42 protein-coding genes and 1 riboswitch (2 of these 43 cut by a window edge) are annotated in these 57,671 nt (G+C 55.6%); of the genes, 20 read left to right on the top strand and 22 right to left on the bottom strand.

What is annotated here, in order from left to right; all coding sequences use genetic code 11:
* From P1X16_RS29980 to P1X16_RS29940, 9 genes are all read left to right on the top strand, one after another.
* Positions 1 to 2,911, top strand: the 3' portion of a protein-coding gene (locus P1X16_RS29980; RefSeq protein WP_277236454.1) for a TonB-dependent receptor. It extends 116 nt beyond the left edge of the window; only the last 2,911 of its 3,027 coding nucleotides appear in the window; its start codon lies off the left edge, out of view; it ends in the stop codon at positions 2,909 to 2,911.
* A gap of 12 nt (positions 2,912 to 2,923) precedes the next feature.
* The gene (locus P1X16_RS29975; RefSeq protein ID WP_277236453.1) at positions 2,924 to 4,279 is read left to right on the top strand and encodes a RagB/SusD family nutrient uptake outer membrane protein; all 1,356 of its coding nucleotides are present in this window, start codon (positions 2,924 to 2,926) and stop codon (positions 4,277 to 4,279) included.
* Positions 4,280 to 4,418: 139 nt separating this feature from the next.
* Positions 4,419 to 7,079, top strand: coding sequence for a M14 family zinc carboxypeptidase (locus P1X16_RS29970; protein WP_277236452.1), 2,661 nt, complete (start codon positions 4,419 to 4,421; stop codon positions 7,077 to 7,079).
* Between the two features lie 221 nt (positions 7,080 to 7,300).
* Entirely contained in the window at positions 7,301 to 7,504 is a 204-nt protein-coding gene (locus tag P1X16_RS29965) for a hypothetical protein (protein ID WP_277236451.1), read from the top strand.
* A gap of 211 nt (positions 7,505 to 7,715) precedes the next feature.
* Positions 7,716 to 8,312 (top strand): RNA polymerase sigma-70 factor, encoded by a 597-nt coding sequence (locus tag P1X16_RS29960; protein ID WP_277236450.1) that lies wholly within the window; start codon positions 7,716 to 7,718, stop codon positions 8,310 to 8,312.
* 177 nt (positions 8,313 to 8,489) lie between these two features.
* Positions 8,490 to 9,518 carry a FecR family protein gene (locus P1X16_RS29955; RefSeq protein WP_277236449.1) on the top strand — a complete coding sequence of 343 codons (1,029 nt, stop codon included), beginning with the start codon at positions 8,490 to 8,492 and terminating at the stop codon, positions 9,516 to 9,518.
* A 137-nt stretch (positions 9,519 to 9,655) separates the two neighbouring features.
* Positions 9,656 to 13,063 (top strand): TonB-dependent receptor, encoded by a 3,408-nt coding sequence (locus tag P1X16_RS29950; protein ID WP_277236448.1) that lies wholly within the window; start codon positions 9,656 to 9,658, stop codon positions 13,061 to 13,063.
* 24 nt (positions 13,064 to 13,087) lie between these two features.
* A complete protein-coding gene (locus P1X16_RS29945) occupies positions 13,088 to 14,698 on the top strand; it encodes a RagB/SusD family nutrient uptake outer membrane protein (protein WP_277236447.1) in 1,611 nt (536 codons plus the stop codon).
* Positions 14,699 to 14,951: 253 nt separating this feature from the next.
* A complete protein-coding gene (locus P1X16_RS29940) occupies positions 14,952 to 15,581 on the top strand; it encodes a thiamine phosphate synthase (protein ID WP_277236446.1) in 630 nt (209 codons plus the stop codon).
* Here the strand turns inward: P1X16_RS29940 and moeB are convergent.
* The 7 genes from moeB to thiS are packed head-to-tail and all read right to left on the bottom strand — an operon-like array spanning position 15,567 to position 22,011.
* Positions 15,567 to 16,622, bottom strand: coding sequence for a molybdopterin-synthase adenylyltransferase MoeB (gene moeB / locus P1X16_RS29935; protein ID WP_277236445.1), 1,056 nt, complete (start codon positions 16,620 to 16,622; stop codon positions 15,567 to 15,569). The genes P1X16_RS29940 and moeB overlap by 15 nt on opposite strands.
* Positions 16,619 to 17,740 (bottom strand): 2-iminoacetate synthase ThiH, encoded by a 1,122-nt coding sequence (gene thiH / locus P1X16_RS29930; RefSeq protein ID WP_277236444.1) that lies wholly within the window; start codon positions 17,738 to 17,740, stop codon positions 16,619 to 16,621. Before thiH ends, moeB begins: the two co-directional genes overlap by 4 nt.
* 1 nt (position 17,741) lies before the next feature.
* Positions 17,742 to 18,515, bottom strand: a complete 774-nt coding sequence (locus P1X16_RS29925) for a thiazole synthase (protein WP_277236443.1) — start codon at positions 18,513 to 18,515, stop codon at positions 17,742 to 17,744.
* Positions 18,512 to 19,138 carry a thiamine phosphate synthase gene (locus P1X16_RS29920; protein WP_277236442.1) on the bottom strand — a complete coding sequence of 209 codons (627 nt, stop codon included), beginning with the start codon at positions 19,136 to 19,138 and terminating at the stop codon, positions 18,512 to 18,514. Before P1X16_RS29920 ends, P1X16_RS29925 begins: the two co-directional genes overlap by 4 nt.
* Positions 19,125 to 19,901, bottom strand: coding sequence for a hydroxymethylpyrimidine/phosphomethylpyrimidine kinase (locus P1X16_RS29915; RefSeq protein ID WP_277236441.1), 777 nt, complete (start codon positions 19,899 to 19,901; stop codon positions 19,125 to 19,127). The genes P1X16_RS29920 and P1X16_RS29915 overlap by 14 nt, the downstream gene beginning before the upstream one ends.
* A gap of 4 nt (positions 19,902 to 19,905) precedes the next feature.
* Positions 19,906 to 21,777 carry a phosphomethylpyrimidine synthase ThiC gene (gene thiC / locus P1X16_RS29910; RefSeq protein WP_277236440.1) on the bottom strand — a complete coding sequence of 624 codons (1,872 nt, stop codon included), beginning with the start codon at positions 21,775 to 21,777 and terminating at the stop codon, positions 19,906 to 19,908.
* Between the two features lie 30 nt (positions 21,778 to 21,807).
* Positions 21,808 to 22,011, bottom strand: a complete 204-nt coding sequence (gene thiS, locus P1X16_RS29905; protein ID WP_277236439.1) for a sulfur carrier protein ThiS — start codon at positions 22,009 to 22,011, stop codon at positions 21,808 to 21,810.
* A gap of 77 nt (positions 22,012 to 22,088) precedes the next feature.
* A riboswitch (TPP riboswitch) is annotated at positions 22,089 to 22,185 on the bottom strand.
* 363 nt (positions 22,186 to 22,548) lie between these two features.
* Here thiS and P1X16_RS29900 point away from each other — a divergent pair.
* Complete coding sequence (locus tag P1X16_RS29900; RefSeq protein WP_277236438.1) at positions 22,549 to 23,295, top strand: DUF4184 family protein; 747 nt, start codon at positions 22,549 to 22,551, stop codon at positions 23,293 to 23,295.
* 12 nt (positions 23,296 to 23,307) lie between these two features.
* Here the strand turns inward: P1X16_RS29900 and P1X16_RS29895 are convergent, their stop codons facing one another.
* Positions 23,308 to 23,745 carry a hypothetical protein gene (locus tag P1X16_RS29895; RefSeq protein ID WP_277236437.1) on the bottom strand — a complete coding sequence of 146 codons (438 nt, stop codon included), beginning with the start codon at positions 23,743 to 23,745 and terminating at the stop codon, positions 23,308 to 23,310.
* Positions 23,746 to 23,916: 171 nt separating this feature from the next.
* A complete protein-coding gene (locus P1X16_RS29890; protein WP_277236436.1) occupies positions 23,917 to 24,219 on the bottom strand; it encodes a hypothetical protein in 303 nt (100 codons plus the stop codon).
* Positions 24,220 to 24,537: 318 nt separating this feature from the next.
* Between P1X16_RS29890 and P1X16_RS29885 the strand changes: the two genes are divergently transcribed.
* Positions 24,538 to 24,972: a hypothetical protein gene (locus P1X16_RS29885; RefSeq protein WP_277236435.1), complete on the top strand. Its 435-nt coding sequence runs from the start codon at positions 24,538 to 24,540 to the stop codon at positions 24,970 to 24,972.
* A gap of 50 nt (positions 24,973 to 25,022) precedes the next feature.
* Here the strand turns inward: P1X16_RS29885 and P1X16_RS29880 are convergent, their stop codons facing one another.
* The 3 genes from P1X16_RS29880 to P1X16_RS29870 all read right to left on the bottom strand — a co-directional run bounded on the left by P1X16_RS29880 (position 25,023) and on the right by P1X16_RS29870 (position 28,681).
* Complete coding sequence (locus tag P1X16_RS29880; protein WP_277236434.1) at positions 25,023 to 25,949, bottom strand: formylglycine-generating enzyme family protein; 927 nt, start codon at positions 25,947 to 25,949, stop codon at positions 25,023 to 25,025.
* 132 nt (positions 25,950 to 26,081) lie between these two features.
* Entirely contained in the window at positions 26,082 to 27,806 is a 1,725-nt protein-coding gene (locus P1X16_RS29875; protein WP_277236433.1) for an arylsulfatase, read from the bottom strand.
* 155 nt (positions 27,807 to 27,961) lie between these two features.
* Positions 27,962 to 28,681 (bottom strand): mutarotase, encoded by a 720-nt coding sequence (locus tag P1X16_RS29870; RefSeq protein WP_277236432.1) that lies wholly within the window; start codon positions 28,679 to 28,681, stop codon positions 27,962 to 27,964.
* 378 nt (positions 28,682 to 29,059) lie between these two features.
* Between P1X16_RS29870 and P1X16_RS29865 the strand changes: the two genes are divergently transcribed.
* From P1X16_RS29865 to P1X16_RS29855, 3 genes are all read left to right on the top strand, one after another.
* A complete protein-coding gene (locus P1X16_RS29865; protein ID WP_277236431.1) occupies positions 29,060 to 29,503 on the top strand; it encodes a nuclear transport factor 2 family protein in 444 nt (147 codons plus the stop codon).
* A 127-nt stretch (positions 29,504 to 29,630) separates the two neighbouring features.
* Positions 29,631 to 30,560, top strand: coding sequence for an AraC family transcriptional regulator (locus P1X16_RS29860; protein ID WP_277236430.1), 930 nt, complete (start codon positions 29,631 to 29,633; stop codon positions 30,558 to 30,560).
* Positions 30,561 to 30,666: 106 nt separating this feature from the next.
* Positions 30,667 to 31,419, top strand: a complete 753-nt coding sequence (locus P1X16_RS29855; RefSeq protein WP_277236429.1) for an SDR family oxidoreductase — start codon at positions 30,667 to 30,669, stop codon at positions 31,417 to 31,419.
* Between the two features lie 22 nt (positions 31,420 to 31,441).
* On the opposite strand, the gene P1X16_RS29850 is transcribed toward P1X16_RS29855, so the two are convergent.
* The 7 genes from P1X16_RS29850 to nagB all read right to left on the bottom strand — a co-directional run bounded on the left by P1X16_RS29850 (position 31,442) and on the right by nagB (position 45,307).
* Complete coding sequence (locus tag P1X16_RS29850; protein ID WP_277236428.1) at positions 31,442 to 33,001, bottom strand: carboxylesterase family protein; 1,560 nt, start codon at positions 32,999 to 33,001, stop codon at positions 31,442 to 31,444.
* 473 nt (positions 33,002 to 33,474) lie between these two features.
* Complete coding sequence (locus P1X16_RS29845) at positions 33,475 to 35,346, bottom strand: family 20 glycosylhydrolase (protein ID WP_277236427.1); 1,872 nt, start codon at positions 35,344 to 35,346, stop codon at positions 33,475 to 33,477.
* Positions 35,347 to 35,520: 174 nt separating this feature from the next.
* Positions 35,521 to 37,098 (bottom strand): SusD/RagB family nutrient-binding outer membrane lipoprotein, encoded by a 1,578-nt coding sequence (locus P1X16_RS29840; RefSeq protein ID WP_277236426.1) that lies wholly within the window; start codon positions 37,096 to 37,098, stop codon positions 35,521 to 35,523.
* Between the two features lie 44 nt (positions 37,099 to 37,142).
* Entirely contained in the window at positions 37,143 to 40,199 is a 3,057-nt protein-coding gene (locus tag P1X16_RS29835; protein ID WP_277236425.1) for a SusC/RagA family TonB-linked outer membrane protein, read from the bottom strand.
* 794 nt (positions 40,200 to 40,993) lie between these two features.
* Complete coding sequence (locus tag P1X16_RS29830; RefSeq protein ID WP_277236424.1) at positions 40,994 to 41,941, bottom strand: glycosyl hydrolase family 18 protein; 948 nt, start codon at positions 41,939 to 41,941, stop codon at positions 40,994 to 40,996.
* Positions 41,942 to 41,953: 12 nt separating this feature from the next.
* Positions 41,954 to 43,240, bottom strand: coding sequence for a sugar MFS transporter (locus tag P1X16_RS29825; RefSeq protein WP_277236423.1), 1,287 nt, complete (start codon positions 43,238 to 43,240; stop codon positions 41,954 to 41,956).
* Positions 43,241 to 43,390: 150 nt separating this feature from the next.
* Complete coding sequence (gene nagB / locus P1X16_RS29820) at positions 43,391 to 45,307, bottom strand: glucosamine-6-phosphate deaminase (protein ID WP_277236422.1); 1,917 nt, start codon at positions 45,305 to 45,307, stop codon at positions 43,391 to 43,393.
* Positions 45,308 to 45,799: 492 nt separating this feature from the next.
* On the opposite strand from nagB, the gene P1X16_RS29815 reads away from it, so the two are divergent.
* Entirely contained in the window at positions 45,800 to 46,873 is a 1,074-nt protein-coding gene (locus tag P1X16_RS29815) for a LacI family DNA-binding transcriptional regulator (protein ID WP_277236421.1), read from the top strand.
* Positions 46,874 to 46,975: 102 nt separating this feature from the next.
* Here P1X16_RS29815 and P1X16_RS29810 read toward each other — a convergent pair whose 3' ends face one another.
* Positions 46,976 to 47,854 carry an NmrA family NAD(P)-binding protein gene (locus tag P1X16_RS29810; RefSeq protein ID WP_277236420.1) on the bottom strand — a complete coding sequence of 293 codons (879 nt, stop codon included), beginning with the start codon at positions 47,852 to 47,854 and terminating at the stop codon, positions 46,976 to 46,978.
* 599 nt (positions 47,855 to 48,453) lie between these two features.
* On the opposite strand from P1X16_RS29810, the gene P1X16_RS29805 reads away from it, so the two are divergent.
* Positions 48,454 to 48,867, top strand: coding sequence for a hypothetical protein (locus P1X16_RS29805; RefSeq protein WP_277236419.1), 414 nt, complete (start codon positions 48,454 to 48,456; stop codon positions 48,865 to 48,867).
* Positions 48,868 to 49,097: 230 nt separating this feature from the next.
* On the opposite strand, the gene P1X16_RS29800 is transcribed toward P1X16_RS29805, so the two are convergent.
* Together P1X16_RS29800 and P1X16_RS29795 are read right to left on the bottom strand one after the other, a co-directional pair.
* Positions 49,098 to 50,483 (bottom strand): ATP-binding protein, encoded by a 1,386-nt coding sequence (locus P1X16_RS29800; RefSeq protein ID WP_277236418.1) that lies wholly within the window; start codon positions 50,481 to 50,483, stop codon positions 49,098 to 49,100.
* Positions 50,473 to 51,855 (bottom strand): sigma-54 dependent transcriptional regulator, encoded by a 1,383-nt coding sequence (locus tag P1X16_RS29795; protein WP_277236417.1) that lies wholly within the window; start codon positions 51,853 to 51,855, stop codon positions 50,473 to 50,475. The genes P1X16_RS29800 and P1X16_RS29795 overlap by 11 nt, the downstream gene beginning before the upstream one ends.
* 402 nt (positions 51,856 to 52,257) lie before the next feature.
* On the opposite strand from P1X16_RS29795, the gene P1X16_RS29790 reads away from it, so the two are divergent.
* The 4 genes from P1X16_RS29790 to P1X16_RS29775 all read left to right on the top strand — a co-directional run.
* Complete coding sequence (locus P1X16_RS29790) at positions 52,258 to 53,517, top strand: efflux RND transporter periplasmic adaptor subunit (RefSeq protein ID WP_277236416.1); 1,260 nt, start codon at positions 52,258 to 52,260, stop codon at positions 53,515 to 53,517.
* A 112-nt stretch (positions 53,518 to 53,629) separates the two neighbouring features.
* Positions 53,630 to 54,319, top strand: coding sequence for an ABC transporter ATP-binding protein (locus P1X16_RS29785; RefSeq protein WP_277236415.1), 690 nt, complete (start codon positions 53,630 to 53,632; stop codon positions 54,317 to 54,319).
* Positions 54,320 to 54,363: 44 nt separating this feature from the next.
* Complete coding sequence (locus P1X16_RS29780) at positions 54,364 to 56,727, top strand: ABC transporter permease (RefSeq protein ID WP_277236414.1); 2,364 nt, start codon at positions 54,364 to 54,366, stop codon at positions 56,725 to 56,727.
* A 73-nt stretch (positions 56,728 to 56,800) separates the two neighbouring features.
* A protein-coding gene (locus tag P1X16_RS29775; RefSeq protein WP_277236413.1) for an ABC transporter permease crosses the window boundary here: on the top strand, positions 56,801 to 57,671 show its 5' portion. It continues 1,544 nt past the right edge of the window; the window shows 871 of its 2,415 coding nt (coding positions 1–871); the start codon lies at positions 56,801 to 56,803; the stop codon falls past the right edge of the window.

Raw genomic sequence — 57,671 nt, 5'->3', positions numbered from 1 at the left:
CCGCAGCCCATTACCGGGCGTAACGGTGGTCGTGAAAGGCACGACAGTGGGCGCTTCTACAGACCCGAATGGCCAGTTTTCGCTGAGTTTGCCAGCCGGCAGCAACACGCTGGTAGTAAGTGCAGTCGGCTATGTAGGTCAGAGCGTAACGGTGACTTCGGGCACAGTGCGGATTGCGCTAAAATCTGATGTCAAGCAATTGTCGGAGGTGGTGGTGACGGGCTACAGCGAGCAGAACCGCAAAACCTTGACCAGTGCTATTAGCTCGGTGAAGGGCGACGAACTACGTGATATTCCGGCGGCCAGCCCCGATCAGCTCTTGCAGGGCAAAGCACCCGGTGTGCAAGTGTCGGCTAACTCGGGCGTGCCGGGTGGGGGCGTGTTTATCCGGATTCGGGGCAGCAACTCCGTTAACGCCAGCAACGACCCGCTTTACGTGGTGGACGGCGTGTTTATCAACAACACCAACTTGATTGCCACCGGCCTCGGCAACCAGGTAGCTTCCAATCCACTTGCCGATCTGAACCCGCAGGACATCGAGAGCATCGAGGTACTGAAAGACGCCAACGCCACCGCTATTTACGGCTCGCGCGGGGCCAACGGCGTGGTACTTATTCGCACCAAGCGCGGCAAAGCCGGCGACAAAACCCGTATCACGTTCAACACCTATCAGGCCCTTTCGAAAGCACCGAAAGAATACAAGTTGGTGACCGGGCCAGAGCTGGCGACGCTGGAAAACGAGCGATTTCTCAACGATGGCGGCAACCCCGCTCTATTGCCCTACCGTTCGGTAGCCTCTGGTGGGCGGGGGCTGCCGGAAGAGCAGCAAACCTACGACCGATTGAGCGACGTGTTTCGTACGGCCCAGACCCAGAGCTACGAGCTATCGGCAGCTGGCGGCTCCGAGAAAACCCAATTCTACATCGGGGCGGGCTATTTCAAGCAGGAAGCCATTGCCCGGCCTACCGACTTCGACCGGTTTAGCTTGCGCGTGAACCTCGACAACTCGGTGAATGACAAGTTGCGCATCGGTACCAGTACGGCCCTGACCCGCACCCACCGCAACGTGAGCAGCAACGACAACAATCCGGTGGGGGTCATCAATTCGGCTCTGTTTCCGCGCACCAACCTACCGGTATACAACCCCGACGGCTCGTATGCTAAGTATGGCTCGTTCGACAACCATCAGGCCCTAATTGATAACCTCAATAACGACGCAGTAGGCACCCGCGGCATTTCAAACGTGTACGGGGAGTACCGCTTCCTGAAAAACCTGACGTTGCGCAGCAGTTGGAGCATCGACTTCAACGAGATGTACGAAAACAACTTCAACAACACGTTGATCTTGGCCGGTCAGCCGCGTGGCACGGCTACTTCCTACCTCTCGCGCGACATCACGCTGCTCAACGAGCAAACGCTGAACTACAACGTCGACTTCGGTGCTGACCACTCTTTGCAGGCGTTGGTGGGGAATACCATACAGAAAAACACGTTCCAACGCACCTCGTTGTTTGGGCAGCAATTCCCAAGCAACGACCTCACCAGCATTGCTTCGGCTGCCACCCAAACGGGTACGTCGTCTCGCTCCGAGGCTGGGCTGCTGTCGTTTTTCGGTAAGGCCACTTACAGCTTCAAGCAGCGCTACACCGCCGACGTCAGCTTGCGGGCTGACGCTTCTTCGCGCTTCGGAAGTGACAAACGCTGGGGCTACTTCCCGGCGGTAGGAGTGGGCTGGCGCCTGGGCGAAGAGAATTTCATTAAAGACCTGAACGTGTTCCAAGAGCTGAAGCTGCGTGCCAGCGTTGGTAAGACCGGTAACCAAGCTGGTATCAGCGACTTCGCGGCGCTGGGGCTGGTGCAAGGTGGGGCCAACTACCTAGATCTGCCGGGTACGGCGCCTTTGCAGCTGGCCAACCCTAACTTAAGCTGGGAATCGACGCGGCAATGGAACGTGGGTGTGGACGTAGCCGTGCTGCAAAACCGGCTGCAACTCGAGCTTAACTACTACGACAAGTACACCTCGGGGCTGCTACTGAACGTACCGGTGCCGCGCAAAACCGGCTTTTTCTTTATATCAGAAAACTACGGGGCTGTGAGCAATAAGGGTGTGGAAGCACAGCTAACGGCTAACTGGCTGCCCAAGGGCGCGGTACAGTGGAGCACCACTTTCAATTTGGCCCGCAACGTGAACAAGATTCAGAAGCTGGCTGCCCCGATTACGGCGGGCTCGCGCGACATTTTCCGGCTGGAAGAAGGCGCGCCGCTGTACTCGTTCTGGCTTTACCACCAAACTGGCGTCAATCCTGAAAGCGGCGACGCTGAGTATGAGGACGTGAATGGCGACGGGCAACTCTCGGTGGCCGACCGCAAGCTGGTAGGCAACGCCTGGCCCGATTACTTCGGAGGCGTCAGCAATACCGTCAGCTATAAGGGCTTTGACTTTGGGTTCCTGCTGAATTTCGAGCAGGGGGCGAAAATCATGAACATGAACCGCTTCTTCCTGGTGCACGGTGGCACCCAAAGCAACATTGGCTACTTGCGCGAGCAACTCGACCGCTGGCAGCAGCCTGGCGACCAGACTGATATTCCGCGTCTAACTACCAATTCAGCCAGCAACAACTACGGTGGGGTGGTACAGAACCTAAGCGACCGGTACTTAGAAGATGGCTCGTTCCTGCGTTTGCGCACCCTCACGCTCGGCTATACGGTGCCCAAAGAAGTTGTTGAGCGCGCGCACCTGAACTCACTGCGCGTGTATGTGCAGGCTGCTAACCTGTTCACCATCACGCCTTACTCTGGTTTAGACCCCGAAATCAACTCGCAGAGCGGCGTGCAGAACAGCAAAAACATTGACTGGGCCACGGTGCCTCAACCCCGCACTTTCCAGGTGGGCCTAACCGTCGGACTCTAAGTATTACTCTAGATGAAAAAGAACCTATATCGCCTACTTTTTGCGTTCAACTTAGCTGCCGCTACGGTGAGTTTATCAGGGTGCAGCGACCTGCTGGAACCCACACCGGTGCAGCAGCTGCCCGATAACCGCGCCATTACGGACGCTGGTAGCGCTCGTTCGGCCACAATTGGCGTTTACGACCGAGTGCAGGCGTACTACCAACTCAACTGGCCGGTGCTAGGCTTTTTGCCGGGCGAAGACGTACGTTTCAACGGCACCCTCAACCAATTTCTGCAAATCGACCAAAACCAGCTCAGCGCCGATAACGTGCTAATTACGGAAGCCTGGACGCAGATGTACCAGGCCATCAACGGAGCCAACAACGTTATTGCGGCCTTGCCCACTGTTGAAGATCCGCTGCTGCCCGCTGCCGAGAAAAACCAGTTGCTCGGTGAAGCCTATTTCCTGCGAGCCTTGGTGTACTTCGATTTGGGCCGGGGTTGGGGGGGCGTGCCGCTGGTGTTGACGCCCACTCGCACCAAGGAAAACGGCCAAGGCTTGCGGCGTAGCACTCTTGCCCAGACCTACGACCAGGTGTTGGCCGATCTAACTCAAGCTGAAACGCTGTTGCCCGAAGCCACCACCCGCAACCGGGCCGTGAAAGCTACTACCCGCGCCTTACGTGCCCGCCTGCACCTCTACCGCCAGCAATGGGCAGAAGCGGAAGCGGCCGCCACGCAAGTAATTGGCAGCACCAATTACAGCTTAGTCACGCCTTACCGCACTATATCCACGGCGCCTTTCCTGAGCCGCGAATCCATCTTGGAACTGACCTTCAGCAATGCCGACGCCAACACGATGTGGAATAACTGGTTTCCGAGTGCGCTAGGGGGGCAGTTCAACTTTCAGCCGGTGCCTGCTACAATTGCGCTTCTCAACGACCCTGCAGTGGGCGGCAACCGTTCGGCGTTGCTGGCTACCACCACTATTGCTGGCGCTAGCGTCACGTACGGCAACCTGTATAGCCGCTCGGCCCAGCGCGACGACCCGAGCTACGTGCTGCGCCTGGCCGAACAATACTTGATCCGGGCTGAGGCCCGCGTGCGGCAAGGCAAACTCACGGAAGCACTAGCTGATCTGAATGCAGTGCGCAGCCGCGCCGGCGTGCCGGCCAGCACAGCATCCACCCCCGAAACACTACTTCTAGCCATCGAAAACGAGCGTCGGGTGGAGTTTGCCTTCGAAGCCGACCGCTGGTTTAACCTGGTGCGCACCGGCCGGGCCGGCGTGGTACTTGGGGTTACTGACCAGCGCCGGTGGCTGTTCCCTATTCCATTCAACGACTTGGTTGCCGATCCGGATTTAGAGCAAAATCCGGGCTACTAAGCGTCGAGTAAAGCCTGCCCGGCGGCTGTTCGCTTTGTTGGGCAGGCTTATTCGATTCTAGTTTTTGTCACTTGATTGTCTTCTGACTGCTATGTTAAAAGCATACTTTTCTGTTGCCCTTCTTACCCTTGGCGTAGGCATGGCTGCACCCGTTGCGGCTCAAACGGCTACCTCCAGCAGCTTTTACTTTCCGAAAGCAGCGCCAGGCTCGTTTGACCCGGCCATACCAACTCCCGAGCAGTTTCTAGGATACCCCATTGGCTCACACTACACCCGCTCCGACCAAATTGTGGCTTATTTGCGCGAGTTGGATCGGGTGTCGGACAAGGTAAGTTTTCGAGTGCTAGGCAAAACGTTCGAGGAGCGGCCCCAAGTGGTGGCTACCATTACGTCGGTGGAGCACCAGCAAAACCTAGCCAAGCTGCAAGCCGAGCGCAAGGCCCTAGTGGACCCATCCCAACCGGCTCCCGACTACGGTAAGCTGCCGATAATAGTGAGCCTCAACTACGGCGTGCACGGCAATGAAAGCTCTAGCTCCGAAGCAGCCTTGCTAACGGCTTACTACCTAACGGCCTCTACTGCTCCCGAAACCAAGCAGTGGCTAGACCAAGCAGTTATCACCATCGACCCGCTGGAAAACCCCGACGGGCGCGACCGAGCTTCGCACTGGTTCGACCAAAACAAGTCGTGGCCCCCAGTAACGGATCCGCTCGACCGGGAGCACACCGAGGCCTGGCCCAATGGTCGTACCAACCACTTCTACACCGACCTCAACCGCGACTGGTTGGCGCTAACCCAGCCCGAAAGCCGCGCGCGAATGGCCTTTTTTCATGAGTGGTACCCCAACGTGATGATCGACTTTCACGAAATGGGCACCAGCAGTACGTACTACTTCGAGCCCACTAAGCCCCTGAGCACGGAAAACGACTTGATTCCGCGGGCCACCTATGAGGTGCTGAACGTGCACTTGGCCAAGTACCACGCTCAGGCCTTGGATCAGCTCGGTGCCTTGTATTGGACCAAAGAACAATTCGACAACCTTTCGCCTATCTATGGCTCCACATACCCCGATTTTCAAGGTGGGGTAGGGGCCACGTTCGAGGTAGGTAGCTCGCGGGGACTGGCCCAAGAAGGCAGCAACGGCGTCGTGAAATTCCCGGTTACCATCCGCAACCACGTCGCGACGGGACTAGCCACCGTGCGCGGGGCGGTGGAAGAACGAGAGCTGTATCTACGCCACCAGCGCGAGTTTTTTAGCTCGGCTCTGACGGCCGCCAATAAGTTTCCAACCAAGGCTTACGTGTTCGGTAGCGCTCAGGACCCAACGCTCACAAACCGTTTTCTAGAACTGCTGCTCCAGCATAAGATCCGGGTGCACGAGCTAGGTAAAACCGTCACGCTCGACAAGCAAACCTTCGAGCAAGGCAAAGCCTATGTGGTGCCTACTGCTCAGCCCCAATACCGTATCGTACATTCCTTGTTCGAGGAAGTAACCGCCTTTCACGACAGCGTGTTCTACGACGTAACCGGTTGGAGCCAAGCCCATGCCTACGGGCTACCGCTAGCCAAGCAGAAAAACACCAGCCTCGTGCAGGGTGCGCCTGTAGTTGCTAGCAAGCCCCTGACCGGTACTGTCAATGGCGGCACTAGTAGCTACGCCTACTTGCTGCCTTGGTCGGACTACAACGCCCCCAAAGCATTGGTGGCTCTGCAGCAAGCTGGGCTGACCGTGAAAACGGCATTCAAGCCATTCAAGGCCGGCACCAGCACCAAGCCCGTCGACTTCGGGTACGGGTCGCTGGTAATACCGGTGGCCACGCAGAAGCTCCCCGCCGATTCAGTATTTCAGATTGTGAGCCGGGTGAGCCGGCGCGCTCAAGTAACCTTCACTGGGGTAAGCACTGGCTTTAGCGTAGGTGGTATTGACTTAGGCTCCAACAATGTGCGTACCGTGCCGGAAACCAAAGCGGCCTTGCTAGTGGGCACGGGCACCAACGTGGCCGAAGTAGGAGAGGCCTGGTTTGTAGCCAGCCAACACCTTGGGGTACCGTTAAGCCGTTTGGAGCTTAGCAACGTGGGTCGCGCCCCATTGGGTCGCTACACTGCCCTGGTGCTGGTAGGCGGCAGCTACGCCACTTTGGACAAGGCAGCCGTCGACAAGATTCGGCGCTGGGTAGCGGATGGCGGTACGCTTATCACCCTGAAAAATGCTTCGGAGTGGGCTATCAAGCAAGGCATCGTGAAGGAGAAGCTGCTGATTCCGGCCAACGCCGGCTGGGCCGATACTACGGCCTTTGCGGTAGCTGTGGCCGAAGCCACGCCGCCTACGCCGAAAGCCACCCAGCGGCCCAAGAAAAGTGAGCTTCCTTTCGCCAAGCGCGTTGATTTTGTGGAGCAAGAGCAGGAAGGCACGCGGGCTATTGCCGGCTCCATTTACCGGGCCAGCGTAGACCCAACTAATCCCATTGGCTTTGGGCTGACCAGCCGGCAACTGTTTGTATTCCGCAACGGCACCACTTTCCTACGGCCCAGCCGCAACCCCTACGCCACGGTAGCGCAGTATGCAGCCGAGCCTCTAGTAAGCGGCTACGTGTCGCGTAATAATCTGCGGCAGATCAGCAACTCGGCCGCTGTAGTAGTAAGCAAGTCCGGGGCCGGCCGCGTGATTCTCTTCGCCGACGACCCGAATTTCCGGCACTATTGGCATGGCACGGACCGCCTCTTCACTAACGCGCTGCTATTTGGCCCCCTACTCAACTTGCCTACCGGCCCCGACGTGCCCACTGGCGAAGAAGAATAGGTAACTAGGTATTCAGGCTAGTAAAACGAAGTGCATTACTAACCTACCGACGCTCTCATTTATTCCTTGCTGTTCTTTGGAATGCTTTGTTCCGAAGCTCAGCAAGGAATACTTTTTTCTAGCCGATAAGCAGTAGTGTACTTCGTTTCGCCTGCTCCGCCGGAACCGGTTCCGTTGCGTGGCAGTTAACCTCTCTGATAATTTATAGCGTATAAGAGTTCATGACAGACTTCGCTAGCTTACAAGCCTTATTGAGCTCCACCTTGCAGCTCAACTATCAAATCCAGGGCAACGAACAAGGGGCAGCAACGCTCACAGTAGAGCCCGATGGGCAGCGGGTGTTAGGGCCTGCTGGATCGCAAGTGGTTTACACCTTCGAAAAAGGCCAGTTAACGAGCATGGAAATTCTGGTGGCTGCTGGTTAAAGCCCAGCATGCATCGGCATGTGATTATCATGCTTGAGAAGCAGATACCAATTAAACAATTTGGGAGATTATGTTTTTTAACTCATCTAGACTGAGTTACTCTTCAAAATGAGGGGCAGCTTTTAAGCGTCTTAGTGGGTTCGAGTAGCACGAATCTTACGTAAAATTGTATATTGGTTGCAGATCCTGTCTTCTCAGCTTTTTTCGTTCTGTGAACTCTTCCTTTTGCCTCTATGCCGCCTGGACGGACACTGCCCTGCTTGACGCATTGCGAGCAGATCAGGAACAGGCTTTTACGGAGATCTATAAGCGCTATTGCTACCGCCTATTCACGGTAGCGTACCGGAAGCTAAAGAGTAGCGAGGTAGCCGAGGAGCTAGTGCAAGACTTGTTTGCCGACCTCTGGATTCGCCGTAGCAGCATTCAGATTCAGCATTTAGAAAGCTATTTGTTTACGGCAATCCGCTACCGGATCATAAACTATATTAAAGCGCAGCAGATAAAGACGGGCTACGAATCATACTGTCGGTTAAGCGCAAACGAGACGGACACAGACACCGAAAAATCTCTCGCTCTCAATGATCTAAGCGAGGCCCTACTCGCGAGCATGCGCAAGTTGCCAGAGAAATCAAGGGAGATTTTCCAACTCAGCCGCCTCGAACATTATACCGTACCCGAAATTTCAGTGCGAGTCAAGCTCTCCGAGAAGAGCGTAGAATACCACCTAACGAAGTCTTTGAAGCTGCTCCGCACCTATTTGCGTGATTATTTACTGTTGGCTTTGCCTTTATTTCTGTGGCTGCATTAGGCATGCAATAGTTTTATAGTCAGCGCTCTGTGTTAGAATTATTAGCTGAAAATTTACTAGCGTTAAATTTATTTTAAAAAAACTTCCATTCGGTTTAGGGGTATCGGCAGGTTCGTTGACTTGTTAAATAGAACCCCCTAATTCTCGCTACCCGTGACGGAGGCCGAATTCCAAACTTTGCTGCAACGATACCTCGACAACCAATGTACTGCTGAAGAGCGGGCCTCGGTGGAGCGTTGGTATGCGCGCTTAGATGAGGTGGAAGCCCACACGCTTTCGAGTCAAAATCAGGAAGCAGTGGAGGATGCTATTTGGCAGCGCCTCGTGCACAGCGAAGTACTACCGTCTACCGGGGGGCGCGTCATTCGGCATCCAGCGTCTTTTTGGCAAAGTGCGCCTCTTAAGTGGATAGCAGCCTTGCTTGTTGTAGGAGCAACACTCGGGGTGTTCTTCTCACTGAATCTGTGGCCAAACCAGCAGGAAGCAAGCCAGGTTGCGGCTAATCAAGGCTGGATACTGCGCTACAATCAAACCCAGCAGGTCCAAACCTTCACTTTGCCTGATAGTAGCGTTATTACGCTGCATCCCGGTAGCCGCTTGCGGTATCAAGCGGCTTTCACGGGGCCTAGGCGTGAGGTACATCTGCAAGGGGAGGCCTTTTTCAAGGTCCACAAGAATCCAGCTCAGCCGTTCCTAGTATTTACCAAACAGGTTGTAACCACTGTATTGGGTACGAGCTTCCGGGTAAAGGCCTATACTGGTAGCAGTGAAGCATCGGTTGCAGTGCGGGAAGGCAAGGTAGCTGTACAGGCCCGCAAAGACGCCAAATTGGATATCACGCCAGCCCAGCCTGCTACTACCGGTGTGCTCTTGCTGCCAAACGAGCAAGTAGTGTACTCGGCAAACAGTCGTCATCTGAAAAAGCAGCTCGTTACCAAACCTTTGATTTTGCGTCCACAAACTTTTGAATTTGAGGAACGGCCCGTAACGGAGGTACTGACGACCCTGGAGAAGGCATATGGGGTGGACATAGTATATGACAAAACCAAGCTAACGGGCTGCACAGTTAGTATTTCTTTCGACAACGAAACGCTGTTCGAGAAGCTTGGTTTGCTATGCAAATCCTTGGGGGCCCGCTATACCCTCACCAACGAGAAAATTGTATTCCACAGCACGGGCTGTGAAATGAGTGCTTTGCGTAAGTAGTTGGTTTCCAATTACTATCTAATGATACTTTCGCTGGCTTCAAGAATATTCACTGTTACTCAAATTCCCAACCCCTTTACTTTTTTATGAAACATCCCGTACATTTTTCCCCATCAGCCTGGCCAAGGCTAAAGGTTATGTTGCTGCAGAGCGCGTTAGTGGGTTTGCCAGCTAGCTTGGTTGGTGTACACCCTATTCTGGCCGCGCAACCCATCGTTCCTGGGTCAACTACAGCACGGGCTCAGACCATACTGGAGCGTAAAATCACGCTTCAAGTGCAAGGACAAACTATTAAAGAAACGTTGGCGCAAATTGCTCGGCAGGCTAACGTACGCTTCGTGTACAGCCAGCAATTGATAGGAGCAGAGCGCAAAGTAAGCGTGCAAGCCACCGAAGAAAGCTTATCAACGGTTCTTGATGAAGTGCTGGCACCCCTTAAAATAGACTATGAGGTTACTAACGGCCGCATCGTTCTTAAGGTGCCCTCACATGCAAACGTTTCCAATGCAAACGTTTCCCAGGATGTAAGTGTTAGCGGTCGAGTAGTAGACAGCAAAGGTGCTGGGCTGCCGGGCGTAACGGTAGTGGTAAAAGGCACCACTACCGGCACCAGCACCGGACCAGATGGCAGCTTCACACTACAGGTGCCAGAAAACAGTGTGTTGGTGGTGAGTTTTGTTGGGTTTACTCGTAAGGAAGTGCCCGTAACGGGAGCCGCAACCAACCTGACCGTTACACTCGCCGAGGACACGCAGGCACTGAATGAGGTGGTGGTAATTGGTTATGGTACTGCCCGCAAAAGCGACTTGACCGGCTCGGTTGCTTCCGTGAGTGGAGCCCAGCTTACGCAAGTAGCTACTGCCGACCCCGTACAGTCTCTGCAAGGCCGGGTAGCCGGCGTGGAAGTGACGTCCAACAGTGGTCAACCAGGTTCAGGCACTCGCATTCGGGTGCGGGGCGTAGGCACCATCAACAACAGCGACCCGCTCTACGTGGTAGACGGTGTTCAGACCAGCGACATCGGCTTTTTGCTGCCTGCCGACATCGAGTCGACCGAGATTCTCAAGGACGCGTCGGCTACGGCCATTTATGGCTCACGTGGGGCCAACGGCGTGGTGCTCATCACCACCAAACACGGTAAGGCTGGCCAGACGCAGTTCAACGTAACGGGTTATACCGGCTTCCAGCAAATTCGGCGGACGCTGCCCCTAACCACCGCCGCCGAATACTCGACGCTTGTAACAGAGGCCTTCGCCAACGCTGGGAAACAAGTACCTGATAGTTACAACTCGCTGCTGCAAGATGCTATTGCCACCAACGCAAAAGGCATTGATTATCAGGATCTGGTAACGCAGAAAGGCTTGATTACCAACTACAGCCTGTCGGCTTCGGGCGGTACCGAGCAGAACCGCTACTTGGTGAGCGGCAGCTACTTTCAGCAAAACGGCATTATCAAGAATTCGGGCTTCAAGAAGTACGTAATTCGGGTCAACGACGACGTGGTGCTCACCAAGCGCATCAAGGCGGGCGTGGCGGCCACATTTACGAACAGCAACCAAACAGGCTCCGGCGACGGTCAGGGCGGCTCGCCGCCCTACTTGGTGCTGCAATACGCCGTGCAATCGAACCCTGTTTTCAACCCGTTCGGCCCCAACGGAACCTACAACGAAGACATCATCACGCGCAACGTGCTGAACGTGCCGCGCTACCTCGACGAGCAGAAGTACAACAAGACGCAGAACAACAACTTGTTTAGCAGCAGCTACCTTGACATTTCGTTGTTCGAAGGATTGTCGTTCCGCTCTACATTTGGCGTGAATTACAACAACAACCACCCCAAAACATACCAGCCGCAGTACTACATCGGTCCGGTAGACAACCGGGCCCAAAGCGCACTCATCGAAACACGCAGCGAAAACGTTTCGTGGGTGTGGTCGAACTACGCCAACTACAACAAAACCTTCTCCGACAATAGCTCCTTCTCGGCTACTTTAGGTCAGGAGGCGCAGCGCGGCTTCGGCAACGGCATTTCCATTACAGCCTACAACGTGCCTGCCGACGCTACCTTGCAATATGCTTCGGCCTCGCGCAGCACCGGCAACGTGGTGCGCAGTTCGCAGTACGACGGAGGATTGCTATCGTACTTCGGCCGGGCCAACTACAACTTCCGCGACAAATACTTGCTCACGGGTACGTTACGCTTCGACCAGACCTCGAAGTTTCTCGGGCCCGTGCGCACGGGCACGTTCCCATCGGTAGGCGCTGCCTGGAATATCTCCAATGAGAATTTCCTTAAGGACGTCAATTACTTGTCGGTGTTGAAACTACGCGCCAGCTACGGCCAAGTGGGCAACCAAAACGCCGCCCCTAACTATGGCTACGCATCCGTAGCGAGCAACAACCAGATCTACATATTCAACGGAGCGCCCGCTCCCGGTTTGGCCATCACTCGGGTCAACAATCCGGACCTGAAGTGGGAAACAGCCGTTACCACCGACGTGGGCATCGATGCCGAGTTGTTTAACAGCAAGCTGAGCCTCACGGCCGACTATTACGAGCGGCGCACCCAAGACATGATTGCGCTGTCTCCGGTACCCGACTACTTGGGTCAGGCTCCTGCTAGCGCCAACGTGGGCTCCCTGCGCAACCGGGGTCTGGAACTGGCTTTGAACTACCGCAATGAGGTGGGCAAGCTGCAATACAACGTTGGCCTTAACTTCACCAAAATCAACAACAAGGTAACCAGCCTAGGCGGTGGCAACCCCATTGTTGCCGGCACTGTGCTCACGCAAATAGGCAATACTACCCTCACAAGTGTAGGCCGCGAAATAGCCTATTACTACGGCTTGCAGGCCCAGGGCGTGTTTCACACGCAGGCTGAAATTGACGCCTATACCTTCACAGGCCCCGATGGGGTAACGAAGCGGGTACAACCGGGTGCTGTACCCGGCGACATGCGCTACCAGGATACCAATAACGACGGCGTAATTACGGCCGCGGATAACATTTACTTGGGCAGCGGCACCCCCGACTTCAGCTACGGCGCTTCGCTGAACCTGAACTACTCGGGCTTCGATTTCAAGATCTTGCTTTATGGTGTGGAAGGCGCCGAAGTGGTGAACGGTGCGGGTTTCCACCTGAACAAATCCGCTGACTTTGTGGGTGTGTGGAGCAACTTCTATGCGAGCCGCATGGACCGGTGGACACCTAGCAACCCCAATAGCAATCAGCCCCGCATCACGTCGAACGATACCAACGGCAACGACCGCCTAAGCAGCCGCCATATAGAAGACGCCAGCTACTTGCGCGCCCGCAACATGGAGCTAGGCTACACGCTTCCCCAAGCCTTTTTAAGCAAGGTGAAGGTGAAAGGTGCCCGGGTGTTTGCCTCGGTTGACAACGTGTTTACCATCACGGACTACACCGGCTACGACCCTGAAATTTCCACCTCGGCCTCTTACAACAACCCCCTTGCGTACGGCGTCGACTACGGTAACTATCCGCAGGCTCGCACTTACCGCTTGGGCTTCAATGTGCAGTTTTAATTAGTAAATTCCCACCTAACCTATATGAAACCCACTCGCGCCGCTTTGCTCGGCCTACTACTGATTACGGCCCTGTCTCCTGGCTGCCAAAGCTTTCTGGACAAAGAGCCCCTTGGTACCACCACCCAGGACAATCTTTTCAAAGACGCCACCAATGCCGTGCAGGCCATCAACGCCGTGTACGACGTAGCCGCCTGGGACCAAGGTCCCAAATGGGGTGACCCCAACGGCCAGTACGTGGCCCAGAACTTCGAATGGATGTTTGGCGACTTGATGAGCGATGATTCTGATAAAGGAGGCAGTTCGCCTAGCGACTTTCCTTCCCTTATCGAACTCAAAACCTGGAACACGCCGTCTAGCAGTCCAATCGTTAACTCGCTTTGGACCCACAGCTTCACGGGTATTGCGCGAGCCAACACGGTGATTAATAGCGTTGATGCGGGTACCATCGATGATGCTCTCAAATCGCGCCTGAAGGGCGAAGCCCTGTTCCTGCGGGCGTATTTCTACTTCAATCTAGTGAAGCTTTACGGGGGCGTTCCGCTGTTCGAGAAAACGCTGACGCCGGCGGAAGCACCCAACGCAACCCGTGCCACCATCGCCCAGACTTACGCCTTTATTGAGAAGGACCTGAAGGATGCCGCGGCGCTGCTACCTGAGAAAAGTGCTTATGCTGCCGCTGACCTAGGCCGTGCTACTAAAGGCGCTGCCAACGGCTACTTGGCCCGCGTTATTATGTACCAGCTGGGCACCGTGAATGGCAACAACCATACGTGGCAGGAGGTGTATGACATAACCAACACCGTTATCAACTCCAACCAGTACAGCTTGCTGGCCAACTACGCCGCCATTCACCAAGATATCGGTGAGAATAGCAGCGAATCGTTGTTCGAGATTCAGTTTGGATCGGACAACAACGGTTACGGCCCTATTTCGGTAGGCACCACCAGCAATATTTTTCAGAATAACCGCAACACGTTTGGCTACGGGTTCAATAACCCCACGCAGAGCTTAGTTGATGAGTTTGAGCCCAACGACCCGCGCCGCGAAGTCACAGTTATCAAGGACAACGACATCGCGCTAGGTATCCTCAACCGTATCGACCTCACACAGAATGCCACTGGCTATTTCAACCGAAAGGCGGCTATTCTCAGACCCAACGCTCCGGAATCGGGACCTCAAAACATCCGTAAGCTGCGCTACGCCGACATCCTGCTGATGAAGGCTGAAGCCGCTGCCCAGACCGGCAAACCTGCCGAAGCTGTAACCTTAGTCAATCAGGTACGGCGGCGGGCGCGCGTTTCAACCCGCCCCCCGGGCACCACGCTGGGCTCCCTCACCTACGAACCCACCAACGCGCCAGCCGGCACGCTGCCAGACCTGAATATGAGCCTATCGGGCCAGGCCTTGCTGACGGCCATCTGGCATGAGCGTCGGGTGGAGTTCGGGGAAGAGTCGCTGCGCCTTTGGGATTTGATTCGTACGGGGCGCTACATGGGCATCCTGTCACCCGAGGTGCGGGCCCGTGCGCTTTCGCACGTAGCCAGCGAACCCTCAGTGAATCCGACGCCCTTGCTGCCCATTCCTTTGAACGATGCGCAAAGCTGGAAGGTGCCGCAAAACCCTGGCTACTAAGCTGCGTGCTTTCGTGGTCAGCAATTGATCTGACTTACGGATAACGCCTTTATAACAACGCCCCGTTCTACTAACTGTAGAGCGGGGCGTTTTGCTGTTAGTAAGGAGAGTGAGACAACTTGTCTTCTACTTGCAGGCATTAGGCTTGCAACGTAAGTCAGTATGGGGTTATTCTTTGGTTTAAGTTGGTTGGCACCTTGGGCCAATAGATGGCCAGTACCTTTATTGCGCCTAACCATCTTTGCATTCAGTTGTGTCTACAAAACCCTTTTCTCTCGTCGTCGTCTCGCCCCCGGAACAGGTAGCAAATGAGGTGGAGCTTCTGGTTGAGCTTTTCCGCCAGGGCTTGCTGACGGCGCACATTCGCAAGCCAGACTGGACACTGGCAGAGCTGGAAGAGTACTTGCAGCTTGTTCCGGCCCCTTACCATGCGCGGCTTGTGCTGCATTCGCACTATGAATTGGTGTTGCGCTATAATCTCAAAGGCATACACTTAACAGAGAAAAGCCGCAACGAACCAACCACTACCGCCTTGCTACGGCAGCTGCGCGGCCAGAGCATTTCTGCTTCCTTTCATTCTTTGGAGGCCGTAGCGCAGCACCGGCGACCCTACAACTACGTTTTTCTGAGTCCTATCTTCGACAGTACCAGTAAGGTGGGTTACCGCAGCAACTTCCGCCTGGAACAAGTGCAGGAGGCACTTCGTCGCTGGCAAGGGCGGCGGGGCTACATACCGCAGGTTGTGGCCCTGGGTGGCATTACGCCCCACAACATCAGCCAGGTACAGCAAGCAGGCTTTGCAGGCGCCGCCGTACTCGGCGGCATCTGGCAGCAGCCCAACCCACTAATTGCCTTTCAGCAGCTGCAATCAGAAATCAGCTAAGCCATTTTGCAACGAGTACACCACCGGAAAACCCCGGTCCTGCAACAGCCGGGCAGCCTTGCGGCTGCGCCCGCCCGATTGGCAGTACACAACCACAGGAATGGTGGGCTGTAACTTGTCTAGGTGTTCGGTTAAGTGGCCAAGCGGCAGCAGTTGGCCCCCAAGGTTGCGCTGAGCATGTTCGTGAGGCTCGCGCACGTCCACGAGTTGTAGTGCCTCCCCGGTTTTTAACTTCAGCTTCAAGCCCGCAGCCGTAATTTCTTGGATTGCAAATCCGCACAATTCCTCGTAATCCACCAACTTGGTTAGGTGCTGGTTGGCTTCTACCGCCTGGAAACTAAAGCTTTGGAAGCTCATGGTCAAGCTATTGAATACAAGCAGCTTGCCTTGCAGCACTTCGCCTAATTGCAGTAGGATTTTCAGCGTTTCGTTGGCCTGAAGCATACCCACAATACCGGGCAACACGCCGAGTACGCCAATGTCGGAGCAGCTGGGCATTTCATCGGGCTCAGGTGGCTCGGGATAGAGGCAGCGGTAGGTGGGGCCGCCCTGGTAATTGAAAACGCTGAGCTGGCCTTCAAACTTGAATATGGCACCGAACACCAGTGGCTTGCCGAGCAGCACACAAGCGTCGTTGACGAGGTAACGGGTGGCAAAATTGTCGGAGCAGTCTACCACCACGTCGTAGTCGGGCAAGATGGTTAGCGCGTTGGCCGCTGTTAGGTGTTGGGCTAGTGGCCGGAACGTAACATAGGGGTTTAACGCGGCTAGCTTGGCCTGGGCCGCTTCCACCTTCAGTTGCCCAACATCGGCAGTGGAGTACAGCACTTGGCGCTGCAGGTTGGTTTCGTCCACGGTATCGGCATCGAGCAGGCCGATGGTGCCCACTCCGGCAGCCGTTAGATATTGCAACACTGGGCAGCCGAGGCCGCCGCAGCCAACTACCAGCACTGCGGCGCCGGCTAGCCGCTGTTGGCCGGCCAAGCCGATTTCGGGCAGCATGATATGCCGGGCATAGCGGTTTTGCTCGGCGCTGGTCATGGAGCAACAGATGTTAAGGCGTGGTCCCAATCCTTCCATACGGGCTCGTAGCCCTGACGCTGAATCATGGCCGCAATTTCGGCGGGGCTACGCTCGTCGGAAATCTCGAACTGCTCCAGCGAACTGGGCTCCACGACGTAGCCACCGGGGTTGGTTTTAGAGCCGGCACTGATCGAGGTGATGCCCAGCCGGATAATATGGTCGCGAAAGGTTGGCGTTTCGCGAGTGGAAATTGAGAGTTCCACTTCTTCGTTCAGCAACCGATAGGCGCAAATCAACTGCACCAGCTCCCGATCCGACATTTCCACCTTGGGCTGCAATATTCCTTCGGCCGGGCGCAGGCGCGGAAACGACAAGCTGTACTTGGTTTGCCAGTACGTTTTTTCCAAGTAATCGAGGTGCAAGGCTGTGTAAAAGCTATCGGTACGCCAATCCTCGAGCCCGAACAGTACACCCAACCCCATCTTGTGCATGCCGGCCCGGCCTAGCCGGTCGGGGGTGTCGAGGCGGTAATAGAAATTCGACTTTTTGCCCTTGGGGTGGTGCTTTTTGTAGTCTTCCTGATGATAAGTTTCCTGGTACACCAACACCGTGGTCAGTCCCTCCGCCGCCAGCAGTTCGTAATCCGCTTGCTCGAGGGGCTGGACCTCCATGGATAAGTGGGCGAAGTGAGGCCGCAATGTGCGCAGCGCGTTGCGCAGATACTCCACACCCACCGTCTGGTTGGCCTCACCCGTTACCAGCAGTACATGCTCGTAGCCCCAGGCTTTGAGCACCGCAGCCTCCTGCAGAATTTCCACGTTGCTTAGCGTGCGACGCCGAATGTTGTTGTCGAGACTAAAGCCGCAGTACGTGCAAATATTCTGGCATTCGTTGGACAGATACAGCGGCACGTACAGCTGCACGGTGTTGCCAAAGCGCTTACGGGTGAGCTGCGAGCTAAGCTGGGCCATCTGCTCGAGGTAGGGCGCCGCGGCCGGTGAAATCAGGGCCTTGAAATCCTCCAGGGTCCGCTTGGGCGCGCGCAGAGCTTGCTCTACGTCGGCGGCCGTTTTGGCGTAGATGCTGTGCTTGGTACTGTCCCAGGAGTGGGCATCGAAAACAGCGCGAAAACTCATTCTAGTCGAGAAAAGCGGTGAGCGGACTGCTAGCGGCGGACTGGGCTAGTGGCAAAGCCAAGCGGGCCTCGTAGGCCATGCGGCCCGCTTCTACGGCCAGCCGGAAGGCGTGCGCCATAGCCACTGGCTGGCCGGCCACGGCAATAGCCGTGTTAACCAGCACGGCGGCGGCGCCAAGCTCCATAGCCGCCGCCGCGTGCGACGGTGCCCCAATGCCCGCATCAACCACTACCGGCACCCGGCTTTGATCGATGATAATCTCCAGAAAGTCTCGGGTCTGCAACCCCTTGTTGCTGCCAATAGGCGCGCCCAGCGGCATAACGGCCGCCACACCCACCTCTTCCAGCCGCTTACACAGCACCGGATCGGCGTGGACGTAGGGCAGCACCACAAACCCTAGCTTCACAAGCTGTTCGGCTGCTTGCAGCGTTTCCACGGGGTCGGGCAGCAGATACTTAGGGTCGGGGTGAATTTCCAGCTTTAGCCAGTTGGTTTCCAAAGCTTCGCGGGCGAGTTGAGCGGCGAATACCGCTTCCTTGGCCGTGCGCACCCCGGAGGTGTTGGGTAGCAGTTGGAACTGCGGGTGACTTAGGTGGCGCAGCAAATCGTCGTCGGTCGCGGTGACGTCCACGCGCTTCAGGGCCACGGTCACCAACTCCGAGCCGGAAGCCAACAGAGCATCTTCCATCAGAGCAGTTGAGCTGAACTTACCGGTACCAGTGAAAAGACGCGACGAAAATTGCCGGTCGGCAATAACGAGTGGTTGAGTGCTCATGAGCGAATAGCTTGCGGGTGCAACTGTTCCAAGAAAAGGGCGGCCTCAGCCGCCGGATCGGGGGCGTGCGCAATGGCGCCCGATACAGCCACTCCGTGTAAGCCCGCTGCCAGAAGCGCGGGCACATCGGCTAGCAGAATGCCGCCAATGGCAATGATGGGAGTGCGTATACCAGCGGCCCGCGCTTGACCGAGGATAGCCTGGTAGCCCTCCAGGCCCAGAATTGGGCTTAAGTTCTGCTTGGTGGTAGTGAAGCGAAACGGTCCCATTCCGATGTAGTCCACGCCCGCAGCGGCGAGGCGCTGCACGTCCTCGAACGTGTTGGCCGTTCCCCCAATAATAGGTCCAGCACCAAGCAGGGCGCGGGCCTCAGCGGGCGGCATATCTTCTTTACCAAGATGTACGCCGTCGGCGCCAATGGTGCGCGCTAGCGCGGGGTTGTCGTTGATGATGAGCGTGGCCCCGTAGCGCCGGCAGACCTGCTGGGTGGCGCGGGCTACTTCTTCCCACGCAGCGGCTGGCGTGTTTTTCACGCGCAGCTGCACCCAGCGGACGCCGCCAACACAGGCCTGTTTGGCTTGCTCGGTAGTGGCAGCAATGAAATGTAGTTTACTGATATGCATGTTGGGTTGAAAACGCAGAATGATAGCCTAACAGAGTAGGATTGCTAGCTAGCACGGTAGCCGTGTAGGCTTTGCCGGCCCGGCAAGCATCCTCCAGCGACTCCTCTTTTGCTAAGTGCGCCAGCACGGCCGCCGACAACACGCAGCCACTCCCGTGCTTCTCACCGTGCGGTAGCCGCGGGGCGGTAAACAAATGTTCTTCGCCGTTCAGGAATAGTATGTCCGTAGCCAATGCCCCGTCGGCGTGGCCGCCTTTGAGTAGCACCGGGCAAAAAGAGCTGACTTCGCGGGCTGCTGCCTCGGGTGTAGCCGCCGGCCATAACCGCAGCATTTCGGGCCGGTTGGGCGTGAGTAGGGCTAAGGGTTTGCACAAAGCTTCCACCAAGCCACGAGGCAGGCTGCTATGAAACTCGTAGCCTGCACTGGCCTTCAGCACAGGGTCCCAGATGATGCGCACCCGCGGGTTTTGCGCTTGCAGCCACGCCAGCAGGTCAGGTAATTGGGCTAAGCTCTCGATCAGGCCAATTTTCACATACTCGATAGTGAAACGGGCGAATAGCAGCCGCGCCTGGTCCAGGATATCAGCAGCCGAAACCCACTGCACCCGCTCGAATGTCACGTCGTTTTGCACCGTTAAAGCAGTGCACACCCCTAAGCCGTAAACCGCGTTGCTTTCCAGCGTTTTACAATCGGCCAGCAAGCCGGCCCCGCCACTCGGGTCGAAGCCGGCTATACTCAAGGCGTAGGGGCGAGGCAGGGGCACGGCGCTAGAGGTAGATTTCACTGCCTTTGGCCACAAACTCCTGCGCTTTTTCTGCTAGGCCTCTCGTGAGGGCTTCGTCGGCAGCCACTTCCTGCTGGGCGGCGTAGTCGCGGACTTCCTGCGTGATTTTCATGGAGCAGAAATGCGGGCCGCACATCGAGCAGAAGTGCGCCACTTTGGCGTTGTCGGCGGGCAAGGTTTCATCGTGGTACTCGCGGGCTGTATCGGGATCCAGGGAAAGATTGAACTGGTCTTCCCAGCGGAACTCGAAGCGGGCCTTGCTTAGGGCATTGTCGCGGTATTGGGCTCCCGGGTGGCCTTTGGCCAAATCGGCGGCGTGGGCCGCAATTTTATAGGCAATGACGCCGTCCTTCACGTCCTGCTTGTTGGGTAAGCCCAAGTGTTCCTTCGGAGTAACGTAGCAAAGCATGGCCGTGCCAAACCAGCCAATCATGGCCGCCCCGATAGCCGACGTAATGTGGTCGTAGCCGGGAGCAATGTCGGTAGTTAGTGGCCCGAGCGTGTAGAAGGGTGCCTCGTGGCATTCCTTGAGCTGCTTGTCCATGTTGGCCTTAATCAGGTGCATGGGCACGTGGCCAGGGCCTTCAATCATCACTTGTACGTCGTGCTGCCACGCAATCTTGGTAAGCTCACCGAGGGTTTCCAGCTCCGCGAACTGGGCTGCGTCGTTGGCGTCGGCAATGGAACCGGGCCGCAAGCCGTCGCCTAGCGAAAAGGCCACATCGTAGGCCTTCATGATTTCGCAAATCTCCTCGAAATGAGTGTAGAGGAAGTTCTCTTGGTGGTGAGCCAAACACCACTTGGCCATAATCGACCCGCCTCTGGACACAATGCCCGTCACGCGCTTGGCCGTCAGGGGGATGTAGGGTAGGCGCACGCCGGCATGGATGGTGAAGTAGTCGACGCCCTGCTCGGCCTGCTCGATGAGCGTGTCGCGGAACAACTCCCAGGTCAGGTCTTCGGCCTTGCCGTTTACTTTCTCCAGCGCCTGGTAGATGGGCACGGTACCCACCGGTACGGGGCAGTTGCGAATAATCCACTCGCGGGTTTCGTGGATGTTCTTGCCGGTCGATAAATCCATGAGCGTATCGCCGCCCCAGCGGCAACTCCACACGGCCTTGTCCACCTCTTCCTCAATGCTGGACGTCACGGCCGAGTTGCCGATGTTGGTGTTGATTTTCACCAGGAAGTTGCGGCCAATAATCATTGGCTCGCTCTCAGGGTGGTTGATATTGGAGGGAATAACTGCGCGGCCAGCGGCTACCTCGTCGCGCACAAATTCCGGCGTGATATAGCCCTGCGGCGTGTTGGCTCCGAAGCTGTGCCCCGCATGCTGAACACGCAGCGCATCATCAGCAGTTAGTTGCTCGATGCGCTGGTTTTCGCGGATGGCGATGTACTCCATTTCCGGCGTGATAATGCCTTGGCGTGCATAGTGCAACTGCGTAACGGTGCGGCCCGGCTTGGCCCGCAACGGTGGACGGATGTGCTCGAAACGCAAATGGTCTAGGCGTGCGTCGGCGGCCCGTAGCTGCCCGTATTCCGAAGACACGCCCGGCAGTTCTTCCACGTCGCCGCGGATGGCAATCCACTCTTCGCGCAGGCGGGGCAAGCCTTTTTTCAGGTCGATGGCAACGGCGGGGTCGGTGTAGGGGCCGCTGGTATCGTAGACCGTTACGGGGGCGTTGGCTTCGGTAGGGTTGGCGAAGTCGAACTTGCGCTGCGTGTCAGCCAGCACAATTTCGCGCATGGCCACCCGGATGTTATGAATCTGGCCGGGCACGTAGATCTTGCGCGAGCCGGTTAGCGGCGCGCGTTCCACCAGCGTTTGCTGGGGGGCTTGGTCTTTTTTCATGAAATGAAGGAAAGAAGGGAACGCGCGGGCTTAGCCGCCCTGAGTAGCGCGGATAATGGTCAGGCGGTCGTTGGTTTGCAGGGCGAAATGAGCCCAATCCGGGCGGGGCACTACCGTGTCGTTGACGGCGACGGCCATACCACGCTGGCCAACCAGATTCAGCTCGGTTAGCGCTTCGGCGATGGTACGCGCAGCGGGAAACTCCTGGGGGGTATTGTTTACATAGTAGACCATGCAACTAAGATGTAGTTGATTGATAATCTGCCGATAAACAATAGAGGGTGCGCCCAGCGAGCCCACGCGGACGCACTGCTGCTACAGCTACTTTTCCCTTCGCAGGTATCAGCCTGATCAGGTTCAAAGGGTATCATCTCAGTCCTGGCTAGCAGGACACCCCTAAAGTTTACGCCGCTAACCTAGCGTATCGCTCGTGAAGCGCCAAACATATAATTCGGGCTTTGCTGCTCTTTGGTCTACGTAAAGTCAGCACGAAGGCGCGCAGTTTGCTCACAGAGAACTTGCTAGGTGGGCTCCGCTTTTCACTTTCGGCATTTCATCACAACTGTGTCGGTGAGGGTGTAGTACGAATCAGTGTAAGTGCCCCGCACCGTTATGCTGGCTTGCGGGTACTGTCCCCTGATTTTGATTTGGAGGCCCGGTACCTAGCTCCCGGCCGATGCGCGGTCATGAAAGCAGGATGCGCAAACAAAGCAAGCAGCGCCTTTCTTTGCGAGGTGGCCTCTGGTGTTTCGGGCCCCTTGTTTGCTTGCTATGCCTTTCACGTTCTCGCACCCCGCGCTTGTGCTGCCCTTGCTTTATGTGCGTCCGCGCTTGCGTTGGCTATCTGTCACTGGCTTGGTCGCAGGCAGCATTGCCCCCGACTTCGAGAAGTTTGGACGGCTTGCCGTTATCAACCAACACAGCCATTCGGTGGCCAGCATCTTCTATTTCAGCTGCCCGGTAGCCTTGCTTATAGCCTTTGTATTTCATGGTTTGGTGCGCCAGCCTTTACTAGCTCATCTGCCGGCGGCACTGCAACAGCGCCTGGCCCCGTTTGGGCACCTGGCGTGGGCGCCCTACCTGCGGACGCATGTTGGCGGGGTGCTGCTGAGTATAGTGGTGGGGGCGGCGCTGCACTTGTTATGGGACAGTTTCACGCACAACAATACCGTCGTCACCGACGTGATGCCCGGCCTAATGCATTGGATTAGAGTGGGACCGTGGGAGGGCCCATGGGTATTGGTGCTGGCGTTGATTAGCTCAGTGGTCGGTTTGCTGGTGCAGGGTTGGGCGCTCTGGCGCCTGCCTCGGATTGTAACCGGACCGGGACCCACTCTGCGCAGCATAGCCCGCTATTGGGGCATGGTAGCCGGCGTGGCTACCGTACTGGTAGCAGCGTGGGGGCTAGCCGCCCGCCCCGGCTTGGTGAGCCTAGGCCTCGCAGCCATTACCGCCACTCTACTAGGTCTAATGGTAGCTTCCTGGCTTTTCAGGGAACGTAACGCCGAAGAATTGTAGATTTTACCTGGCTTAGAGTGGGTGCCAACGAAACTGCTGAAAAAAGGCTGCTGTTCCGTTCCAGTAGTTTTGCACGCGCGTGGCGTGTTGGGCCAGCGTGGCATCCCAAGGTCGGGTATCGGTCTGGTCGTGGCGGTGCAACAGAAAGCCGCGGTCGGGGCCCCAGTAGCGCACAAATACGGGCCCGGCAAAGTCGGTTCCAGCCTCGAGTTGCAGCCAATCCATTTCGTAGATGCGGTTCCCTTGCCGGTCCACCAGTCCGGTGTCAAGTACCAAGCGCTGACTTTCCCGAAACCTGCGAATAGCTACATCCTGCTCGCTTAACTCGGGCGACTGCAGTAGTTCCCGCAACTCGTCTACCGTGCTCACGGTTACTTCTCGGGTTAAGTCAGGCGTCGGGGAAGGAAGCCACAGTTTGGCACCCTGAAAAGAAGGATGAATCGGACGCATCAGAAGCAAGCAGTACGCAGACGGATAGGGAAAGCAGTTTCAGTTCCTGTACGGTCAACAGTTAGCCTGGTTAGGTCGGAAAGCTTGCGTAAACTCAACTCCTTGCTTTTTGGCGCGAAAACAGTGGTACCTACTCAGCTAGAGTTTCAACCCCTAATGAAGTAGGACGTATTAGGAAAGCAGAAACATGTCGTTTAGGTGCAGCACCTGCAAGCATCGTTTCAGCGTGGGATTAACGTTGCGCAGCCATATGCTGGCCCCGCTCCGGCGCAAGTACAGCAATTGCGACACTACATGGCTGACTCCGAGCGTGCGCTGACACCGCAAGTTATTGCAATCAATTAGCAGTTGCACCCGCGGGGTACCAGCAAGAGCCTGAGCTAATTGCTCGACATCCACGGCATCCAGGTCCACAGTAATGAGGGAAGTAACAGATGCTTGGCTAGAAAGAACAGCAGGAGAAGATGTAGGCATATGGCAATAGGAGTAGAAGGCGTAAGAGCAACTAAGGACAATGAGCTTCTTAATGAAGGAGACCCATCTAGGAGTTGTTCATTAAACTATCTTTCGGGGTTGTTGGCTCCCGCGTTAGTACGGGTTTTTAGGGATGAAAACCCGTAATCCTATCTGCGTACTTTCCGCCGGTTGCCGACAAAGCTTTCCAAACAGGCAGGGTATACAGGCCGTTGCATGGTAAGGCGGAAGCCCCTTGTTGCGGTTCAGGTGGTGAAAAACCTCGCTCAGATGCCCGCGTAGGACAAGGGTACCTGTTCATTTCTCACTCCCTTCACTATGCGCAACGACCTCCCGCCCGTTAAAAGTGTACCCGCTCCCCGTCGTGTCCTCGACCTGGTGTCACCCCGCGCCCACGCCATCATTGATCGACTTTGCCTGCCTGTTCTGCTCGGTTGCGCCGTGTGGGCTGCGCGGCGTAGCAAGCCTGCGGCAGCCATCATTCTGGCTCATGCTGTCGGGGAAGGCGCCGTGGGCTGCATCACCGATTTTCCAACCAACATATGGCCGCTGATCAGCTTCCGGGCGCACGTTCGCATCGGGCAGGTGGGGGGTACTACCTTACTGGCTTTGAGCTACCTGCTGCCTCCTGAACCGCGTGCTGAGCGCAACGTGGCTATTTTCTGGGGCTTGGTGCCCATTGTGCTCAATGGCATTAGCGACATTTCGGGATTGCCAGCAAAAGACGCTGAGCTTACTACGCGGCAAGCTTAACTGAACTGGCTGACCTAGCCCTTACTGCTACGAAACCTGCTTGGTGGTTGCTATAAATCCTTTACGCACCGGAAGCCAACGTGCATAACGGCGGTTTCCGGGGTACTACTTGAGCGGCCGGACACCCGGTAGCCGTGGCACCAACCAGGCTCGCAAAGAAACGAACCGCCCCGCTGGACCCGTTCGGTGGGGAGTGGGGTGGCCTTGCTCAGTAGGCTCTCATACGACTGCTGGTAATTGGCGCACCACTCCCACAAGTTGCCAGCCATGTCGGTAAGGCCTAGGGGCGAGGTGCCGAACGAGCCGACCGGTGCTGCCCAATGGAAGCCGTCGGTTTGTTGGTCGTGGTCGGGAAATTGGCCGTTCCAGGTGTTGGCCAGGGGTTTGCCGTTTACCTGGAGGTCGTTGCCGAAAGAGTAGAGGTTGCGGCTGTTGGTAGCGTTGCGGGCCGCATGTTCCCACTCAATCTCATCGGGTAGGCGCTTGCCGGCCCACTTGGCATACGCCTCCGCATCGTTCCACGACACTTGCGCCACCGGCTGATTGGCCGCGGCCGGCCCGGCTTTCGGCCCGTAAGGGTAGCGCCAATTAGCCCCTGTAACTAACCCCCACTGCTTGGTTGCATCACTGAACACGCCGGCGTTGCCGAATTTTTCGGCCTCAGTCTGATAGCCGGTAGCTTGCACAAACTCGCGAAACTGCCCGACCGTTACCTCGTGCTGGTCCATGAGCAAGGGCTTAACCAGCACCCAAAACGTAGGCTTTTCCTGCTCCAGGCCGGTATCTGAACCAATTTGGGTGTAGCCTCCCGGCACGTACACCATGCCCGCCGGCAAGGCTGCCGGTGGCCGGCTGACCAGTGCCGGTTTCTGAGTTGGCTCTGTCGTGAAAACGGTAATGGTAGGCGAATAAGCGAACTGCTCGGCTTCGTCGGCTTGGCAAGCTGCTACACTCAAACCCAAGACGGTCAATAGCATTCTACTGCCCATAGCGCGCCATTTCTGAGGCCAAGAGTAGGCGGTAAGAGCAATTGAGTTTCGTTTCGTCATGGATGGGAGGCCTAGTAAAGAGGCTCGGAGAGGAGCAAAGCAGCCAGCGAAGCTTTAAAGTTACTGCGCCTTGGTTGGCCCCGGAAATACTTGGTACTCTTCGGCTAGCTTTTGCCAGCGTTTGCTCATAGCCTCCACTCGCTCGGGGTATTGCGCGGCTAGGTTTTTGGTTTCCGAGCGGTTAGCTTTCAAATCGTACAGCTCCCAAGGGGCGTTTTCGCCCAGGCGCACAATTTTCCAGTCTTGCTGCCGCAAGGCGGCCGCCCCGAAATGCTCCCAAAACAGCTCGGGATGCAACCGTTGCGTGGGAGCCTTGGCCGAAGTCAGCAGGGGTACAAAGCTTTTGCCGGGGCTAGGCGTAATCTGACGACCCTGGAAAGTGGTAGGGTAGGGAGCCTTGGCCAAATCCAGGCAGGTGCGCATCATATCAATTACGTGTACCGGCTCGCGCACCAAGCGGCCGGGCTGCTGCACGCCCCCGGGCCAGTGCACGAGCAGAGGCGTAGCAATACCGCCTTCGTGCTGCTTGGCTTTGTAGTAGCGAAAAGGCGTATCGAGAGCATGAGCCCAGATTTCGCCAATTCCCGCGTGCACTAGCTCCCCACCGGGCAACACTTGCTTTTGCTTCGGAAATACCACCGGGCGGTTGTCGCGGGTGCTGCCGGCCCGGTCGAAGCCGGGTCCGAACTCGGTAGGATCTTCCGAGCTGGCCCCATTATCCGACAGAAATAGGATGACGGTGTTGTCGTACTGCTTGGTGCGCTTTAGCTCGGCCACCAGCTGCCCAATGTTCTGGTCCATGCGGTCGACCATGGCGGCGTGCACGGCCATGGCCCGCGCGTCCCACTCGCGAGTGGGGTTGGAGGCCCAATCTTGCTTGGGAAACATAAACTCTGGCAGGGGCGTGGTGGCTGGGTCGAACAGCTTCAGGTCGACGAGCCGCTTATAGCGCTTCTGCCGTAAGGCCTGCCACCCGTCTTTGTAGACGTTTTCATACTTCTTGATGTCTTCGGGCAAGGCCTGCACCGGCCAATGCGGCGCGGTGTACGCGACGTACAAAAAGAAGGGGTTGTCTTTCTTCTGGGTGAACTGCTGCACAAACGAAATGGCCGAGTCGCCAAGGGCATTGGTGTAGTAGAAGTCCTTGGGCACAGATTTCACCGGCTTAGAGCCCGAAACCAAGCTAAACGGGTCGAAATAATCGACTACGCCCCAGATGGTACCGTAATATTTGTCGAAGCCACGCTCGGTTGGGTAGGTGTTGCGAGCGGCAAAGTCGCCGTAGTCAGCTTGGTGGCTCAACCACTTTAGCTGCTCGGCCGCATCTTTACGCGCCACCGTTTCGGAAATGTGCCATTTGCCTACCATGCCCGTTTGGTAACCGGTAGCGCGCAACGCCTCGGCAATGGTCACGGTATGCTCGTTGAGTGAGCCCACATAGCCGGGAGCACCTTCGTTGAACGTCATTTTGCCGATACCCGCTTGGTGTGGGTACAAGCCCGTGAGCATAGAGGCGCGCGTAGGGCAACACCGGCCCGCGTTGTAGCAGGCATTGAAGCGCAACCCCTCGCTGGCTAGCTTGTCTAGGTTCGGCGTACTGATTTCGCCGCCGTAGCAACCCAGATCTGAATAGCCCAAATCGTCGGCCATTATCACCAGAATGTTGGGGCGCTTTGCTGCCGCCGACGGCGAATAGGTCAGCGCGCTAACGCCGGCCAAACCTACTAGGCTTACCAAAGCAGTTATGACTCCATACGCCAATTGTCGAGTGGTTTTCAGTCGCATAAGGAAAGGAAATGGAGAGAAGTCGGCTGCTGGAAAGTCCGCCTTTATGATGGCAGCGAACAGGCAATGGGGAGGATGTGCTTGAGGTAAATAAGCAAGCGGACTGTTATTTGTCAAGCTTTACAAACACTTACTATTGCTTTAGCAACAGAGCCTTACCTTAAATCGACTGCCGCTTCGTGTTGTCTGTCCTTGCTCAAAGGGTACGTTTCGAGCACAAGCGTATTAGGCGCACGGTGGTACCAGTCGTTGTACACCAGCTCAAGCGCCTCGACTTCGAACGAGCCGAAGAAGTGATGCTGATACGCTTCAATCTTCTCTAGCAAGCGGGCTGGGTTTCGCAGCGGGGCGCGAAAACGAAGTACGGTTGAGTGCGCAGTTTGCAGCACATAACGCTCATCCATAGACTGCGGCAGCCCGGTTCGCTGAAAGTAGCTTCTGACTTGCTCGCGGAGTTGCGCTAACCCCTCATCGGCCGGTGTGCCTTGCAGAATAATGGCGTTTGCAGAAGCAGTTACGCCAGTGTAGGTCACCGTAAACGAACTGCTAGCTTGCAAGCTGCCTCGTACGGCGTGCTGATAGGCAGCAGAATCAATAGTGTCTAGTGTAAAGCCACTGCGGCAAGAGATTATCGACAAGATGGTTAGATGAAGATCCGAGGCTGGGTAGTAATACTGCTCAGGCTCGATTTGTTGAAAATCAGCGAGCATCAACTCAACCCTTGCCGCAATGGGAGCCGGTAGCTTGGCCCGTAGTGTGAGACCCCGCCGGTCATCCTGCATTGTTTGGAGCTGAAAGTCAAGTTGCGCCTCTCCGCGTGCCAGACGGTGAAAGGCCTCTTGGCGCATGGTGTCATAATACTCTTGCAGGGTCATACGGAGCTTAACTTAGGAAAAGGAGCGCAATACTTGCTTAATAGTAGCAGCTAATCGAAAGCTTAATGCACTGCTTCACTAAGCAGCCCTGCGCGCGTCAGCAAGCGTAAGGTAGTCCACGCCTTGCTTGTTTTGGATGAGGCACACTTACCCGGCCACGCTCTAGTATTGGCTAGTTGGCCGGTGCAGTGGCTTACCTTATTTGATGCGAATCACTTAGCTACACAGCGGTGATTGGCGCCCAAAGACAACAAACTGGCGGCTGAAGATAATGGGTGCAGCAACCCCGGCAGACACCTTTGCAACGGCTAGTCTGCTCTTCTCCGTGGGTAGAAAGGCTGCTATTTCAGGTCTCACCTCCACTTTTCAGGTTCGCTTATGTCCACTTCTTATGCTTTCGACACGCGCCAGTTGGTAAAACAGTATTTGCATGCTCTCATGGCCCGGGATGTACCCGCCCTGCTGGCTTGCTTTGCTGATACGGTTGATTGGGACATTCCTGGGGCCCAAGAACTAGCTCCGTGGTTGGGGCCGCGGCGCACCCGGAACGAAATAGAGGAATTCTATGCTCAACTTTTCCAACAAACCGAGCCGGTAACTGCGCAGCTGGATTACCTGTTGGTGGATGGCCCGGTTGCCGTCGTGACGGGTAGCTTCTCCACCATCATGACCCGAACCGGGCGGTTGTTTTCCTCCCGTTTGTGCATGCAGATCGTATTTGAAGCAGATAAAATCACGCATTACCGTTTGCTCGAAGACACACTAGCTCTGGCCCGAGCCCTGGAAGCTAGGCCAGCTACTTCGGATCGGTTGGAAATGTGACAAGTAAGGCGGCAAGTGTGCTACGGCAGTTGATTGTCAAGCGCAGAAGCTGAACACACAAAACGCTGCTTTTGGCGATAAAAACAGCGAGCCGTACCTTTGAATTTCACAAAGAACACAGACCGCTATGAAAGCCACTTCGCTCGAACAGCTTTGTCAGCACCTGACGACGGGCACGGCAACCGAGCTCAGCACGTTGTTGCCTACCAAGATCCAAGGTGAGATTGGGCACTTCAACGTATTCAGTTTGGCTAACCTGGTACCAAGTAGCAGCGAGAAGCCCCCTGTCCCGTATGACTGCCGGGCGTATTATAGAATCAGCTTGCTACAGGGGCGCAGCCAGGTCGAATATGCCAACCAAGTCTTGGATCTGGAGCAAAACACCTTGCTGTTTTCCACGCCCAAAGTGCCTTTTCAGTGGCTGCCAATAGGTCCTAAGTTGCAGGGGCAGTTCTGCGTGTTTACCCCCGACTTCCTGACCCCGTCCAAGAGCGGCGTGACCTTAGAGGAATGGCCCATTTTCACGAAAAGCGCCTATCCGGCTGTGCAGCTGTCTGAAACGCAAGCAGCCCGAGCGCAAGTTATCTTCCAACAGATGCAGGAAGAAATGGCGTCCGACTACGTTTACAAATACGATTTGCTGCGCACCTACTTGCTGGAACTGATTCACTTCGGCCAGAAGCTGCAGCCGGCCACGGCGCTCCACCCCACCCACAATGCTGCGGCGCGGGTAACGTCCCTGTTTGTGGAACTACTGGAACGACAGTTTCCGCTGGAAACTCCGCAGCAGCAACTGCGCCTGCGCACAGCCAAAGACTACGCCGACCAGTTGGCCGTACACGTAAACCACCTCAACAAGGTGCTCAAGGAAACCACCGGCCTTACGACCACCGACCTTATTGGGGGGCGCCTCGTGCAGGAAGCGAAAATCTTGCTGCGGCAAACCGACTGGACTATTTCGCAAATTGCTGACAGCCTCGGGTTTGCTGATGTAGCGCACTTTTCCAACTTCTTTAAGCGTCAGACCTCACTGGCCCCCGGGGCTTTTCGGGCGTAAGCCAATAGCGTGAATTCTACAAACAATGGATTGACCTTCACAAACACCCCGCTGCTTGCTTTTCAGACCTTTGTGGTGTACTTATTCTACTGCAAAGCAAGTCAACATGTCAACTCCCAAAATTGCCCTCGTAACCGGCGGCAGCCGCGGCATCGGTAAAAACATTGCCCTGAGTCTAGCTGAAAAAGGCATCGGCGTACTACTCACGTACCATAGCAACCACACCGAGGCAGCCGCCACGGTAAGTGAGATTGAAGCCCTCGGGCAGCAAGCAGTAGCCCTGCAACTCGACACAACCAATGCCCACAGCTTCGACGCTTTTTTCACCGAAGTCAAAGCTGCCTTGCACACCACTTTCGGAGCGGACCGCTTCAACTTTTTAATTAACAATGCCGGCACTAGCCTGACCGCGCCCATCGCCGAAACCACGGAAGCGCAGTTCGACGAGATGCTTAATATTCACCTTAAGGGGGTGTACTTCCTCACGCAAAAGGCCTTGCCCATGCTCCAAGATGGGGGGCGGATCATCAATATCTCGTCGGCAACGTCGCGGCAGTCATTCGCGGGCGCTTCGGCCTACGCCATTATGAAAGGAGCCATAGATGTCTTTACTCGGTACTTGGCCCTGGAGCTCGGCAGCAGAGGCATTACGGCCAACGTTGTTGCGCCGGGGGCAGTCTTTGGCGGGGGTGCCATGCAGGACACGCCGGAAATACGGGAGTACGTAGCCGGCATTACGGCCTTAGGCCGGGTGGCCCTGCCCGAAGATATTGGGGGCGTCGTGGCCTTTCTGTGCACTCCGGAGGCAGGTTGGCTTAATGGACAGCGCTTGGAGCTAACGGGCGGCGTGGGTTTATAACGAGCTACGCGGGCATTTCCACTTAGAGTTTGAATGCTTGCCCTGGGAACGTTGGGTCTTCGTAGACTGGGGCTAACTGCTTCACTTGGCTTACCGAGTCGAATATGAGAGCTTGGCGCCGCGCCGGTGCGTATCTGGGCCAGTCGGCTCCGGGCGTGCCGCTGGTAATGAAGCGGACCCAGCGCTGGTGCATCTGCTGCGCCAGAGCACGCGCGGCACTTACTTTGGTGGCGTTGGGCGCCAAGGTGTTCCAAACGTAGCCTAGCTCCTGGGCGTGCACCGGGCCGGTGCCGCCCGGGAAACGGTAATCGAAACGGTAGAGCCATACCGGCTGGTTGGCCTGCGCCAGCGCGTCGGCTAGCCGGTAGGAAGCCAACCGGTAGAGGTAGTCGGTTGTGGTGCGCAGCCAAGCTTGGTCGGCGGGCTGGGTTTGGCGAGCCTGTTGGTAGGCTTTCCACACCCGCTCGCCGTTGGCCCCAAACAAGGACGTAAGCACCTCGGGATTAGGCTGGCGCAGCTCGGGCCAGAAGCCCATAAATAGGGCCGCTTCGTCGCGGTTTGTGCCTACCAAGGCGCGGGGTACGGCCCGGCCGGGATGCGCTAGGTACGTGAAGGGCATTTCGGGAATCGTGACACCATCGTGCACGGGGCCAAATAGCTGTAACCCATTGGGGCCAGCCGTTACTTTTTGCTGCGCCCGGATTAGGGTAGCGGTAGGCAGGTTGAGCAGTTGGCTGGCTTGGTCGGGTCGTAGTTGCAGAGCTGCCAGCAGCCGAGCAGTAACGGCCGCTGCCGTGGCCGTGTCGCGCACTGATTGCACGCCGCCGCTTTCCAATATCACTTGCTGAAACAAGCCCTTGGCAGCGGGCGTGACCAACAATGCCCCCACCATTTTCGCCCCCGCCGATTCGCCCATAACCGTAACCCGCGCGGGGTCGCCGCCAAAGGCAGCAATGTTGGTATGCACCCAGCGCAGGGCAGCCACGGCGTCGAGCACACCCGAGTTGCCCGACTGGCGGTAGGTCGGACCAAGCAGCTGGCTAAGCTGCAAAAAGCCCAAGCTGCCAAGTCGATAGTTGATGCTTACCGCCACGATGCTGTCTTGACGCGCAAAGTTGGGCCCTGGAAAATCGTCGCTACCCCCGCCCGTGAAGCTGCCGCCGTGCACCCACACTACAACGGGTTTGCGACGGGCAGCCTTTACCGAAGGCGTCCATACGTTCAGCGTCAAACAGTCTTCCCCGCCGAGCAGGCTCGTATCCCGACTTTGCGCCGCGCGTGCGCCAAACGCTGTAGCCAGCCGTACCCCGGTCCAAGGTACAAGCGGCTGAGGCGGCAGAAAGCGGCCTTTTCCTACCGGTGCCGCAGCGTAGGCAATGCCTTTGAAGGTTATTAAGCCCGTAGCGTCGCGGGTTCCTTGCAAGCGCCCGGCCTGCGTCTGGCAGATGGGGCCGGCCCCCGGCACAGAAGGCGTAGCGCTAGTTGAGAGCAGCCAGCATCCCGCAAACAATGATAGTTTCAGCCCTGCGAGGAGGCGCTGTTTTCTTAAGTGCGGAAGAAACGAAGCAGTGGAAACTCGCATACGAAAAGAGCAACGGAGACGTCGGACGATGAAATGCGCGGCTAATATGGCAAAAACTTCTACCTACAGGCTGGTGTAGCAATGACCTAACGCGCCGCGCATCATAGCAACTAGCCAACTATTGCTTTCAACCCGGTTCGGCCTAACCTCACAGCTCAAGCAAAAGCTCTACCTGCGGGGTTAGGCCTTCGCCGGACGAAAACCTCTTATTTCTCCACTGACTTAGTGAATGAGTAATACACCTTGGCCGGACAGGGATTTATGTGGCCGGAATTGTGGCAATTAAACCTAAACACACTAGAGGTCAGCTTTTTGCTTGAGGAATCGGAGGCTGATTTCCGGCAGCAGTGGCAGCAGTTTTTACAGGGCATTGGGAATAGCTTACCTGGTTAGATGCTACATAAAAAACCTCCTGCCACGGTTGCCGGACAGGAGGTTCTAAAGGCTTAATGACCTAGTAGGATGGAGAACCCCTACTTAATCAGCAGCTCTGTGGGCGGACTTTTGCGGCCGTTGGGCGCCACGGTTACGGCCCGTACGGTGATTTGCCGGTTCTGGGGCACCGTAAACGGCTTGGTGTAGAGTTCGGTGGTTTCGTCGGGCATCTTCCCGTCCAGGGTGTAGCGAATCTGCGAACCGGGCACTAGGGTGCGAAGCGTCAGTACGGCTTTATTACCTTGCTTCACTACGCTGGCGCTGTCGAGGCCAAGTGGCTCAGGCACCCGGTAGTTAATTTTCTTGGCATCTAGGCGGGCAAACTGCTGGCCCATGCGGGGCAAAAAGGCTTCGTAGCTTTTGAGGGCAGCAGGCGTCCAGGCTACTTCGGCGGCGGCCAAGAAGCGGGGAAACAGCATGTACTCTGCTTTTTCTGGGGTCGTGATGTACTCGGTCCACATGTTAGCTCCCACCCCCATGATATGCTTTTGCTGCTCGGGCGTGAGTTCTTTGGGCAAGGGGTTGTAAGAGTACACTTTCGCCAGAGGCAAGTAACCGCCAATCATGAGCGGTTCGTAGGGACTGTGCGGCTGCGGATTCTGACCGTAGTCTAGGTAAAGGTTGGTGGTAGGCGTCATCACCACGTCGTGGCCGTGCTGGGCGGCCTCGATGCCCCCTTTTTCGCCGCGCCAACTCATCACCGCAGCACTTGGCGCGATGCCGCCTTCCAGGATTTCATCCCAGCCGATGAGCTTTTTGCCTTTGCTCTGCAAGAATTTCTCGATGCGGCGGTTAAACCAGCCCTGCACCTTCTCCACGTCAGTGAATCCTTCGCGCTTCATGATTTCCTGCACCGCCGCGCTTTCCTTCCAACGCGCTTTTGGTGCTTCATCGCCGCCAATGTGGATGTACTTACCCGGAAACAAGGCGCTTACCTCCGTCAGCACGTTCTCAAAGAACTGGAAGGTAGGCTCGGTGGGGCACACAATGTCCTCGTTGACGCCCCATTTGGTCCAGGTTTGGTAGGGGCCGGGCTTGCAAGCCAACTCCGGATAAGCCGCCAGGATGGCCACTGAGTGGCCCGGCATTTCTATTTCCGGCACGATGGTGACGTAGCGCTTCTGAGCATACGCTATTACGTCCTTGATTTGCTCTTGCGTGTAGAAGCCCCCATAGGGCGTGCCGTCGTATTTGAAATCGGCCGGCGTCTTCATCTGCTGCTGTGCCCCAAGTAGGGTTTCCGAGCGGAAGGCGCTGATTTCGGTGAGCTTTGGGTATTTCTTGATTTCGATGCGCCACCCCTGGTCGTCGGTCAGGTGCCAATGAAACGTGTTCATCTTATAGGCAGCCAAAAAGTCTATGTACTTCTTTACAAACGACACGGGAAAGAAATGGCGGCACACATCGAGCATGCCCCCGCGCCACTGAAAAGCAGGCTGGTCGGTGATGCGTACGTAAGGTACCTTGGCGGTAGCGGCGGCGCGGGCCGGCAATAGTTGCAGCAACGTCTGGGTGCCATAGAACAGCCCGGGTCCGTCCGCCGCCGTTATCTTGACGCCCGCTTTGTCGACCACGAGTTGATAGCCCTCGGGGCTGGTTGTGGCGGCCGTGGCCAGGACGATCTGGGCTGCTTGGCGATTAGTGGTGAGGGTGACGGTTTTGCCAAGCGGGGTCAGCATGCCTTGCAACAAGGTGGCCACGTTGCGCTCGGCGGGGCTGACGGCGTACACGCTTATTTTTTGGGGTAGCGCGTAGGTAGCGGAGTAGGCTTTTACCTCCCGCGGCAGGGGCACCAGCCCGAGGCTTTGGGCAGATATTTCCGATCCTTGGGCTAGCGCTGTTTGGCTAGTCAACAGGCCCGTGGCCAGCAGCCCATACACCCGGGCTTTCAATAGGAAGTTAAAGAGCATGCAGTGCTAAACTTGAAAATGAAGTGGGCAGCTAAGTGAGAAAAGGAAGAGGGCACTAACCGGATAACCTGCGCAGTACGGCGCTACGCTTCCTCTATATGGGCTGTAAAGTAAAAGAAGCTTGCACTACCTCGCAGTGAAGCTTCTTTTACAGGCAATTCAAATGTGGTCAGCTTACTTGTCCCACCATACCCGGCCGGTCAGGTTGTCGCCACCCGTTACGGCCCCGCTGGCGGCCCGGTAGTTGTTGGGGTTGGAGGTGATTTCGGCAGTTGGATAAGGGAAGCGGCGCGGAATCTGCCCGTTGGTTGCGTTGTTGGGGTACACCACCGGCTTGAGTGCCGGGATGCCCGTACGGCGCCAGTTCGACCACGACTCGTAGAAGTCCAGCATGGTGTTGGTGTGCGCCCAATATTGCGTGTTAATCATTTCTAAGCCGTTGCCAGCGTTGTAAGGGTGCGCGGCCAAATACGTGGTGGCTTCCGCAGCCGGGATGGTCAACGTGGCGTCGTATTGGCTGAGGCCGGTCATGGCGGCCGTCACGCCCGCATTGTAGTGCGCTACGGCGCTACCCAGGCCCCAACGCTGCGCAGCTTCGGCCAGCAGCAATTCTGATTCGGCATAGGTCAGCACGAACGTAGGACCGTTGCGCTTGATCATGCCCGGGCTCGGCGACGAATAATCAGGCATCGAGGTGTAGTCTGGCGCCGTCGATACATCGTAAGCCGGTCGGCCGCTCAGGTCCCGGCCATTGGGCAGTCCCTTTTGCGCCGCAAATGTGGATATAGGCGTTTGGCTCGGGGTTTTAGTGGCGTCGCTGGTGTAGAGCCGCGTCACGGCAATTCGGGTCAGACGCGGGTCGTTGTTGGTTTTCAGGTAGTCGATGAAAGTCTTCGACCACTTCACGTAGTAGTGCTCTTGGCCCCCGTCGCCGAGTAGCACTTGGCTGTTGCGGTTTTGGGTGGTGCGGCCGCCTACCACGTCGTGCATCACGAAGGCATTGTCGGCGTTACTTTGCATGGTTTTGCCTTGCACCTGGGTGGCGTACTGTTTCGCCGTAGCCTCATTCACTTTGGTCAGCCGCATAGCCATGCGCAAAATCAGCGAGTTGCCGAAGCGCTGCCACTGCTGGATGTTGCCCTTGAAAAACACATCGTTGGCGGAAATATCAGCGGCCGGATCCAGGGCTGCGGTGGCCTCACTCACTTCCTTCAGCAAGTCGGTGTAGATGTCTTCTTGCTTGTCGTATTTCGGGGTAATGATGCCGGTGTAGTAGCCCTGGCCCGCTTCCACGTACGGAACGTCGCCGTAGAGGTCGGTGATGCGCTCCATGATCAAGGCCCGCATGATGCGCGCCATCTGGTGCAGGTTTTTGTACTGCGGCTTGTTGCGGGTCTGCTCCACCAAGTCCGTGACGGACTTCACTTGCTCGCTGTAGCTTTTCTCCCAATAGGCGGCCGTATAGCCTTCGTTGAGCAAGTATTTGTCGCCAGCCCAGTAGCTAATCACCGTGGCCATGCCCTGCACGAAGAGGGAGCAATGAATCAGGTTGCCGCGCCAGGTTTCGTAGGCAAAGTCGGTGCTGCCGGTGTACGTAAGCTGCGACTGGGTGAGCAGGTAGTTGGCGTCAAACGTGCTCTGGGTATAGGTCGCCGGATTGGTATTGACGTCTTCGAAGTTGTCGGTACAGCTACTGGCTAGCAGCAAGGCGGCACTGGCTAGTACAGCATGTTTTGGAAATATGCTTTTCATAAAGAGGTAAGTCGTTGAAGTGAACCGTTAGACAAGCACGAGCCCTAGAATTTGGCGCTCAGGTTGAGGCCCACCGTCCGGGACGGTGGCACACCACCTAGCTCCAGACCTTGCGAAAAGGCGTTGTAGCTGCCCTCGGGGTCGATGTTGTCGGTCAGGCGACGGATGAAAAACAGGTTCCGAGCCACTAAACTCAGCGTCAGCCGCTGCACTTTGTTGTTGAAGAGCGCACTCGGGAAAGAGTAGCCCAGCGTCAGCTGCCGCAGCTTGATAAAGCTGGCATCCTGCACAAACTGCTTGGATACGTTGTTGGCCAAGGTGCCATAGTAGGTGGCAGCGTCCACGTTGTCGGGGCCGAAAGTGCCCTCGCGGTTCTCTAGCGTTTCTTTGCGCAACCCGAAAATGGTGGCGTAGTAGTCGGTAGCCGAGAAGATCTTGGCTCCAAATTTCCCGTCAACGAGCACTCCCAAATTGAAGCGCTTGTAGGTGAAGTCGTTGCTCCAACCGCCGGTCCAGGGGTGGAAGGCGGTGCCAAAGGCTGTTAGGTTGCCCCGCGCCGGTGTGCCGTTAGGTGTCAGCGCGATGCTGCCATCGGTGTTGTACTTGTAGTCGTAAGCCAGCACTTGCCCGAAAGGCTTGTCTACCAGCTGCCCCACAAAACCTACACCCGAGCGCGAGGTAGCATATACCGATTGCGTTTGGCCGGCTGCCAGCGAAATAACTGTGCTCTTGTTGTAGGCGGCGTTAAACGACGAAGTCCAGGTGAAGTCGGTAGTTTTCACGGGCACCACGGTCAGCAGCATTTCCACGCCCTTGTTTTCCAGCTCACCCGCGTTCAGCACGGCCCCCGAGTAGCCCGAGGTGATGGAAGAAGGGGCATTCACAATTTCGTCGGTCGACTTTTTCTTGTAAAACGTCAGGTCGAGGCGCACCCGGCTGTCAGCAAACCCTAATTCAGTGCCCACTTCTATTTCCGAGGCTTGCGAAGCCAGCAGGCCACGGTTCGGAATGTTTGCGTTGTCTGGGTTGCCAAAGGGGATGCCAAGCAGCGTAGTCGACGACAGCGCATAGCTCAGCTGCGTCTGGTAGGGGTTGGTGGCCTGTCCTACTTTCGAGTAGCCGGCACGGAGTTTACCGAAGGTTAAGAACTGAGGCTTCCAAAGCTCGGTAAACACAAACGAGCCGCTTACCCCCGGATACGTGGTGCTTAGGTCATTATCAACACCGGGTGTAGCCAGTGTCGAAAACCAGTCGCGCCGGAGAGTGGCAGTTAGGAACAGGAACTCCCGGTACGAAAAGTCCACCGAGCCGTACACCGAATGGATTTCCTGGTCGCTGAAAATGGGCAGTACCGACCGAGTTTTGGTGTTGCCGAGGGTGTTGATGCCGAAGATGGCAAAGTCGTTGCCGAAATTCTGGAAGCCCTCTTGCTTGGTGCGGCGGTAGCTGGCACCGAGGTTAGGCGTAAACGAGAACGTCTCGCCAACCGTAAAGGTCTTGCCTACCAGCCCATCGGCGTTGAGGTCCGTGAACCGCGACGTTATTTCGGTGATGCTACCCAGCGGGCGGTACGCCGTGCCCGAAGGAGTTACGTTGGTGATACGGTCCGAATAGGCATCGCGCCCAACCCGGCCCTGCAGAAACAAGCCGTTGTCGAGGGTGTAGCGCGCCGATATCGACGAGAGCAGACGCTCGCGGTTGGTGTTGTTGATGAACTTGTTAGCCGCGAAATAAGGGTTGGTGTTATAGACGTTGCCGGTGTTGAAGGTCAGTTCGTTGCCATCTGGTTTGGTGCCCGGCTGCAAGGTGCGTACATCCAAGCTGGTTGGCAGAAACGCCACGTTGAAGTTGGCGTTGCCCGCTCCATCCGACAGAATCGGCCGGTTTTTGGCTTGCTCCAGGATGTAGTTAGCCCGCGCATCGATAGTCAAGCGCTTGAACGGGTCGAACGTGCCTACAAAATTGAACGTCTGCCGGTCGAGGCGCGAGTTGGGCACTACGGCCTTGTTGGACAAGTCGCTGGCCGACAACCGGACCGAGCCCCCAGTGAAGCTCTTGTTGAAGGCGAGGGTGTTGGTGAAGCTGCCCCCGTCGCGGTAAAAGTTGCGAATGTTGTCTTTCTGCGCTACGTAGGGCCGCTCGGTCCCGTCGAACTGCACCACGTTGGAGCCATCGAGGCGGCCGCCCCAGCTGGAATTACCGGCCGTGGCCGCCGCGGTTGCCGAGGTAGGCTTCAGGTTGTTGGCCCCCTGGCCGTACTCGTATTGCCAATCGGTGAGGTTGAACACCCGCTGCACCACGTAGTTGCTGTTGAACTCGAGGCCATCGTTGCCCCGGGCGCTTTTGGTGGTAATCAGAATCACGCCAGCCTTGGCCCGGTAGCCGTACAGGGCCGACGCCGCCGCGCCTTTCAGCACCGAAATAGTTTCGATGTCGTCGGGGTTGATGTTGGAGATGGGGTCGCCGAAGTCGGGGGCGTTGTCGTATTGCCCACCGCTGTTGCCGATGGTGGCCCCGGCGCCGCCGCTAGGCTGGCTCTCTACGGGCACCCCGTTGATGACGTACAGCGGCTGGTTGGTTTGGTTGAGGCTGGAAGCGCCCCGAATAATCACGTTGCTCGATGAGCCAGGCCCGCCAGACGTGGAATTCACGTTCAAGCCCGCCACTTTGCCTACCAGCGAATTGGCTACGTTGGTTTCGCGCGCTTCCGTTAGCGACGTCCCTTTAATTTCAGTTACCGAATATCCTAGCGTCCGCCGGTCGCGCGATACGTTCAGGGCCGTTACTACAACTTCGTTGAGCGTTTGCGCACTCTCAGTTAGCGAAACGTCGATAACCGATTGGGAGCCAACCACTACAGTTTTGGAATCGTAGCCAATCGACGAGAAAACCAGCGTGGCATTGTCGGGCACCCCAATGGAATAGCCGCCGTCGGCATTCGTGCTCAGGCCCTGCTGGGTACCCTGCACGATAACAGTAACCCCCGGCAGCGCGCCCCCTTTCGAGTCGGTCACCTTGCCGGATACCGTTTTGGTTTGCGCCTGTGCTAGGCTGTGCAAGCCTAGTACCGGCAGTAAAGTAAGCCAAGTAGATCTGTTCATAGATTTCAGACGACTATTTTGTGATTGAAAACGCGGCAGGGCAACTTCAAAAGCAGGATTTCCGAAGAAATTCAAGCCGGTTTCAATGAAAAGGGCGGGCTGAAACCGGGTACACGGAGGGTGTCTTCGCCTAGAAGCGAAGGGCAACAGAACTTTTCAGGCTAGACTTAGAAGCCTAGCGTCAAGCAATAAGATGACCTATATTAGTAGCCTGGGTAGGAAGCAGGCCGAAACTTTTCTATCGATAAATTCCGCACTAGGTGCGGTAACTAAGGCTCCTGGGCAAGTGGGTTAGATAGGAGCGTTGCAAAACCGAGTAGCTGTTGCTTTTTGATATACAAGGATGCTAAACTAGTAGCGTCCTCTTAATTGCTGCCCTCAAAACTTGCTTGATCGTAGCCAAGTGGCGTACGATTGTTTCAAGCTGAGTGCCCCAACTCATTTAAGATGGCAAATAAGATTATTCAAACACTTAATTGACCACCTGTTCCAAACATACTGGTCTGGTTTGTGGAAAGCAAGCAGTTGCACAAAAAAATGTGTGCGCACACGCAAGAAAAATTAACATGAGTTGCCGCACACGCAACTCTTACATAACAAATTCTTCTTACTCGGTTTATAAATGCTAGTTATACTTCTGCGTTGCTCATAGAAGTATTCAATTTCTTGCGATATAACTTTTCGCAAAAAGATATGCTAGGTCAGTTTATGCATGAATTAGACTGGACTACGAAATTCTAGCTATACCATCGGCTGAGCTTAGTTACCACCTCATACAGTCTGTGCTAACATAACTATTTCGGCGGCTGACGGACCTGTGACTTAACCGGTTTGCGGCACTGTACTTCCTGACTGATAGCCGAGAGTAGGGAGTTGCTGCCAAGGGCGTCCTGCGACAACTCCCAAATCATGATGCCACTAGCTTGGTCTAAAGCTAAATTCGTTTTGCTTTTAATAGTAGTTAAGCCATTGTAGCCGATTCCAGAAAGCGAGTCAGCCTTCGGATCGGCGCCTTGAGCGACTAAAGCGGTGAAAGCGACGCCGCCCGGCTGCCCGTAAAAGGGCACACCTAACACCATTTTACTGACCGGCAAACCACGCTCTTTCCAATAAGCCAGGGTCTGCACTGCATCAGCATAAGTGGAGTGGGTTGGCGCCGGAGCATCGTAGGACATAATGTTCATAAAGTCCACAGACTCGAACACACTGCTGGCTATTCCGGGCCCGGCCCAGGTACCGCCCGCTATTGCGGCTGTTAGTAGCTTCCCCTGAGGGTGAAGCTGCGCGGCCAGCTGCTGCATCAAAGTGGCGTAGCCGCTGGCCGTGCGCGCGTCGGGGTGCTCCCAATCCATATCAATGCCGTCGAGCTGGTACTCTTGCGCAAAACGTACTAGGGTGGCAACAAAAGTGCTGGTAAGGGCAGGATTAGCCCCAATGGAATCAAAGGCACTGTGGTCACCGTCGTGCCAGCCGCCCACCGATACAAGCACTTGTACCTTTGCGGCATGGGCAGCTTTTACTAAACGCCGGAGCTTATCAGGGTTTTGCAAAGGCTCTAAACCTCCCGTAGCCGTTGGATGCACGAAAGCATAATTGACATGCGTGAGTTGAGCCAGCTGCGCCGGGTTGATGTCGCCGCGCCAAGCTGGCAAGTAGCCCACCACCCGAAACTGAGCCTGCACAGACTTGGCCTGCAAACAGAAACCCATGACCAGCAACCACAACCACAGTAGTCTTTTCATCGTCGTGGTGAATTAAGCTGTAGGCACAACTTGCTTCACGGGTTTTGCTACTTGATAGGCGTGCCCTTTCAAAGCAAAGAACAGCACGTACAAGTAGCACGGCACAAGCAGCAAATACGCCTGCTGCAACCCAATACTTTCGCTGAGTTTGCCATAGACGTACGGCAGCACGGCCCCGCCCCCAATACCCATAATCAGAAGGGCAGAGCCACGCTCTGTGAAGCTGCCCAGCCCCTTGATGCCCAGCGGAAAAATGGCGGGCCACATCAGCGAATTGGCTAGACCTAGCAGTGCCACAAACAGCACCGACGTGTAACCATGCGTAAACAGCACACCGCCCGTAAAAACCACTCCCACTAGCGCGCAAACGCTAAGGGCCGTCTGCTGACTTACATACCGCGGAATGGCCCAGATACCCACGCAGTACCCAATTAGCATGGCTATCAGCGTGAGGGAAGTGAAGTTGCGAGCTATATCGAGGCTGATGCCTTGCGAGCGGCCATACTGAATAATAGTGTCGCCAGCAATTACCTCGACGCCCACGCAGCAGAAAATAGCCCCCACTCCCAGTAGCAGATGAGGAAACTGCCAAATGCTGCCGGCCGACTCTGGTGCGCTAGCAGCTGCCGCATCCGGCTGAGTGGTAATCTCCGGCAAACCCGACAGCTTAATCAGCAGGGCCAGCACCAGCAGCGCCCCGGCCATCACCACGTAAGGGAACACGACCCGGTCGGCTAACTGTTGCAGCAGGTCGGCCTTGGCAGCCGGCGAAATTGCCTTGGCTAGTTGGTTTTCAAGTTCGGTAGCTCCTTTCAACACCACCGCACCAATCAGCACCGGACTCAAGGCTCCGGCTATCTTATTGCAGATACCAAGGATGCTGATGCGCTGAGCCGCACTTTCTATAGGCCCCAGGATGCTGGCGTAGGGGTTGGAAGCCGTTTGCAGCAACGCCAGCCCCGCCCCCTGCACGAACAGCCCGGAGAGAAAGAGAGGGAAAGAACGAACCTGCGCCGCCGGCACAAACACCAGCGCCCCTCCTGCCATCACCACTAAGCCCAAGGCCATACCATTCTTAAAACCCGTTTTCTGCAAAATCAACGAAGAAGGAATGGCCAGGAAAACGTAGGCAATGTAGAAAGCAAACGTAACCAGCAAAGCCTGCGAATACGTTAGCTCGCACGCCAGTTTCAGAAAGGGAATCAGCGTGCCGTTCAGCCAGGTGATAAACCCGAAGATGAAAAATAGCGCGCCAATGATAGCCAACGGCGGAATAACGGACTCTCTGGCGTTGTTCATTCGTAGTCAGAAGATTACAGGATAGCGTTGTGCTTGCCAACTAGCGGCCGCGGCACAGCATCGGGCGCGAAACGGGTGTACCTCACCTGCCTAGCGCAACACAGCAAGCTGTGCCACGCTAGTTCAGGTACTTTCTCGGAAATGACTGTGCTAGAATCGGTGCCGCACGAAGGCTTCAATGGCCTCGTACTCCGTCAGCCCTAGCTGGTCGTAGAGCTTGGCAGTAGCGTGGTTGCGGTCTTCGGAGCGTTGCCAGAACTCCCGCTTGTCGTTGCCGGGGAATACGGCGCTGTCTTTCTGCGATTGGTGCTTGAAAATGGCTTTGCGCTTGCGCATTAGCTCTTCAGGGCTAATAGGCACGGCCATTTCAATCTCCTCGACATCCCACTCTTGCCAAGCACCCCGGTACAGCCACAGGTAGCAGTCGTCCAGCCAAGCTTCCTTGCCCTTGAGGCGGGCAAGGGCCGCAAAAATGGCATCCAGACAAACGCGGTGGGTACCGTGGGGGTCGCGCAAGTCGCCAGCGGCAAAAATTTGGTGCGGCCGGATTTCCTGTAGAATGTCGACTACGGCTTGAATATCCGCTTCACCCAGGGGCTTTTTCTTCACTTGCCCTGTCTCGTAAAACGGCATGTTCATGAAGTGCACGTTCTGCTCTTTCACTCCACAGAAGCGGCAGGCTGCTGCGGCTTCGCCCCGCCGGATAAGCGCCTTGATTTCTTGCACCAACGCGCTGTCTTCTTCCCCAAGCTTCTTGTGCTTCAGGAATTCCACTACGTCGGCGTGCTGTTGCTGCATAGTAGCCACGCCCAAGTTCAGCTTTTCTGCGAAGCCCAGCGCGAAGTCAGCATAGCGGCGCGCATCGTCATCGAACACAGCCAGGTTACCCGACGTCTGGTAGGCCACGTGCACGTCGTGCCCCTGATCAACCAGTCGCAGCAACGTGCCGCCCATCGAAATAACGTCGTCGTCGGGGTGAGGGCTGAAAATCAACGACCGTTTCAGGGCCGGCGTGGCCCGCTCGGGGCGTTGCGTATCGTTGGAGTTAGGCTTGCCGCCGGGCCAGCCCGTTATGGTGTGCTGAATGGTGTTAAACACCTTGATGTTCAAGGCGTAGGCATTACCGGCTTCAGCCAATAAGTCGCTTAAGCTGCCATCCTTATAATCTTCGTCGGTGAGCTTGAGAATGGGCTTGTGCATTTTCAAGCTCAGCCAGATTACAGCTCGCCTGATTAGGCTGTCGTCCCATAAGCACATGCCTACCAGCCACGGCGTTTTGATGCGGGTAAGCTCTAGCCCAGCCCATTTATCGACCACTACTTGCACCTGAGGGTGCTGCTGCAAAAACGAAGCGGGTACTTCGTCGGAAATCTTGCCTTCTACGGTTTCCTGCAGGATTTTAGCTTTGCCTTCACCCCAGGCCAGCAAAATGATCTGCCGGGCTTTCATGATGGTGCCAACCCCCATAGTCAGTGCCCGCAGCGGCACGTACTCTTCCTTGATAAAGTCTTTTGCCGCGTCGGTAATAGTCAGCGGATCAAGCTTTACCAAGCGGGTGGCCGAATTAATTGAGGAGCCGGGCTCGTTGAAGCCGATGTGCCCCGTGCGGCCGATGCCAAGCAGCTGCAAATCCAGCCCACCGCAGGCCTTAATTTTCTGCTCGTAGGCCAAGCAGTACTCTTTCACTTTTTCCACCGGCAGGGTGCCGTCCGGAATGTGGATGTTTTCGGGCCGGATGTCGATGTGGTTGAAGAGCTGCTCGTGCATGAAGTGCACGTAGCTCTGCAACTCATCGGGCTGCATAGGATAATACTCGTCTAGGTTAAAGGTGATTACATTATCAAAGCTTAAGCCTTCCTCGCGGTGCAGACGAATCAACTCTTTGTACACGCCAATGGGCGAGGACCCGGTAGCTAGACCCAACACGGCTTGTTCGCCTTTTTCCTGCTTGCTGCGAATGAGCTCGGCAATTTCGTAGGCTACGCTGACCGCGCCTTCCCCAGCATCCTCAAAAATCGTTACCGGCAGCTTCTCAAACGTGGTTTCCGGGTAATGTAAAACTTCCATAGCTGGTTTTCGAGTTTAAAAATCAAGGTTTTAAGAACGAAGCAGGAAGGGCCCGTGCAGGAAAATAGTTGGCCGTAATACTTGCTGACAGCACAGGAATACCGACTTGAGAAAACAAGTCACACGGGCGAAGGCGACATCTTAAGCGTAGTCGCGCAACTGGACTTTGGGAAGCCGTATATATCGGGTTGATTCAAACGTAATCACCTCATTATTATAAAGCAAATAAACAAAAGAAAAAATGTGTGCGCACACGCAAAATAAATTTCCATGAGTGTGCGCACACGCATTTTGAGTAGCAGGGCTAGTCTAGAACCAGACTTTTTCATAGGTTTAGAAATAAACCTAGGTGACGGCAACCATAGTAATTAAATTTGTGTGGCCCGAACTTCCATACAGCCTAGGATTCCCGTTACGGCATCACTTTTCCGGGTTGGAGTGGCACCTCACCGAAGGACAAGGCAGACTATTCACCTCAGGCAGAAAGTAATTATGGGCAAGAACGGAGTGCGGCTAAAGGACATCGCCGCCAAGGCCAACGTGTCGGTGGGCACGGTCGATCGGGTGCTGCACAACCGCGGCCGCGTAGCAGAGGACGTGCGCCAGAAGGTGCTACGCATGATGCAGGAGCTGGATTACGAGCCCAACCTGCTGGCGCGCACGCTCGGGGCCAATCGTTCTTACCGCCTGGCTGTACTCCATCCCGACCACACACTCGATCCTTATTGGGAGGCGCCCTGGCTTGGCATCGAGAAAGCGGCCCGTGAGTTGAAGGCTTATGGCGTCAGCGTGCTCAGCTTTCCCTACGCCCTGACGCAGGTGGCCTCTTTTCGCCAGCAGGCGCAGGCTGCTACTGAGGCGCAGCCCGACGGTATTCTAGTGGCACCTTTGTTCTATCGCGAGAGCCTGGCCTTTTTTACAGCTTGGCAACAGGCGCAGATTCCGTATGTCTTGTTCAACACCCACATTGCTGAGGCGCAGGCGCTGAGCTACGTGGGCCAGGACTCGTATCAGAGCGGGGTGCTGGCAGGCAAACTGCTGCAGTTGGGCCAACCAGCGCCAGCTACCTTTCTCATCGCGCACATCGGGGAGGACATTGCCAATGCCGTGCATGTAGCCGAGAAAGAGCGTGGCTTCCGCGACTACTTCGCTCAGCTAGCCACCGACCCGGCTCAGGGCACCTACACGTTGCGCCGCTTGGACTTGCCTGACCCAACCGACCCAGCTTTTGCCCGCCAGCTCACGACCTTGCTCGACGAGACGCCCCAGCAGTTGCAGGGTATTTTCGTAAGCACTTCAAAAGCCTACGAGATTGCGCCTTATCTGCAGGCCTATCACCGCGAGAGCCTGCGCCTAGTGGGCTACGACTTGCTGGAAAAAAACCTGCACTTTCTGCACGAGAACGTCATTGACTTTCTCATCAACCAGAACCCGAAGAAGCAAGGCTACCGGGGCCTATACGCCCTGGCCGACCAACTCGTCTTCAAGAAGGAGGTGGCTTCCATTAAAAACCTGCCCCTCGACATCATAACTAAGGAGAATGTGCATTACTACTTAGATAAGTAAGACAACCAGAGCATAGCCATTACAAAGGCCCGAAACCTGCGTCAACACAAAAAGAGGCGGCCTCATAAAGGGCCGCCTCTTTTTGTGTTGACGCAGGTTTCGTTAGAAGGCAGCCGCAAATTCCTTTGCAAAATCGGCCAGCTTTACCTTGCCCATGACTGGTTTGTGGAGTTCATAGTCCTCGCCGAGCTTGCCGCTGTGGATGCTGGCGTACAACTCCACCACGCCAGCAGCAGCCGGGGCTGGCACTCCGTTTTGCTCTAGGTCTTCTTGCATTTGCTCGTTGGTAAAGGTTAACCATTGCAAGTCGGGCTTGCCGATAGCTGCTCCCAGAACACGTGCGGCTTCGGCACAGGTGCACTCATCACTGGAAACGTAGCGAACGTGCTGGCCGGTAGCACCAGGAGTTGTAAGCTCTTCGGCGGCAGCGGCAGCAATGTCACGGGGGTGAACCATGGCTACTTTGTCGTCGCCCCCATAGTTGGCGCCCATAAAGCCTTGAGCTTTTATCATACCCACGAAGCCATACAGGTTGGTGTAAAAAGACGTTGGCCGCAGGTGAGCAAGGGCCACATCAGCTAGTTCGTTAAGAATACGCTCTACGTGATGCGAGCCAAGGATGGGACCGGTGCCTTTGTCTAGATGAGCACCCCAGCTGCTGAGGCCAACAACCCGCTTGACATCTGCTTGCTTGATGGCGTGAGCGTAGTTATGAGCTAGTCGGCTATAGTAGGCCACTTGGTTTGGCTCCGCAAAGTTGGGCGGTACCATCACGTACACGGCATCGGCTCCGGCGAAGGTAGACGCCAGGAAGCCAGCATCTTCGAGCGAGCCGATAGCAGCAGTAGCACCCAAGGCTTTAATTTCCGCTTGGCTGTCGTGCTTGCGACTGATGATGATCACTTCATGACCTTGCTCAACAAGTGCTTGCGCCAATGGCTTGCTGATATTTCCTAATGAACCTGTTACAACGATTTTCATAGAGCGCGACGAAATGATTTACACCAGCAAGTATACTATACCGTATAGTATACTTGCAAGATTTGTTGAATTTATATTCTCTGACGGTCTTTCAAATGCCTATAGATTTAGCTTTCACAAAGCGGCGTCCTCTCGCACGCCAGCAGTAAAACACAGCCAGTTGAAGCAACTAGCACTGTATTAAAAAGTGCCCTAAGCATGTGGTAAAGGAGTTACCGTTGGCCGTGATAAACTGCGTAAGTACGTCGGCATACGCAGTAGGAAGAAGCATGAGTTTGGGGAGTAAGAGTTTAGGAAAAGAAGGCTATCAGTCGGTCATGCTCCGACTGCGCTTAGCCGGACCAGCACTTGTCGAGTAGCTAACCCATTAAAACAGTAAGGCCACTTTGCCTTAAGTGCGGCGCGCTTCCAGGTCGTGGGTTCCAGCCTGTACCTCGGCCACGGGACTATCAAACTAAGAGGCATGGGAACTACCTTACTAAATAGCCAGAAAGTCGAGCCTAAAAACTTATGTACTTCCGTTAGATAAATAGGGGTTCAGAAATATTATCTATAATTTTATGGACATTTCTAAGCAAGTTTGTTGAAAGCCATTTTGTATGCCGACCAGTACCCGACACGCTGTTTACTTTGAAAATGCTGTTGGTCGCATCACTGAGCATCCGGAGGGATATGCTTTCGTTCTATACCATGACGTACCCCGGCAACTCGTTGAATTGCGGGCACTACTGACGCATTTGGGGCAGCTATTGCTACGGCGCAGGTGGCACCGCATTTTGGTGGACATGCACCGGATTCAACCCTTGACTGAGCTGGAAAAAGCCATGTTGGCCAAGGAATGGTACGGGGGTGGAATTGCACGTCCCGAGCGAGTATGCACAGCATTCATGATGGCAAAAGATGCCGTTGCCCGGCTTTCCGTCCACGAAGTACAAGCTGAGGCCCATAAGCGAAACGACTCCAACGCGTTTAAAACATTAGAAGAAGCTCGCGCCTATTTGCTTTCCTGCTAGAAGCTTTGCTGCTACATAAGATTGGTTCTTGCGCACCTGCCAACTCAATGGCTGTATCAACCAACTTCACTCACGGCAATAGGCACATCAACTGCAAATAAGTTCTTTAAGAGTTTCTAGCGACTCCAGTTTGTAATTGGCATCTAAGCATCACTTTTCTAAGTTTTAGCTTTCTGCCACTTAATGCTCTGCTATAACCCTTGCTACTAAGCTATTTTACTGCTGAGTAACTAGGCTTTCGGCAACTTATTATCGGCTGTTGCTTGAAATTCCAGCCGGAAAACACTGCCCACACCTTCAATAGACTGCACCTGAATACTGCCTTTGTGTAGGTGCATAATTTGCTTGGCAAGGCTCAATCCGATGCCTGATCCATTGGAGTGCGTAGTGAAAAACGGAATGAAAATGCTGTCCAGTAAGTCAGCAGGAATGCCAGTGCCGTTGTCTAGTACTTCCAGAACAACTTGTTCTTTCTCCCCCATTCTAGCTAGCAACTGAATCTGCGGATGAGGACGGTTTTGCACTGCGTGTGCTGCGTTGAGAATTAAGTTGATCAGCACTTGCTCCATCAGGCGGCTGTCAGCTTGTAGCAGCAGGTCAGGGGGTTGTACGGAAATCAGCAGCTCGGTATGCTGCTCCGTGAGTTGACGTGTTAGTAGGGCCTGAATGCTGTTAAACAGCTCCTGCACGTAAATAGTGGTCAGCAGCGGCGTGGTGATCTTGCTGAAATTGCGGTATACCTGGGCAAAATTCAGCAAGCCTTCGCTGCGGTGCTGAATAATACGAATGCCCTCTTCCACATCGTCGAGTAGGTCGGGGTCGTAGCTGAATGGTTCGGTGGCTTTCTCTTTTTCCAGGCGCACGTGACGGCGGAGCGTATCCGCTAGCGAGGCAATCGGAGCTACCGAGTTCATAATTTCATGGGTCATAACGCGCAATAGCTTCTGCCAAGCCTCGGTTTCCGTTTCGTCTAGTGCGTGGCTTACATTTTTGAAGGCAATAAGCGTGAAGCTGCGGCCGTGCAGCTTGAACGCTGTGGCCGACAACAGCAGTTGCATGGCCTTCTGCTCTACCGTCAGCTTCACTACTACCGGGCTACCGGGCGCAAGCTGCATAATAGCGTCGTAGAGCACCGCATGGCGCTTTTGCAGCGCATGGATGTTGTGCAAGTAAGGCAGCTCAAGCGTTTGCTTAAACGACTCATTCACCCACTCCACCCGTCCTTCGGCATCATAGGAGATAATGCCGGTGTCAATTAATTCCAGCACCGTTTGCAGGTAGGTGAACTGGGCTTCTTTTTCAGCGCTGAGCTGCCGAAACGTGTTGTTGATCTGGTTGAAGGCTTCGTGGAGTTGCTTAAGAGAAGGGTTGGTGTGCGCTTCGTTGAAGTGCTGGGAAAAGTCGCGGTATTTCACTGCCAGAATAAAGCTAGCTAGCTCTTTGTTGCTACGCGTCACGTAGCGGGCCAGTTCCAGCACGAGTGCAATAAGCAGCAGGCCAGCGAACAGCACCGGTACATACGACGCCTGATTTACGTAGTAAACCGCCCCATATAGCAGCGCCAACAGCCCCAACAGCCGAAAGAAAATGCCGATTTCGAGCCGTTTAAAGGTCATGTTTTTCGAGCCGACGATAGAGGGCCGTGCGGGTGATGCCAAGTTCTTTGGCGGCTTTGGTAATGTTGCCATTGTGGCGCTCAATGACGCGCAGAATCGTGTTCTTTTCCACTTCCTGCAACTGCAAAGGGCCTTCCGTGTGCTCTGCTACTGCCTGACCGAATGCGGGCCCTGACAACTCCATGGCCGAGAAGCTGAAATCCTGCGGGCGTAGCACGTTGCCTTCCGCCAAGATGACGGCCCGCTCCACAGCATGCTGCAACTCTCGAATATTGCCGGGCCAGCTGTGCTGCTTTAGCTTCCGGAAGGTAGCCGGCTCAAACTCCGGAGTGGCTTTGTGGTTACGGGCCGCGTACAGGGCCGCAAAATGCTTTGCGAGCAGGAGCACATCGTCGTCCCGCTCGCGCAGCGGAGGCAAGGTAATTTCGACGGTGTTGATGCGGTAAATCAGGTCTTTGCGAAACAGACTTTTGGCCGCTAGCTCGTAGAGTGGCGCGTTGGTAGCCGAAATAAGGCGGATATCGATAGGCACTGGCACGTTGCTGCCCAAAGGAATTACTTGTCGGTTCTGCAGTGCCGTCAGGAGCTTAGCCTGCTGCGGCAGCGAGATATTACCGATTTCATCGAGAAACAGTGTGCCCGTAGAAGCGGCTTCAAACCGGCCAACTCGGTCGTCTTTGGCATCGGTGAACGAGCCTTTCTTATGCCCAAAAAGCTCGCTTTCAAAAATACCCTCGCTCATGGCTGCCAAGTCGGCGGTGACGAACGGTTTGCTGGCTCGAAATGACCTTTGGTGCAAGGCTTTGGCTACTAACTCCTTGCCAGTGCCGTTTTCCCCTAGCAAGAGTACATTGGCTTCGGTGGGCGCCACTTTCTCGATTTTGTGAAATAGCTCTTGCATAGGCTCCGAGTTGCCTAGCATGGCGTCGTCGGCAAAAGATGTTGGTCGCTTAGGCTGGGAGCTAGTAGTGCCGCTTTTGCGAGTTTTCTGCTGTAGTGCGGCCTTTAGCGTTTCCAGAAATTTGTCGTTGTGCCAGGGCTTTACAATAAAGTCGGTGGCACCCGCTTTCAACGCCCGTACTGCCGTGCTGATTTCGCCGTGGGCGGTAATCATGATGACGGTGGCGTCTTTGTCGCGCTCCAGAATGCGGCCGAGCCAATACAGACCTTCGTTGCCGGTACCGAGGCTGCTTTTAAAGTTCATGTCCAAGAAAATGGCATCGAACGTCTGCCGGCTTAGCACCGAGAGCAGGTTTTCCGGATTCTTCTCCGTCACAACTTCCTGAACTTCGGTTTTGAGCAGCATTTTGACCGCAAACAGCACATCCCGGTCGTCGTCAACTACAAGCACGCGCGCTTTACTGAAGGCCATTAGAACTGTTGCAAATAAGAAAGTAAGAGATACTTAGAAGTTTAGCCAAGAGAGTTTTACCTGAGAAACCACGCCAAACGTCGGCGTGCCAAACTCTGCGAAGCAGGTTGATTCACTCAGATACTTACCCGGCTAGACGCTAAGTACTCGAATACCCACCACAAACTGTACTAATTTACAAAAACGCCCTCGGCAGCTCGCAAAGCGGGTTTTCAAGCAAACACCTGCCCGAAATGTATCAGTACCGGACAGTGAAGTGTATCAAAACCGAACAGTTATACCTTAACGCGAAATAAGATACAATACAAATAATTGAATAACAGCAAATTACACTAATGGCACAATCCTTACTGCTTGCTGTCCGAAAGCAGTTGTGAGGGCATACAACGCATTTCGAAAGTCATGGACGTACCTATTCAGAAGAAAACCTGGACCACCCGCAAGCTACTACTGCTAGCTGGCCTTGTGCTTGTGGCGGGCTTATTGGCAGCAAGCTTTTTTTCCACGGCCGGTCCTACCAAGCTAAACGTGGACCCCGAGCGCCTTACCATCAGCACGGTCACCAAAGGCACTTTTCAGGAGTTCATTCCTATCGATGGGACCGTGATGCCCATCAAAACGATTTATCTGGATGCCACGGAAGGCGGGACGGTGAAGGACATTCTGGTGGAAGATGGAGCCACGCTCACCCCTGGCCAACCCATCATTCAGCTAACCAACACCGATTTGCAGTTGGAAATGGTGAACCGCGAAACGGCCGTGTTCGACCTGATGAATAACCTGCAAGACACGCGCAACCTGATGCGCCAAAACCGCATTCAGCAACTCAACCAGCTAGCCGATATCGACTACCAACTTAAAGAAGCCAAGCGCGTCTACGACCTAAATAAGACGCTCTACGAGCAGAAGGTTGTTTCGCGGCAGGAGTTCAACCAGAGCCAAAACAACTACCAATACCAAGTGCGCAAGCAGCAGCTTACCAAGCAAACCCTGCAGCAAGATTCGGTGGCCATGCGCCAGCAGATCAACCAGATGCAGGAATCGGTGGGGCGCATGCAAAGCAACCTCTCGTTGATGCGCAAAAAGATGGACGACCTCACCATCAAGGCTCCGGTGGCCGGGCGCATCACCTCCCTGAACGCAGAAATTGGGGAGTCGAAGGCCCGCGGGCAGCGCATCGGCCAACTCGATATGCTGAACGGGCTGAAAGTGCGCGCCAACATCGATGAGTACTATATCTCGCGCATTTTTCCGGGGCAGAAAGGCGAATTCGTGCTCGACGGCAAAACCTATGCGCTCAGCGTGAAGAAGATCTACACGCAGGTTACTAAGGGTTTACAAGTGGATATGGAATTTGTGGGGCTAGCTCCGGCAGGTATTCGGCGCGGCCAAACGCTGCAAGTACGCCTAGCCTTGAGCGACCAAACGCAGGCAGTACTGGTACCCAAGGGCGGCTTCAACCAGAAAACTGGCGGCAACTGGATTTTCAAAGTGAATGAAAGCGGCAGCAAAGCTTACAAAGCCGACATCCGGCTGGGCCGGCAAAACCCGGAATACTACGAAGTGCTGGAAGGCCTCAAGCCCGGCGACAAAGTGGTGACTTCCAGTTACGAAGGCTACGAGGATATGGGTGAACTAGTGCTAGAAAACAAGCACGAGTAACTGCGACCTGCTCGATCTAGCGCCCACTTGGCGAAGCATGACTTCTTTCTTAAGAGAATTAGCAACAATACCGATACAGCACCCCACGTCAACCAGTCCAACTCCTAGCACCATGATTAAGATTGAAAACCTGGAAAAGATATACCGCACGGAAGAGGTCGAAACCAAAGCGCTGAACAAGGTGTCGCTCGTCGTGAACGAAGGCGAGTTTGTGGCCATCATGGGGCCGTCGGGGTGCGGCAAGTCTACCTTGCTCAACATCATTGGGTTGCTAGACGAGCCCGATGGCGGCAGCATCAAGTTTGCCGGAACCGAAATAGCCCATTACTCCGAACGCAAACGGGCCGACCTGCGCAAGCGTAACCTCGGGTTCGTTTTCCAAAGCTTCAACCTGATTGATGAGCTGACGGTGGTAGAGAACGTGGAGCTGCCCCTGATCTACCTTGGAGCAAGTGCGGCCGAGCGCAAGCAGAAAGTAGATAAAGTGCTGGAAAAGATGCAGATCATGCACCGCCGCAACCATTTTCCGCAGCAGCTTTCGGGTGGTCAGCAGCAACGCGTGGCCGTGGCCCGGGCCGTGATTAACTCCCCCCGCCTGATCCTGGCCGACGAACCGACCGGTAACCTCGATTCGAGCAACGGCAACGAGGTGATGGAGCTGCTCACTGAGCTCAACGAAGCTGGCACCACCATCATCATGGTGACGCACTCCGAGCACGACGCCCGCTACGCGCACCGCGTCATTCGCCTGCTCGACGGCGAAGTGGTGATGGAGAATGTGCACAAGCAATTCACTGCCTAGCTAACGGGCTGTTTCTAAAGAATTCATTCACTCCTGGCAGCGGTATGTTTCAGCACTCCTTCCTTCTGATTTATCGCAACTTCAAGCGGTTCCCAACCACGTTTTTCATCAACCTAGTTGGTTTATCAACGGGCTTGGCATGTGCATTGGCGGTTTGCCTGTGGGTGAAGGATGAGCTAAGCTTCGACAAGTACCACGCAAACGACAGCCGCCTGTTTTGGGTGATGGAAAACGTGCGCACGGAAAAGGGACTGGATACGCACGCGGGCACTACCGCGCTGCTGGCGGAGGCTTTGGCAGAGGAAATGCCCGAAATAGAATCAGCGGCCGTCGTTACGCCCGCTGCTTTTTTCCCCAAGTTCACATTGGTGAGCCAGAACAAGCACATTCGGGGCGTGGGGAAATTCGCAGCCAAAAGCTTCTTCCACATCTTCTCCTATCCGCTCGTGCAGGGCAATGCCAATCAGGTTCTGACAAACAAACAGGCCATCGTGCTGTCCCAGGAACTGGCGACTAGCTTGTTTGGCAAGCCCGAAAATGCCGTGGGTAAAACGGTGGAATGGCAGCTGGCCGACCTGAAACAAACCTGCATCGTTTCGGGCGTATTCGGCCCCATTCCGGTCAACTCTTCCGAGCAGTTTGATTTCGTGCTAACCTTCGATGCCTTCAAGGATATCATGAAGATGGGGCCCAAAATCAACTGGGAAGACGACGGGCCTTTCAACACCTACATCGTACTGCACCAAGGCGTTGACGTAGAGCATCTTAATAGCAAGATAGCCGGGCTTTTAAACCGCAAAACCGCCAAAAACAAAAACCGCAGCCTCTTTATCCAACCTTACTCCGACCAGTATCTCTACGGCGAGTACAGAAACGGCGTGCAGGCGGGCGGGCGCATCGAATACGTGAAGCTCTTTTCCGCTATTGCCGCGTTCATTCTGGTCATTGCCTGCATCAATTACATGAACCTGGCCACCGCGAAGGCCACGGGCCGCATGAAGGAGATAGGCGTCAGGAAGACACTCGGGGCCAGCCGGACGGCGCTGGTTGTGCACTTTCTACTGGAGTCTGTGCTGATGACGTTTGTGGCCTTGTTTCTGGCCGTCGTGCTGCTGCAAGTAACTCTACCGCAACTCAATGAAATTACGGGCAAGCACCTGACGCTGACCCCAGAGCCTAAGCTCCTTGTCTCGTTCCTGGGGATTGCGCTGCTGACTGGGCTGCTGGCCGGCAGCTATCCGGCCTTCTACTTATCGGGCTTCAAACCGGCTACGGTCTTTCGGGGCACGCAGATGGGTTCGGTGGCCGACCTCTGGACGCGTAAAGGCTTAGTAGTCTTCCAGTTTGTCCTGTCCGTGATTTTCATTGTCTGCGTGCTAGTCGTGCACCGGCAAATGCATTATGTGCAAAGCAAAGACCTGGGTTACGATAAGAGCAACGTCATTTATTTCGAAACCGCGGACAAGTCGGCTCAGGAGCCTACTGCCTTTCTCGCTGAACTAAAGCGCCTGCCAGGCGTGGTGAATGCTTCCGGGATGTGGGGCTTTTTCGTGGCGGTTGGTCCGCACGGCGTGGGCCCGCAACTCGAATGGCAAGGCCGAAAATTTCCGGTGAACAACCTAGGTGTGAACTACGACATGGTGGAAACGCTGGGCATTCAGATGAAAGCCGGCCGCAGCTTTTCCCCGCAATTTCGCTCCGATAGCACCGAAATAATTGTGAATGAGACGCTTGTGAAAACATTGGGTTTGCAAGACCCGATTGGCAAAACCCTTGACCGAGGCAAAATTGTGGGCGTCGCCAAGGACTTCTACTACGAATCGCTGCACGAAAAAGTAGAGCCCTTCATCTTTCGCTTGGAGCCGAAAGCGGCCGGAACCGTGCTGGTCAAGCTCGCACCTGGCTCGGACAAAGAGACCATTCGCCGGCTCCAGCAGTTTTACAAAGCCTACAACGCGGGCCTGACGCTGGATTATCAGTATCTGGACGCTGAGTACCAGGCTCAATATGCTTCGGAAAGGCGCGTTGCGGTGCTTTCCCGCTACTTTGCGGGTTTGGCTATTCTAATCTCCTGTTTGGGCCTCTTAGGACTCACTGCTTTCACGGCGGAAAAAAGGCGCAAAGAAATAGGCGTGCGCAAAGTACTAGGCGCCAGCGAGCTAAGCATAGTTTACCTGCTCTCCCGCGACCTCACCAAACTGGTGGTCGTGGCCATTGTGCTGGCCTTGCCCATCAGCTATCTGCTGGTGCGCCACTGGCTCGACAGCTTCGAGTACCGGATAGCCCTCGAATTCTGGTATTTCCTGGGAGCGGGCCTGCTCGCGCTGCTGGTCGCCTGGCTGACGGTAGGTACGCAAGCTGTACGAGCGGCCCGTATCGACCCGGCACTCTGCTTACGAGACGAGTAAGCTATTCCCGGCACTCTGCCCAATCTTTTTCCCTCCGACTGAAAAGGTTACCTCCCCTTTTACACATCTTGTTATGTTTAAGAACTACCTGAAAGTTGCCTACCGCAACCTCGTTCGGCACAAGGGTTTTTCGTTTCTGAACATTGCCGGCCTGGCCCTGGGCCTTACGGCGTGTTTGCTGATCGGACTATTTGTGTTCGATGAGTTGCAGTACGATAAGGCGGTTCCGGAGGGCAACCAAGTGTATCGGGTGTACACCGAATACACCAAAAACGAAACCCTCGAAACCTTCGCGGTGGTCCCGCCCATGTTTGCCTCCACCATGAAGCAAGAGTTTCCGGAGGTGGAGCAGACCATGCGCATCCTGATGAACTCGTCGATCAGCTTGTTTGAGGTGGGAGACAAGAAAATCTACCTGGAGAACGGGCTGATTGCGGATTCCACGTTTTTCGACGTTTTCCCGCTGCCCTTTAAATATGGTTCCCCCAAGGAGGCCCTGGCCGGCACCCGGTCTATTGTGCTTGCAGAGGAGACTGCCAAGACGCTGTTCAACGACCAAGACCCGGTAGGCAAAGAGGTGAAGATCAGCAAAACAACTTTCATCGTGAAAGGCGTGCTGCGCAACAGCCTGTCCAAATTTCACCTCAAAATCAATTACGTGCTGCCGCTGGCAGCGGCCGAAATACCGGCCGAGCGCATGAAAAGCTGGGGCTGGCAACAGTTCTATACCTACGTAAAGCTGAAGCCGGGAACGGATGCCCAGCAAACCCAAGCCAAGCTGCAAAACTACATCGTGCAGAAAGTCCGGAACCTCGACAAAAAGGACCCTATCACCTACGTTCCGTTTCTGCAACGCCTCACCGACATCCACTTGCACTCCGCTAGCTTCAAGTTTGACTTGGCCGTGCGGGGCAACATCACCTACGTGAAAGCACTCAGCCTTA

It is taken from the genome of Hymenobacter sp. YC55, assembly GCF_029433095.1.
Lineage (GTDB): Bacteria > Bacteroidota > Bacteroidia > Cytophagales > Hymenobacteraceae > Hymenobacter.
This window is presented reverse-complemented; position numbering and strand designations above follow the sequence as displayed.

What these genes read in the sequence shown, in the direction of transcription:
- P1X16_RS29975 (WP_277236453.1), top strand. Translation starts at nt 2,924, where the DNA reads ATGAAAAAGAACCTATATCGCCTACTTTTTGCGTTCAACTTAGCTGCC.
- P1X16_RS29970 (WP_277236452.1), top strand. Translation starts at nt 4,419, where the DNA reads ATGGCTGCACCCGTTGCGGCTCAAACGGCTACCTCCAGCAGCTTTTAC.
- P1X16_RS29965 (WP_277236451.1), top strand. Translation starts at nt 7,301, where the DNA reads ATGACAGACTTCGCTAGCTTACAAGCCTTATTGAGCTCCACCTTGCAG.
- P1X16_RS29950 (WP_277236448.1), top strand. Translation starts at nt 9,656, where the DNA reads ATGTTGCTGCAGAGCGCGTTAGTGGGTTTGCCAGCTAGCTTGGTTGGT.
- P1X16_RS29945 (WP_277236447.1), top strand. Translation starts at nt 13,088, where the DNA reads ATGAAACCCACTCGCGCCGCTTTGCTCGGCCTACTACTGATTACGGCC.
- moeB (WP_277236445.1), bottom strand. Translation starts at nt 16,622, where the DNA reads ATGACCAGCGCCGAGCAAAACCGCTATGCCCGGCATATCATGCTGCCC.
- thiH (WP_277236444.1), bottom strand. Translation starts at nt 17,740, where the DNA reads ATGAGTTTTCGCGCTGTTTTCGATGCCCACTCCTGGGACAGTACCAAG.
- P1X16_RS29925 (WP_277236443.1), bottom strand. Translation starts at nt 18,515, where the DNA reads ATGAGCACTCAACCACTCGTTATTGCCGACCGGCAATTTTCGTCGCGT.
- P1X16_RS29920 (WP_277236442.1), bottom strand. Translation starts at nt 19,138, where the DNA reads ATGCATATCAGTAAACTACATTTCATTGCTGCCACTACCGAGCAAGCC.
- thiC (WP_277236440.1), bottom strand. Translation starts at nt 21,777, where the DNA reads ATGAAAAAAGACCAAGCCCCCCAGCAAACGCTGGTGGAACGCGCGCCG.
- thiS (WP_277236439.1), bottom strand. Translation starts at nt 22,011, where the DNA reads ATGGTCTACTATGTAAACAATACCCCCCAGGAGTTTCCCGCTGCGCGT.
- P1X16_RS29900 (WP_277236438.1), top strand. Translation starts at nt 22,549, where the DNA reads ATGCCTTTCACGTTCTCGCACCCCGCGCTTGTGCTGCCCTTGCTTTAT.
- P1X16_RS29895 (WP_277236437.1), bottom strand. Translation starts at nt 23,745, where the DNA reads ATGCGTCCGATTCATCCTTCTTTTCAGGGTGCCAAACTGTGGCTTCCT.
- P1X16_RS29890 (WP_277236436.1), bottom strand. Translation starts at nt 24,219, where the DNA reads ATGCCTACATCTTCTCCTGCTGTTCTTTCTAGCCAAGCATCTGTTACT.
- P1X16_RS29885 (WP_277236435.1), top strand. Translation starts at nt 24,538, where the DNA reads ATGCGCAACGACCTCCCGCCCGTTAAAAGTGTACCCGCTCCCCGTCGT.
- P1X16_RS29880 (WP_277236434.1), bottom strand. Translation starts at nt 25,949, where the DNA reads ATGCTATTGACCGTCTTGGGTTTGAGTGTAGCAGCTTGCCAAGCCGAC.
- P1X16_RS29875 (WP_277236433.1), bottom strand. Translation starts at nt 27,806, where the DNA reads ATGCGACTGAAAACCACTCGACAATTGGCGTATGGAGTCATAACTGCT.
- P1X16_RS29870 (WP_277236432.1), bottom strand. Translation starts at nt 28,681, where the DNA reads ATGACCCTGCAAGAGTATTATGACACCATGCGCCAAGAGGCCTTTCAC.
- P1X16_RS29865 (WP_277236431.1), top strand. Translation starts at nt 29,060, where the DNA reads ATGTCCACTTCTTATGCTTTCGACACGCGCCAGTTGGTAAAACAGTAT.
- P1X16_RS29860 (WP_277236430.1), top strand. Translation starts at nt 29,631, where the DNA reads ATGAAAGCCACTTCGCTCGAACAGCTTTGTCAGCACCTGACGACGGGC.
- P1X16_RS29855 (WP_277236429.1), top strand. Translation starts at nt 30,667, where the DNA reads ATGTCAACTCCCAAAATTGCCCTCGTAACCGGCGGCAGCCGCGGCATC.
- P1X16_RS29850 (WP_277236428.1), bottom strand. Translation starts at nt 33,001, where the DNA reads ATGCGAGTTTCCACTGCTTCGTTTCTTCCGCACTTAAGAAAACAGCGC.
- P1X16_RS29845 (WP_277236427.1), bottom strand. Translation starts at nt 35,346, where the DNA reads ATGCTCTTTAACTTCCTATTGAAAGCCCGGGTGTATGGGCTGCTGGCC.
- P1X16_RS29840 (WP_277236426.1), bottom strand. Translation starts at nt 37,098, where the DNA reads ATGAAAAGCATATTTCCAAAACATGCTGTACTAGCCAGTGCCGCCTTG.
- P1X16_RS29835 (WP_277236425.1), bottom strand. Translation starts at nt 40,199, where the DNA reads ATGAACAGATCTACTTGGCTTACTTTACTGCCGGTACTAGGCTTGCAC.
- P1X16_RS29830 (WP_277236424.1), bottom strand. Translation starts at nt 41,941, where the DNA reads ATGAAAAGACTACTGTGGTTGTGGTTGCTGGTCATGGGTTTCTGTTTG.
- P1X16_RS29825 (WP_277236423.1), bottom strand. Translation starts at nt 43,240, where the DNA reads ATGAACAACGCCAGAGAGTCCGTTATTCCGCCGTTGGCTATCATTGGC.
- nagB (WP_277236422.1), bottom strand. Translation starts at nt 45,307, where the DNA reads ATGGAAGTTTTACATTACCCGGAAACCACGTTTGAGAAGCTGCCGGTA.
- P1X16_RS29815 (WP_277236421.1), top strand. Translation starts at nt 45,800, where the DNA reads ATGGGCAAGAACGGAGTGCGGCTAAAGGACATCGCCGCCAAGGCCAAC.
- P1X16_RS29810 (WP_277236420.1), bottom strand. Translation starts at nt 47,854, where the DNA reads ATGAAAATCGTTGTAACAGGTTCATTAGGAAATATCAGCAAGCCATTG.
- P1X16_RS29805 (WP_277236419.1), top strand. Translation starts at nt 48,454, where the DNA reads ATGCCGACCAGTACCCGACACGCTGTTTACTTTGAAAATGCTGTTGGT.
- P1X16_RS29800 (WP_277236418.1), bottom strand. Translation starts at nt 50,483, where the DNA reads ATGACCTTTAAACGGCTCGAAATCGGCATTTTCTTTCGGCTGTTGGGG.
- P1X16_RS29795 (WP_277236417.1), bottom strand. Translation starts at nt 51,855, where the DNA reads ATGGCCTTCAGTAAAGCGCGCGTGCTTGTAGTTGACGACGACCGGGAT.
- P1X16_RS29790 (WP_277236416.1), top strand. Translation starts at nt 52,258, where the DNA reads ATGGACGTACCTATTCAGAAGAAAACCTGGACCACCCGCAAGCTACTA.
- P1X16_RS29785 (WP_277236415.1), top strand. Translation starts at nt 53,630, where the DNA reads ATGATTAAGATTGAAAACCTGGAAAAGATATACCGCACGGAAGAGGTC.
- P1X16_RS29780 (WP_277236414.1), top strand. Translation starts at nt 54,364, where the DNA reads ATGTTTCAGCACTCCTTCCTTCTGATTTATCGCAACTTCAAGCGGTTC.